Annotated in this window: 55 protein-coding genes and 1 tRNA gene (1 of these 56 running past the window's edge); 34 read left to right on the top strand and 22 right to left on the bottom strand. The window is 57.9% G+C overall.

Features of this window, described 5'->3' with window-relative positions:
* Positions 1–988 carry the 3' portion of an FGGY-family carbohydrate kinase gene (locus RQI55_RS07810; RefSeq protein ID WP_311272454.1) on the top strand. Its footprint begins 404 nt before the window's first position, so 988 of the gene's 1,392 nt are visible here — the last part of the coding sequence; the start codon falls outside the window, past its left edge; the stop codon is at positions 986–988.
* Here the strand turns inward: RQI55_RS07810 and RQI55_RS07805 are convergent.
* The 3 genes from RQI55_RS07805 to RQI55_RS07795 are packed head-to-tail and all read right to left on the bottom strand — an operon-like array spanning position 973 to position 2,648.
* Complete coding sequence (locus tag RQI55_RS07805; RefSeq protein ID WP_042617893.1) at positions 973–1,371, bottom strand: DUF2177 family protein; 399 nt, start codon at positions 1,369–1,371, stop codon at positions 973–975. The genes RQI55_RS07810 and RQI55_RS07805 overlap by 16 nt on opposite strands.
* Before the next feature lie 12 nt (positions 1,372–1,383).
* Positions 1,384–2,043, bottom strand: a complete 660-nt coding sequence (locus RQI55_RS07800; RefSeq protein ID WP_243256713.1) for a ChrR family anti-sigma-E factor — start codon at positions 2,041–2,043, stop codon at positions 1,384–1,386.
* The gene (locus RQI55_RS07795; RefSeq protein WP_311272453.1) at positions 2,040–2,648 is read right to left on the bottom strand and encodes a sigma-70 family RNA polymerase sigma factor; all 609 of its coding nucleotides are present in this window, start codon (positions 2,646–2,648) and stop codon (positions 2,040–2,042) included. The genes RQI55_RS07800 and RQI55_RS07795 overlap by 4 nt, the downstream gene beginning before the upstream one ends.
* A 188-nt stretch (positions 2,649–2,836) precedes the next feature.
* Between RQI55_RS07795 and RQI55_RS07790 the strand changes: the two genes are divergently transcribed.
* The 5 genes from RQI55_RS07790 to RQI55_RS07770 all read left to right on the top strand — a co-directional run bounded on the left by RQI55_RS07790 (position 2,837) and on the right by RQI55_RS07770 (position 6,841).
* Complete coding sequence (locus RQI55_RS07790; RefSeq protein WP_311272452.1) at positions 2,837–4,198, top strand: FAD-dependent oxidoreductase; 1,362 nt, start codon at positions 2,837–2,839, stop codon at positions 4,196–4,198.
* Positions 4,195–5,028, top strand: coding sequence for a DUF1365 domain-containing protein (locus RQI55_RS07785; protein ID WP_243256715.1), 834 nt, complete (start codon positions 4,195–4,197; stop codon positions 5,026–5,028). The genes RQI55_RS07790 and RQI55_RS07785 overlap by 4 nt, the downstream gene beginning before the upstream one ends.
* The gene (locus RQI55_RS07780; protein ID WP_243256716.1) at positions 5,015–6,232 is read left to right on the top strand and encodes a cyclopropane-fatty-acyl-phospholipid synthase family protein; all 1,218 of its coding nucleotides are present in this window, start codon (positions 5,015–5,017) and stop codon (positions 6,230–6,232) included. Before RQI55_RS07785 ends, RQI55_RS07780 begins: the two co-directional genes overlap by 14 nt.
* Positions 6,233–6,307: 75 nt before the next feature.
* A complete protein-coding gene (locus tag RQI55_RS07775) occupies positions 6,308–6,493 on the top strand; it encodes a hypothetical protein (protein ID WP_243256717.1) in 186 nt (61 codons plus the stop codon).
* 102 nt (positions 6,494–6,595) lie between these two features.
* Positions 6,596–6,841 carry a DUF982 domain-containing protein gene (locus RQI55_RS07770; RefSeq protein ID WP_243256718.1) on the top strand — a complete coding sequence of 82 codons (246 nt, stop codon included), beginning with the start codon at positions 6,596–6,598 and terminating at the stop codon, positions 6,839–6,841.
* A gap of 90 nt (positions 6,842–6,931) precedes the next feature.
* Here RQI55_RS07770 and RQI55_RS07765 read toward each other — a convergent pair whose 3' ends face one another.
* From RQI55_RS07765 to RQI55_RS07750, 4 genes are all read right to left on the bottom strand, one after another.
* Positions 6,932–7,324 carry a PRC-barrel domain-containing protein gene (locus RQI55_RS07765; protein ID WP_192063329.1) on the bottom strand — a complete coding sequence of 131 codons (393 nt, stop codon included), beginning with the start codon at positions 7,322–7,324 and terminating at the stop codon, positions 6,932–6,934.
* Positions 7,325–7,402: 78 nt separating this feature from the next.
* Positions 7,403–9,076: an iron ABC transporter permease gene (locus RQI55_RS07760; RefSeq protein ID WP_243256719.1), complete on the bottom strand. Its 1,674-nt coding sequence runs from the start codon at positions 9,074–9,076 to the stop codon at positions 7,403–7,405.
* 123 nt (positions 9,077–9,199) lie between these two features.
* Positions 9,200–10,222, bottom strand: a complete 1,023-nt coding sequence (locus RQI55_RS07755; protein WP_243256720.1) for a Fe(3+) ABC transporter substrate-binding protein — start codon at positions 10,220–10,222, stop codon at positions 9,200–9,202.
* A gap of 160 nt (positions 10,223–10,382) precedes the next feature.
* A complete protein-coding gene (locus RQI55_RS07750; RefSeq protein ID WP_243256721.1) occupies positions 10,383–11,429 on the bottom strand; it encodes an ABC transporter ATP-binding protein in 1,047 nt (348 codons plus the stop codon).
* Positions 11,430–11,713: 284 nt separating this feature from the next.
* Here RQI55_RS07750 and RQI55_RS07745 point away from each other — a divergent pair, with 284 nt between their 5' ends.
* The 4 genes from RQI55_RS07745 (at position 11,714) to RQI55_RS07730 (ending at position 17,153) form a co-directional block, all read left to right on the top strand.
* On the top strand, positions 11,714–13,417 hold the full coding sequence (locus RQI55_RS07745) for a long-chain fatty acid--CoA ligase (protein ID WP_243257002.1): 1,704 nt from the start codon (positions 11,714–11,716) through the stop codon (positions 13,415–13,417).
* 107 nt (positions 13,418–13,524) lie between these two features.
* Entirely contained in the window at positions 13,525–15,156 is a 1,632-nt protein-coding gene (gene pgi / locus RQI55_RS07740) for a glucose-6-phosphate isomerase (RefSeq protein WP_243256722.1), read from the top strand.
* 366 nt (positions 15,157–15,522) lie between these two features.
* Positions 15,523–16,887 (top strand): ATP-binding protein, encoded by a 1,365-nt coding sequence (locus tag RQI55_RS07735; RefSeq protein ID WP_243257003.1) that lies wholly within the window; start codon positions 15,523–15,525, stop codon positions 16,885–16,887.
* Between the two features lie 189 nt (positions 16,888–17,076).
* Positions 17,077–17,153, top strand: a tRNA-Arg gene (locus tag RQI55_RS07730).
* 37 nt (positions 17,154–17,190) lie between these two features.
* On the opposite strand, the gene RQI55_RS07725 is transcribed toward RQI55_RS07730, so the two are convergent.
* Positions 17,191–17,499: a hypothetical protein gene (locus tag RQI55_RS07725; RefSeq protein ID WP_243256723.1), complete on the bottom strand. Its 309-nt coding sequence runs from the start codon at positions 17,497–17,499 to the stop codon at positions 17,191–17,193.
* A 231-nt stretch (positions 17,500–17,730) separates the two neighbouring features.
* Here RQI55_RS07725 and RQI55_RS07720 point away from each other — a divergent pair, with 231 nt between their 5' ends.
* The 12 genes from RQI55_RS07720 (at position 17,731) to RQI55_RS07665 (ending at position 29,217) form a co-directional block, all read left to right on the top strand.
* The gene (locus tag RQI55_RS07720) at positions 17,731–18,741 is read left to right on the top strand and encodes a hypothetical protein (RefSeq protein ID WP_243256724.1); all 1,011 of its coding nucleotides are present in this window, start codon (positions 17,731–17,733) and stop codon (positions 18,739–18,741) included.
* Positions 18,742–18,762: 21 nt separating this feature from the next.
* Entirely contained in the window at positions 18,763–19,545 is a 783-nt protein-coding gene (gene rfbF, locus RQI55_RS07715) for a glucose-1-phosphate cytidylyltransferase (protein ID WP_243256725.1), read from the top strand.
* A gap of 59 nt (positions 19,546–19,604) precedes the next feature.
* Positions 19,605–20,714 carry a CDP-glucose 4,6-dehydratase gene (gene rfbG / locus RQI55_RS07710; RefSeq protein WP_243256726.1) on the top strand — a complete coding sequence of 370 codons (1,110 nt, stop codon included), beginning with the start codon at positions 19,605–19,607 and terminating at the stop codon, positions 20,712–20,714.
* Between the two features lies 1 nt (position 20,715).
* Positions 20,716–21,135 carry a dTDP-4-dehydrorhamnose 3,5-epimerase gene (locus tag RQI55_RS07705; RefSeq protein ID WP_243256727.1) on the top strand — a complete coding sequence of 140 codons (420 nt, stop codon included), beginning with the start codon at positions 20,716–20,718 and terminating at the stop codon, positions 21,133–21,135.
* Positions 21,132–22,007, top strand: a complete 876-nt coding sequence (locus RQI55_RS07700) for a sugar nucleotide-binding protein (protein ID WP_243256728.1) — start codon at positions 21,132–21,134, stop codon at positions 22,005–22,007. The genes RQI55_RS07705 and RQI55_RS07700 overlap by 4 nt, the downstream gene beginning before the upstream one ends.
* Positions 22,004–23,320 carry an NAD(P)/FAD-dependent oxidoreductase gene (locus RQI55_RS07695; protein WP_243256729.1) on the top strand — a complete coding sequence of 439 codons (1,317 nt, stop codon included), beginning with the start codon at positions 22,004–22,006 and terminating at the stop codon, positions 23,318–23,320. Before RQI55_RS07700 ends, RQI55_RS07695 begins: the two co-directional genes overlap by 4 nt.
* A gap of 193 nt (positions 23,321–23,513) precedes the next feature.
* The gene (locus RQI55_RS07690; RefSeq protein ID WP_243256730.1) at positions 23,514–24,845 is read left to right on the top strand and encodes an alpha/beta hydrolase; all 1,332 of its coding nucleotides are present in this window, start codon (positions 23,514–23,516) and stop codon (positions 24,843–24,845) included.
* Positions 24,846–24,914: 69 nt separating this feature from the next.
* On the top strand, positions 24,915–25,952 hold the full coding sequence (locus RQI55_RS07685) for a 4-hydroxyproline epimerase (protein ID WP_243256731.1): 1,038 nt from the start codon (positions 24,915–24,917) through the stop codon (positions 25,950–25,952).
* A 96-nt stretch (positions 25,953–26,048) separates the two neighbouring features.
* Positions 26,049–27,086 (top strand): dihydroorotase, encoded by a 1,038-nt coding sequence (gene pyrC / locus RQI55_RS07680; protein WP_243256732.1) that lies wholly within the window; start codon positions 26,049–26,051, stop codon positions 27,084–27,086.
* Positions 27,087–27,156: 70 nt separating this feature from the next.
* The gene (locus RQI55_RS07675) at positions 27,157–27,855 is read left to right on the top strand and encodes an orotate phosphoribosyltransferase (protein ID WP_243256733.1); all 699 of its coding nucleotides are present in this window, start codon (positions 27,157–27,159) and stop codon (positions 27,853–27,855) included.
* Positions 27,856–27,950: 95 nt separating this feature from the next.
* Entirely contained in the window at positions 27,951–28,877 is a 927-nt protein-coding gene (locus RQI55_RS07670) for a carbohydrate kinase (protein WP_243256734.1), read from the top strand.
* A 79-nt stretch (positions 28,878–28,956) separates the two neighbouring features.
* On the top strand, positions 28,957–29,217 hold the full coding sequence (locus RQI55_RS07665) for a hypothetical protein (RefSeq protein WP_243256735.1): 261 nt from the start codon (positions 28,957–28,959) through the stop codon (positions 29,215–29,217).
* A gap of 49 nt (positions 29,218–29,266) precedes the next feature.
* Here the strand turns inward: RQI55_RS07665 and RQI55_RS07660 are convergent, their stop codons facing one another.
* Complete coding sequence (locus tag RQI55_RS07660) at positions 29,267–29,902, bottom strand: CatB-related O-acetyltransferase (protein WP_243256736.1); 636 nt, start codon at positions 29,900–29,902, stop codon at positions 29,267–29,269.
* A 254-nt stretch (positions 29,903–30,156) separates the two neighbouring features.
* Here RQI55_RS07660 and RQI55_RS07655 point away from each other — a divergent pair, with 254 nt between their 5' ends.
* Positions 30,157–31,503, top strand: coding sequence for a dicarboxylate/amino acid:cation symporter (locus tag RQI55_RS07655; RefSeq protein WP_243256737.1), 1,347 nt, complete (start codon positions 30,157–30,159; stop codon positions 31,501–31,503).
* Positions 31,504–31,573: 70 nt separating this feature from the next.
* Here RQI55_RS07655 and RQI55_RS07650 read toward each other — a convergent pair whose 3' ends face one another.
* On the bottom strand, positions 31,574–33,601 hold the full coding sequence (locus RQI55_RS07650; RefSeq protein WP_311272451.1) for a methyl-accepting chemotaxis protein: 2,028 nt from the start codon (positions 33,599–33,601) through the stop codon (positions 31,574–31,576).
* A gap of 365 nt (positions 33,602–33,966) precedes the next feature.
* Between RQI55_RS07650 and rpmH the strand changes: the two genes are divergently transcribed.
* From rpmH to yihA, 4 genes are read left to right on the top strand one after another with little or no spacing between them, the layout of a single operon-like run.
* Positions 33,967–34,104: a 50S ribosomal protein L34 gene (rpmH, locus tag RQI55_RS07645; protein WP_042616368.1), complete on the top strand. Its 138-nt coding sequence runs from the start codon at positions 33,967–33,969 to the stop codon at positions 34,102–34,104.
* 31 nt (positions 34,105–34,135) lie between these two features.
* Positions 34,136–34,519 (top strand): ribonuclease P protein component, encoded by a 384-nt coding sequence (rnpA, locus tag RQI55_RS07640; protein ID WP_042616367.1) that lies wholly within the window; start codon positions 34,136–34,138, stop codon positions 34,517–34,519.
* The gene (gene yidC / locus RQI55_RS07635) at positions 34,519–36,324 is read left to right on the top strand and encodes a membrane protein insertase YidC (RefSeq protein WP_243256739.1); all 1,806 of its coding nucleotides are present in this window, start codon (positions 34,519–34,521) and stop codon (positions 36,322–36,324) included. The genes rnpA and yidC overlap by 1 nt, the downstream gene beginning before the upstream one ends.
* Positions 36,321–36,989, top strand: a complete 669-nt coding sequence (yihA, locus tag RQI55_RS07630; RefSeq protein WP_243256740.1) for a ribosome biogenesis GTP-binding protein YihA/YsxC — start codon at positions 36,321–36,323, stop codon at positions 36,987–36,989. Before yidC ends, yihA begins: the two co-directional genes overlap by 4 nt.
* Positions 36,990–37,061: 72 nt before the next feature.
* Here yihA and RQI55_RS07625 read toward each other — a convergent pair whose 3' ends face one another.
* Positions 37,062–37,427 carry a hypothetical protein gene (locus RQI55_RS07625; protein ID WP_243256741.1) on the bottom strand — a complete coding sequence of 122 codons (366 nt, stop codon included), beginning with the start codon at positions 37,425–37,427 and terminating at the stop codon, positions 37,062–37,064.
* Between the two features lie 241 nt (positions 37,428–37,668).
* Between RQI55_RS07625 and argB the strand changes: the two genes are divergently transcribed.
* A complete protein-coding gene (gene argB, locus RQI55_RS07620; RefSeq protein ID WP_042616363.1) occupies positions 37,669–38,553 on the top strand; it encodes an acetylglutamate kinase in 885 nt (294 codons plus the stop codon).
* Between the two features lies 1 nt (position 38,554).
* Here argB and RQI55_RS07615 read toward each other — a convergent pair whose 3' ends face one another.
* Complete coding sequence (locus RQI55_RS07615; RefSeq protein ID WP_243257004.1) at positions 38,555–39,457, bottom strand: DMT family transporter; 903 nt, start codon at positions 39,455–39,457, stop codon at positions 38,555–38,557.
* Between the two features lie 103 nt (positions 39,458–39,560).
* Between RQI55_RS07615 and RQI55_RS07610 the strand changes: the two genes are divergently transcribed.
* From RQI55_RS07610 to cysK, 4 genes are all read left to right on the top strand, one after another.
* A complete protein-coding gene (locus tag RQI55_RS07610; RefSeq protein WP_192063304.1) occupies positions 39,561–40,274 on the top strand; it encodes a pyrimidine 5'-nucleotidase in 714 nt (237 codons plus the stop codon).
* Positions 40,275–40,381: 107 nt separating this feature from the next.
* Positions 40,382–40,981, top strand: coding sequence for an EF-hand domain-containing protein (locus RQI55_RS07605; RefSeq protein ID WP_243256742.1), 600 nt, complete (start codon positions 40,382–40,384; stop codon positions 40,979–40,981).
* Positions 40,982–41,101: 120 nt separating this feature from the next.
* On the top strand, positions 41,102–41,719 hold the full coding sequence (locus RQI55_RS07600) for a LysE family translocator (RefSeq protein ID WP_311272450.1): 618 nt from the start codon (positions 41,102–41,104) through the stop codon (positions 41,717–41,719).
* Between the two features lie 143 nt (positions 41,720–41,862).
* The gene (gene cysK, locus RQI55_RS07595; protein ID WP_243256744.1) at positions 41,863–42,831 is read left to right on the top strand and encodes a cysteine synthase A; all 969 of its coding nucleotides are present in this window, start codon (positions 41,863–41,865) and stop codon (positions 42,829–42,831) included.
* A 1,135-nt stretch (positions 42,832–43,966) separates the two neighbouring features.
* On the opposite strand, the gene RQI55_RS07590 is transcribed toward cysK, so the two are convergent.
* Positions 43,967–45,499, bottom strand: a complete 1,533-nt coding sequence (locus RQI55_RS07590; RefSeq protein ID WP_311272449.1) for a YifB family Mg chelatase-like AAA ATPase — start codon at positions 45,497–45,499, stop codon at positions 43,967–43,969.
* 151 nt (positions 45,500–45,650) lie between these two features.
* The gene (dut, locus tag RQI55_RS07585; RefSeq protein ID WP_243256747.1) at positions 45,651–46,121 is read right to left on the bottom strand and encodes a dUTP diphosphatase; all 471 of its coding nucleotides are present in this window, start codon (positions 46,119–46,121) and stop codon (positions 45,651–45,653) included.
* Positions 46,122–46,211: 90 nt separating this feature from the next.
* Here dut and RQI55_RS07580 point away from each other — a divergent pair, with 90 nt between their 5' ends.
* The gene (locus RQI55_RS07580) at positions 46,212–47,795 is read left to right on the top strand and encodes a peptide chain release factor 3 (protein WP_243256748.1); all 1,584 of its coding nucleotides are present in this window, start codon (positions 46,212–46,214) and stop codon (positions 47,793–47,795) included.
* Positions 47,796–47,848: 53 nt separating this feature from the next.
* Here RQI55_RS07580 and gshB read toward each other — a convergent pair whose 3' ends face one another.
* The 8 genes from gshB to rsmI form a co-directional block, all read right to left on the bottom strand.
* Positions 47,849–48,805, bottom strand: a complete 957-nt coding sequence (gshB, locus tag RQI55_RS07575) for a glutathione synthase (protein WP_243256749.1) — start codon at positions 48,803–48,805, stop codon at positions 47,849–47,851.
* Between the two features lie 103 nt (positions 48,806–48,908).
* Positions 48,909–49,415, bottom strand: coding sequence for a cupin domain-containing protein (locus RQI55_RS07570; RefSeq protein WP_243256750.1), 507 nt, complete (start codon positions 49,413–49,415; stop codon positions 48,909–48,911).
* Between the two features lie 101 nt (positions 49,416–49,516).
* Positions 49,517–50,620 (bottom strand): sn-glycerol-3-phosphate import ATP-binding protein UgpC, encoded by a 1,104-nt coding sequence (locus RQI55_RS07565; RefSeq protein ID WP_192063294.1) that lies wholly within the window; start codon positions 50,618–50,620, stop codon positions 49,517–49,519.
* An 11-nt stretch (positions 50,621–50,631) separates the two neighbouring features.
* A complete protein-coding gene (ugpE, locus tag RQI55_RS07560; RefSeq protein ID WP_042616354.1) occupies positions 50,632–51,474 on the bottom strand; it encodes a sn-glycerol-3-phosphate ABC transporter permease UgpE in 843 nt (280 codons plus the stop codon).
* A gap of 12 nt (positions 51,475–51,486) precedes the next feature.
* The gene (locus RQI55_RS07555; protein WP_082249798.1) at positions 51,487–52,461 is read right to left on the bottom strand and encodes an ABC transporter permease subunit; all 975 of its coding nucleotides are present in this window, start codon (positions 52,459–52,461) and stop codon (positions 51,487–51,489) included.
* Between the two features lie 258 nt (positions 52,462–52,719).
* On the bottom strand, positions 52,720–54,018 hold the full coding sequence (locus RQI55_RS07550) for an extracellular solute-binding protein (protein WP_042616353.1): 1,299 nt from the start codon (positions 54,016–54,018) through the stop codon (positions 52,720–52,722).
* A gap of 146 nt (positions 54,019–54,164) precedes the next feature.
* Entirely contained in the window at positions 54,165–54,527 is a 363-nt protein-coding gene (locus tag RQI55_RS07545) for a YraN family protein (RefSeq protein ID WP_243256751.1), read from the bottom strand.
* Entirely contained in the window at positions 54,517–55,374 is an 858-nt protein-coding gene (gene rsmI, locus RQI55_RS07540) for a 16S rRNA (cytidine(1402)-2'-O)-methyltransferase (protein ID WP_243257005.1), read from the bottom strand. The genes RQI55_RS07545 and rsmI overlap by 11 nt, the downstream gene beginning before the upstream one ends.
* A 347-nt stretch (positions 55,375–55,721) precedes the next feature.
* On the opposite strand from rsmI, the gene dnaN reads away from it, so the two are divergent.
* Entirely contained in the window at positions 55,722–56,840 is a 1,119-nt protein-coding gene (gene dnaN, locus RQI55_RS07535) for a DNA polymerase III subunit beta (protein WP_243256752.1), read from the top strand.
* The last annotated feature ends 28 nt before the right edge of the window (positions 56,841–56,868 follow it).

The raw sequence follows: 56,868 nt of genomic DNA, 5'->3' as shown, positions 1-56,868 counted from the left end.
ACTGCATTATCAGAAGACGGCCTTTCCAAGCACCTTCGAGACCGTGACCGATATCCTCACCTACCCGCAATATTGGGCCTATCGCCTCACCGGCATAAAGGCCAATGAGGCGACATCGCTTGGCTGTCACACCGACATCTGGCAACCGGGCAAGGCAACGTTTTCCAGCCTGCCGGATAAGCTCGGCATTGCCGGATTGCTGGCACCCGTGCGCTCCGCTTTTGATGCTCTTGGTCCGTTGCTGCCGCAGATTGCCGGTGAAATCGGCGTCAACGAGGAAATACCGGTCTATTGCGGTCTGCATGACAGCAATGCATCGCTCCTCCCGCATCTCATGGAACGCAAGGGTCCATTTTCGGTGGTGTCGACAGGCACATGGGTGATCTGCTTCGGCGTTGGTGCGCCGCTGGAAACGCTGGACGCGGCACGCGATACGCTTGTGAATGTCGATGCCTTCGGAAAGCCCGTGCCCTCGGCCCGCTTCATGGGCGGGCGCGAATTCGAGATGTTGACGACGGGCATCTCAGCCCCTGAACCGTCAGAGTTTCAGACCGCGCTCGACAGAGTCCTGAAGGACGACGTGTTTTATTGCCCCAATGCCGTCGAGGGTTCCGGCCCCTTTCCCGGAATGCAGGGGCGCTGGCAGAAGGAACCGCGCAGCCATGCCGAACGCTTCGTTGCCGCCTCGCTCTATGCTGCGATGATGACGGCAAGCTGCCTCTCGCTGATCGGGCTATCCGATACGATCATCGTTGAAGGCCCGTTTGCGCGGAATGTGCAGTATACCGCCGCATTGGCGGCGATAACGGGTGCCGAGCTTCTGGTCAGCGATGGCAACAGCCCATCGGGCACCGCTCTTGGAGCTGCGCTGCTGGCGACGCGGCATGCGCCTCACCAGTCCTATCACAGGGTCGAACCACTCCCGGGTTTGGAAAACTATTATCGGAAATGGCGCGAACTGACTGTTGACGCTTATGCGACAGCCTGAACCAGCGCGTAGCCACCGACTGCCGCTGCACCGGTCAAAACCGTGCCCCAGATGATATCGACAACGCACATTTTCCACGACCAGCCTTTCAGCGTCGACAGGTTGGTCATGTCGTAGGTGCCGTAACCGATGAAGCCCAGGATGGCACCTGCAACAAGTGCAGACTGCCAGTCTCCACCTGATACGGCTGGCATCACGGCGAAATAGACGATACCGGCGATATAGAAGAGATAGAAAATTCCGGCGGCGGCGAAGTTGGGTTTTGCCAGCATCAGCGAGCCGATTTCGCGCCTGTAAAAGCCGATTGCGAGCTTCGACAGCCACAGAAAATCAAAGCCGAAGAAGACGATGGCCGTGCCGATATAAGCGATGAGATAGTCCATCATCCGCCCCCCTTAAATACCCAGAACCGGCTGCAACAGCCGAACCACCCAGCTTTTGAATTTTAGCGGCGCATCGGTTACGGCAAGACAGATGCAATCTTCGCCCTCACCCGCCACGGGTTGATGCATCAAATCCTCATCTGCTTCCTCAAAATCACCGCGACGGAACACGTCATCGCCATCCTTGAAGTAACCGGACAAAACGACCGTCAGCTCCCGCCCGCCATGGGTATGTTCCGGCACCGGCTTTCCGGCCGGTATGCGCAAAAGCCGCACATTGGCTTCCCCATCCCGGGTGCGGATCGGGAAATGATAGGCACCGGGGCCCAGCTGTTTCCATTTCAGCTTGTCCACGTCGCCGCCCGCGTAAGACCGCAGGGGTTCGGGCAGGATGGCGTCATCCATCTTGGGTGCCACGGCTTTAGCGGGTGGCGGCGTCACATTTGCGCTCAACAGCCCGCGTATCTTCTCCCAGTCGGCATCGACACTGCGGTCAGCCGGCTCAATCGCAGTCAGCAACGCGCCACCGGTCATTTCCATGGCTTCAAGCCTTTGGCGGCTCTCAGGGCACAGCGCCAGATGGGTGGAAACCGCAAGGCTCCAGCTCTCACCCAGACTTCCGGATGCGTAATCCATCAGCAGTTCGTCGCTCACTTGATGCCGTACACTCATGTGCGTGACTCCAGAGCTGCACGCAGTTTGGCAAAGGCAAGCCGGATGCGCGATTTGACTGTTCCGATCGGCAGGCCGAGTTGCTCTGCGATGGTGCTGTGGGATGCCTCGTCAAAAAAGGAGCGTTTGAGCAGATCCAGCTGCTCTTTCGGCAGTTGCGCCAGCGCGCGGTGCAGGCGCTGCGCATCCTGAACCTCTTCCAGCTGGGTGTCGGCGGCAGGCGCGTCCTCTTTGAGGAAAGCCGGGTCGTTAATGTCGAATTCCGGGCGCTTGTCCTTGCGGTGCGCATCAATTCTCAGGTTTCGGGCTATTCTGAAAATCCAGGCGGAGACATTGCCCCGCGTCGGGTCGAAAAGGGCGGCCTTGTTCCAGACCGTCATCATGGTTTCCTGCATCAGTTCCTCAGCGGCCTGCGCGTCACGCACCTGCCGTAACATGTAAATCCGCACGCGAGGTCCGTAATAACGAAACAGCACTTCGAACGCTTCCACGCTGCGCTCGGTGGCGACAGCTTTGATAAGGCTCGGACACTGGCTTTCAATATTGTTGGTGGCGATATCATTCATGCGGATCGGCTTCACTCCGCTTCCATGCAGTTTACCCACGCCCGATTTGCTTGCGGGACGACTTATAGTTTGGCACGTGGGGCCTATCAAGGAAACGCTTAATGTCATGAAATCGATTACGCCAGGGGCTGACAACCGGATCACAAACGATAAAAAAATACGCAGGCACCAATCCAGCGGCGTTGAACTGTCGTAATCATCTCAGGATTAACGTGGAACCGGACGATATGGATTTTCAGACAGCAAACAGCAACCGGAAAAAAAGACCGCGCATTGCCGTCATCGGTTCGGGTATTTCAGGCCTTTCCGCCGCGTGGCTGTTGGATAAATCCGCCGATGTGACGCTGTTTGAAGCAGCCGACCGCCTGGGAGGCCACTCCAACACGGTCAGCGTCGAGCTGCCCGGCAAGCCCGCTATTGCAGTCGATACCGGTTTCATCGTCTATAACGTGCTCAACTATCCCAACCTCGTCGCACTCTTCGACCACCTCGGCGTCAAGACCGACGTCTCGGACATGTCGTTTGCCGCTTCGCTGTCTGGCGGGGAACTCGAATACTCCGGCTCTGGCATCAATGGCCTGTTCGGTCAGCGATCCAACATCTTCCGCCCGCGCTTCTGGAGCATGGTGCGAGATGTGCTGCGCTTCTACAAGCAGGCCGGAAAGCTTCTGAATGATCCTTCGCTGCGCGGTGTTAGCCTCGGTGATTATCTCGATAGAGACGGCTATTCTCAAGCTTTCATCGATGACCATCTTTTGCCGATGGGTGCTGCGATCTGGTCGACAACGGCGTCCGACATGCGCGCCTATCCGCTGCATGCCTTCATCCGGTTTTTCGTCAACCACGGGCTTGTGCAACTTTCGGGCCGCCCGCAATGGCGCACGGTCAAAGGTGGCAGCCGCGAATATGTGGCGCGCATCAAGGCGGAATTTTCAGGCACCATTGTTCTCAACAGCCAGATCACATCCGTGCTGCGTGACACGGGTAGCGTGAAGCTGGTGGACCGTTCCGGCAATGTGTCGATCTTCGATGATGTTGTTATCGCAACCCATGCCGATCAGGCGCTTGCCCTTCTGGGTGACGCGGACGCGGATGAGCGGTCCGTTCTGGGCGCCTTCGATTATACCAGCAATCTCGCAGTCCTGCATCAGGATGAAACCTTGATGCCGAAGCGCCGCAGGGTCTGGTCCAGCTGGAACTATATGAGCGAGCCGAACGCAAACGGCACCGAAGAACTTTGCCTCACCTACTGGATGAACAAGCTGCAGGGCATTGATGACGCAACTCCCCTGTTCGTGACCCTCAACCCGTCCCGCGCCATTGACCCGGCAAAGGTGATCCGCAGCATCGATTACGCCCACCCCCTGTTCGATGCCAAAGCCATCGAAGCGCAAAAACTTCTGTGGGGTCTTCAGGGACGCCGCAATACGTGGTTCTGCGGTGCGCATTTCGGCAGCGGCTTCCATGAAGACGGGCTGCAATCCGGCCTTGCCGTTGCCGAGGCACTGGGTGGCATCAAACGTCCATGGAAAGTTGAAAACGAGTCCGGCCGCATCTTCCTGTCGCCCGCAAAGGCGCATGCGCAATGACGCTTCGTTCCGCCATCTATGCCGGACACGTCGTGCACACGCGCCATCGCCCGCATGCCCATTCTATGCGCTACCGCGTTTTCTCGCTGCTGCTCGATCTGGATGAACTTCCGCTGCTCGACAAGGCCTTTCGCTTTTTTGGCTACAATCGCCGCGCCGTGTTCAGCTTCCACGATGGCGACCATGGCGTGGGTGAAACGGGTGGCCTGAAAGACTGGGTTGCCCAGCATCTTGCCGATGCAGAGATCGCATTGCCGATGGATGAATTGCGTGTCGATATGCTATGCTACCCGCGCATATTTGGTTATGTTTTCAATCCGTTGACGGTTTATTTCTGCCACGACCGGAAGGATGAACGCCTCGTTGCCATTCTCTACGAGGTGCGCAACACCTTCCATGAACGTCACACCTATGTCATTCCCACCGAAGGCCACGAGCCGGGCGCCATCCGCCATTCCTGCGCCAAGGAAATGTACGTATCGCCCTTCGTTCCGATGGAATGCACCTATGATTTTCGCATTCAGCCGCCGGATGAAAAGGTGCTGGTCGCCATCAACGAGAAAGATGCGCAAGGCGAGTTGCTGTTTGCCTCCTTTGCCGGAAAACGCAGCCCTTTGACCGACAGGGCGCTCCTGCGGGCGCTTTTGTCCTATCCGCTCATGACCCTGAAAATCATGGGTGCGATCCACTGGGAAGCACTCTTACTCTGGGTTAAAGGCAATCCAATTTATCGACACAAGGCTGCGCGCAGTCGCATCGCCAGCTCCGTCATTCTGGATGGCGGCATTGCGGGCGCAAAAATGGGAGGAATAAAAGATGAGCCACGCTGAACAGGAGACAACTCCCTTTCTCATGCAACACGCACCCCTCTGGCAGCGCATGATCTGCCGCCGTCTAAACACTATCACCCATGGACGCCTGACCGTCATTTTTCCGGGCGGATCCGAATTTGTCTGCAATGGGCGCGAGCCCGGCCCGCATGCGGTCGTTTCCCTCAACAGGGGCCGCGTCGTTCGACGCCTTTTGATGGGCGGCAGCCTCGGCTTCGCCCAGGCTTATATGGACGGTGATTGGGACACGCCAGATATTGCGACCCTGATCGAGGTGGCCATTGCCAACGAGGCAAACTGGATGTCGGTGTCTGAGCCTGCCCGTCTGGTCTCGGCCTTTGCCTATCTGCGCCACCGCCTGCGCCGCAATTCCAAGTCCGGCAGCCGTCGCAACATCTCGTTCCACTATGATCTCGGCAACAGCTTTTATTCTGCCTGGCTGGATGAGACGATGACCTATTCATCGGCTCTTTTCGAAACGCCGGGCCAGAGCCTGGCAGATGCGCAGAACGCCAAATATGACCGTATCGTCGAGCAGTTGAAGATCGGCCCTGATGACCACGTGCTGGAAGTCGGCTGTGGCTGGGGCGGCTTTGCCGAATATGCGATTGCCAAGACCGGCTGCCGGGTCACGGGCCTCACGCTTTCCACCGAACAGGCTGATTTCGCCAGAAAGCGCCTTGCCAAGGCAGGGCTCGCTGACCGCGCCGACATCCGGCTTGAGGACTACCGCGACTGCCAGGGCACGTTCTCGAAAATCGTATCCATCGAAATGTTCGAGGCGGTGGGCGAAGAAAACTGGCCGACCTATTTCCAGCGCCTGCAAGATTTGCTGGCAAAGGGCGGAGAAGCCATGGTGCAGGTTATCACCATCGCCGAGGACCGCTTCGATGAATATCGCAGCAACGCCGATTTCATCCAGACCTACATTTTCCCCGGTGGCATGTTGCCGACGGTGACGGCCTTCCGCAAGGCAGCCGAAAACAAGGGCTTTACCGTTCCTGACATGCTGCGCTTCGGCAAGGACTATGAACACACGCTGATGCTGTGGGACCGCAGCTTCTCTGCCAACTGGCACCGTGTCCAGCCGCTTGGCTTTGACGAACGCTTCCGCCGTATGTGGAGATATTACCTGCATTACTGCGCAGCGGGCTTTAGAACCGACCGCATCGACGTCGTCCAGTTCAAACTGGCGAAGCCCTGAGCAAGCAGACAGGCGCTTTCGACACGCAATTGCCGAGAGCGCAATCACTTCGCGCACAATGAAATTCGCGCCAGCATGGAACCTCACGCAGGCACTCACGTTACGGTGAGTGTCATATGTTTTAGCATCGCAGCCTGTGGAAGCGGTTTTGCCGTCCCGGCTCGATATTACACTGCGGAGAAAGCCATGAACCAGATCATTTACATCGTCGGCCTCGTTGTCATCGTCCTCGCTATCCTGTCGTTTTTCGGCTTCCGTTGATAGCAACTTAACAGTTGTAAAGCGCTAATTTTGCAATTACTCTTTTTGACGGGAACCATGTCGGCGTAGAGGTCGTTGACATGGGCGTTAGGGAGGCGTCCAATGAACAAGATTGTATGGACTAAACCAGTAGAAATCAGCGTAGATAAATCGAGCAAAGACGTCGTTGCGGGTCCCCGTGATGCGCTGGCTCTTTTGACAGAAAACTGGCCACACACGCGCGGGTTGATGTTCGTGCGTGCACGCAGCGCCTGCCGGGCGGCGCTGGACGGTCGCAAAACCCTCGAAGAAGCCCGTCGCTGCTTTGAAGAAGCTGTATCCGAAGCGAGCCTGCGCCCGTCGCACTGACTGCTCGCTTTGACGAGATCTCACACGGAACATCCATAGAAATCTCATCGCAAGAAAATGGCCCCAACCGGGGCCATTTCTTTGTCGTCATCACATCCAGTAAGGCGGGACGCCGTAATAATCATAGACCTTGCGGTCATCGCGTCCTAGGAAGCTTTCATCATCGCGGTTGGCGAATTTAGGACCGTTTTCGATCTGCTCTTTGGTCAAGTCGATGCGGTAGCCATCGAGTTCTTCATCGTAATGCAGCTTTTCCCAAGGGAGCGGATAATAGTCATCACCAATCCCTAGAAAACCGCCGAAGCTGAGGACGGCATAGGCGACGCGACCGCCGCGTTTTTCAAGGATGATGCGCTGGATCGAGCCAATCTTCTTGCTGTCGGCACCGTAGACGCTGGTGCCTTCGACCTTGTCGCTGGCGATGAAGCTCGGCGTGTCCTTGACGTAAGGGTCCTGACCGGCGCGTGGTTCGTGATGTACCATAATGTTTCCTCCTTTGGATTTGCATTCGTTACGAATGGTAAATCCAGCGGCGGAAAAATCGTTCCCGGTTTTCGTATATCAGGCTCTTTGCCGCCCGATGCGGGCCAATAAAATCACGGGAAGAATCCCGATCAGCACGATGGCGAGGGCTGCAATGGATGCCTCCTCATAGGTTCCGCGGGCGGCTTCCCCATAGAGATGCGTGGCGAAGGTCTCGAAATTCAGCGGGCGAAGCAGAAGCGTTGCGGGCAATTCCTTGATGCAATCCACAAACACCAGCAGTGCAGCAGCCGCCATGGCTGCCTTGGATAGAGGCAGATGGACGGCGCAAAATGTTTGCGTCGATGTGCGCCCGAGCGTGCGAGAGGCGTGATCGAAGGATGCCGGAATGCGGCTCAGCCCCGCATCGATACCCCCGCCGGAAATGGTGAGGAAGCGCGCGGTATAAGCAAAGATCAGCGCCCATCCGCTGCCGATCAGCAAAAGCCCGGTGGATATGCCGAACCACTGCTGCATGGTTTGATCAACAAATCGGTCAAAACCACCCAGCGCGATCAGCACACCGATGGCGATAACGGTTCCGGGCGCTGCATAGCCCACGGTTGCCAGGCGGAATGACCAGCGAGAGGTCTTTCCCGGCGCAAGCCGCATCGCATAAGCCACCACCAGCCCTACACCGACCGTCACAAGCGTGGCGGACCCGGCGAAGATAATGGTGTTTGCCGCCTCGGATGCAAAACGTGACGACAGGCCGCTGAACTGAAACCGCTTCCATGCTTCCACGACAAGATAGATGGCCGGGGCAACGAAACCGATCAGGATCGGCAGGGCTCCGAGGCAAAAGGCGAGCCAACCGCGCAGGCCACGAAGACGGGTGGGCGCCAGCACCGTGCTTTTCTGGGCCGAAGCGGAATATCGTTGGCGCCTGCGTGCCCAGCGTTCCATGGCGATCAGCCCGACGACCAGAAGCAGCATGCAGAGCGCAATCTGCGCCGCACCGGGCAGGTCAGACCTCGTCACCCATGTGGTGTAGATGGAAACGGTCAGCGTCCTCACACCCAGAAACTCGGATGCGCCGATGTCGTTCAGTGCCTCCATCAAGGCAAGGCTGACCCCGACTGCGATGGCCGGACGCGCCAGCGGCACCGCAACCCGAAAGAACAGCGCACGTTGCGAGGTGCCCAGCATCCGGGCCGCATCCAGCAGATTTCCGGCCTGCGTCAGGAACATCGCCCGGACGGGAATATAGACGTAGGGGTAAAGCACAAAGCCGAGAAGCACGATGCAGCCGGTCATCGAGCGAATATCGGGAAGGCGAAATTCACGCGGGCTGGAATATCCCAAGAGCCAGCGCACCACACCCTGCACCGGCCCCAACGGGTGAAGAAGATCGAGATAGGCATAGGCCACGATATAGGTTGGCATGGCCAGGGGCAGCAGCAGCGCCCATTCCAGCAGCCGCCGTCCGGGAAAATCATGGGCCGTGACCAGCCATGCGCTGGCCGTGCCCAGCACACCTGCCGTTATGCCAACGCCTAAAAGCAGGATCAGCGTTTCCGGCAGGGCCGTTGCCAAGACGGTATCGCGCAGATGCGGCCACAAACCGTCCGAACCCTGCATCGCTTCGGAAAGCAGCGCCAGAACCGGCACAAGGGCAAGGGCAGCAATGACACAGGAAGCCACCAGCCACCAGAATGCGGAACTGCGCAGTCCAGATCTTGATGCCGTGGCTGTGCTGCTGCTGAAAACCATGCTGACTTTAAGGGTTTAACCGCGAAAATACGGAGCTTCGTAAACAGGCAAGGCGCCCGCTTGCAACGGGCGCCTCAAGTTTCAGAGACCAAAGCCTCTGCTTGTCGTTATTCTCGTCAGCCCTTAGTTGTCGAAGCCGACCTTGTCCACCAGCTGGCTGGCTTCCTTGCGGTGGGAAACGATTTCGGTCAGCGGCTTGTTGTCGATTTTTAGATCACCAAAGGATGCAACGATCTTGTCGAGGGCAGCGCCTTGCTTGACTGGGTATTCGTAATTGGCTTCGGCATAGATCTTCTGGGCTTCATCGGAAACCAGATATTCGAGAAGCTTCACGGCTTCGGCCTTGTTCGGCGCGTTCTTGGCAATGGCTGCGCCTGAGACGTTGACCTGCGTGCCGCCATTCTTGAAGGTCGGCAGAACGACCTTGATGGCCTCGCCCCACTTGACCTGCTCTTCGCCGCCCTTGCCGGAGCGCATCAGCCCGACATAATAGGAGTTGGCGATACCGATATCGCAAATGCCGCCGAGAATATCCTTGGCAACATCGCGGTCGCCGCCGCCAGCCTTGCGGGCCAGATTGTCCTTCACACCGGCAAGCCATTTTTCGGTAGCATCAGCGCCGTAGTGCGCGATGTAATCTGCAAACAGAGCCGTGTTGTAGGGGTGCTGGCCAGCGCGAATGCAGACCTTACCCTTCCACTTGGCGTCGGCAAGATCTTCATAGTTGAAGGAAGCCAGATCAACATCCTTGGAGGCGTAGAGCACGCGGGCGCGCATGGAGAGCGCAAACCAGTTGCCCTTGGCATCGCGAAGCTCGGTGGGAATGGCCTTGGTCAGCACGTCGGATTGCACCGGCTGCGTCACACCTTTTTCAGCCAGATCAACCAGATTGCCCGCATCAACCGTCATCAAAACGTCCGCAGGAGAACTTGCGCCTTCGCTCAAAACCCGTTCAGCCAGACCATCCTTCAGAAAGACCGTGTTGACCGCAACGCCGCTTTCCTTGGTGAAGGCGTCCAGAAGCGGCTGGATCAGCGCCGGTTCGCGCGTTGTATAGATGTTGAGTTCTGCTGCCTGTGCTGCGGCAGTGCCAAATGCCATGGTGCTTGCCAAAAGCGCGATCTTGGTAACGTTGAACGATGTCATCGTCTGTCCTCCCCTTTATCATATTCGAATAGTATCGGGAGTGCATGCACCATACCTGATATTATAAATCAAGTTATCTCAGCCGCATTTTTTCGGTGATTTGCTCACTTTGAGTTGAAGCAGGACCGGATTCTGGTGACAATCCCTGCCATCTTCAACTTCAGGTAAATGTCAGCACAGTCTCGTCAGCAACGGAGAGTTTGACCGTCTCAACATCGAGAGGTGTTCTTTGCATGCTGCGAACGCGCAACTCATGACCAAGTCCCTCCACGCTCACCGACACCTGCTCGATTTCGCCGAGGAAAACACGGGATGTGATGCGCCCTGTAATATCAGCCTCGGAAACCGCCGGGGACAGCGTAATGGCGCTGGGGCGGATATAGGCGAAAGCCTTGCCACCCTCACCAAGGTCTCCCTTGTGGGCAAACTTGCCGACCGGCGTCTCGACATGCCCTTTCCTCACCGTGCCTTCGACCTTGTTGAAGGCGCAGAAAAAGTCTGCCGCATAGCGGCTGACGGGATTGTCGTGCAGGGCATAGCCCGTGCCGACCTGCACGATCCGGCCCTTCTGCATCAGCACCACGCGATCACCGGCCGAAAGCGCCTCTTCCGGATCGTGGGTCACCAGAATGGCAGTCGTTTTCAGCTCTTTCAGCAGGCTGAGCGTTTCGTCGCGCACGCTGTCGCGAAGGCCGCGATCCAGATTGGAGAAGGGCTCGTCCATCAGCAGAATTTCGGGCCTCGGTGCCAGCGCACGCGCCAGTGCCACGCGCTGCTGCTCTCCGCCGGAAAGCGTGTGCGGGTAGCGTTTGGCAAGGTCGGTCAGGCGCACATGCTCGATCATATCCGCAGCCCGCGCCCTTGCCTGCGCTTTCGGTTGCCCCTTCAAACCGAACAGCACATTCTGCTCGACGGTTAGATGCGGAAACAGCGCGTAATCCTGAAAGACGAAACCGATGCGCCGCTTTTCCGGCTCCATGAAAGTGGCGGGGCCTGCAATCTCGGTGCCGTTCATCACAATCAAACCGCTATCGGGTGTTTCCACGCCAGCGATGATGCGCAACAGGGTGGACTTGCCGCAGCCGGAGCGGCCGACCAGACAGATGATCTCGCCCCGCGTCACAGTCAGGCTGATATCATCGAGCACGTCCACATCACTGAAACGCTTTCCGATGGTGCTCAGTTGGAGCGCGGCAATCTCTGGCATGTCATCTCGCATATCCGGTTACACAGGTCTTCATTGGGTTTTGTTGATTGCGCAAATCAGCATTAAAGTCAAAAGCCAATCACAAAGCGCGGGGCGGTGGAGATCGCAAGCGCCGATAGTTGACGTTTACGTTAGAGTTAATTACGCTGATGTGAGTGGATGGTTTTGGAGGCTTCATCTACGATTGCAATCGCTGGTACCCGGTCAGGCTGAGGAGCAGACAGGAGTGACCGCTTAGTATAGGTTGCAAGTGCCAGCATGGGGAGGACGGATATATGAGCGACATGAATTTGAGCCGCCTGGAAACGGGCAATTTGCCACGGCCCTGGCTTGCGTCCTATCCTCAGGGTGTGCCCGCTGAGCTTCCAGATCTCGGTTATGCCTCTCTGGCTGAACTGCTGGAAAAAAGCTGCGAGCGCTTTGCCGATCGCAAGGCATTTTCCAGCATGGGCAAGTCCCTCACCTATCGTCAGCTCGAGGACCAGACCCGCCGCATTGGCGCGTGGCTTCAGCAACTGGGCCTGCAAAAGGGCGACCGCGTTGCCGTGATGATGCCCAACATTCTCCAGAACCCGGTTGCGACCTACGCCATTTTGCGCGCCGGTCTGATTGTCGTGAACGTCAATCCGCTCTACACGCCGCGTGAGCTTGAGCACCAGTTGAAGGATTCGGGCGCCAAGGCGCTGTTCGTGCTGGAAAACTTTGCCCATGTGGTGCAGCAGGCGCTGCCCAAGACCGATGTGAAGCACGTCATTGTCGCCACGATGGGCGATCTGCTCGGGCTGAAAGGCCACATCGTCAATCTGGTGGTGCGCAAGGTCAAGAAAATGGTGCCGGCCTATGCTTTGCCGCAGGCTGTCAGCTACAAGCAGGTTCTGTCGCAATCGCGGCAGATGGACTTGAAGCCCGTCAATCTCGGCCTCGATGACATCGCCTTTCTGCAATACACTGGCGGCACGACGGGCGTATCCAAGGGCGCGGTCCTCACCAATCGCAATCTTCTGGCAAACAAGAGCCAGATTGCGCTGTGGATGGAGCCAGCCTTTGTCAACAGGGCCCGGCCTGAGGTGCTGAACTTCGTCTGCGCCCTGCCGCTCTATCATATCTTCGCCCTGACCGTGAATTCCCTGATGGGCATTGCGCTGGGCGGCCACAATCTGCTGATTGCCAATCCGCGTGATATTCCGGGCTTCGTCAAGGAGCTTTCAGGCTACACGCCACATGTCTTCCCCGGCATCAACACGCTGTTCAACGCGCTTTTGAACAATGAGGATTTCCGCAAGCTCGACCTGACCTCACTGGTTCTGGTCATGGGCGGCGGTATGGCGGTGCAGCGCCCGGTGGCAGAACGCTGGGCGTCCATTACCGGGACCCACATTTGCGAAGGTTACGGCCTGTCGGAAACCTCGCCCGTTGCCACGGTCAATCCGCTCGGCACATCGGATTTCAGCGGCACCATCGGCCTTCCCATGCCCTCCACCGATATTGATATTCGCGATGATGACGGTAAAAGCCTGCCGCTTGGTGAAGTGGGCGAGATCTGCATTCGTGGGCCACAGGTCATGGCCGGTTACTGGCAGCGTGCGGATGAAACCGCGAAGGTCATGACAGCAGACGGCTTCTTCCGCTCCGGCGATATGGGCTTTCTCGATAATCGCGGCTACACCAAGATCGTGGACCGCAAGAAGGACATGATCCTCGTTTCCGGCTTCAACGTCTATCCCAACGAGATCGAAGAGGTTGCAGCAGCCCATCCCGGCGTGCAGGAATGCGCGGCTGTTGGCGTGACGGACGAACATTCCGGCGAGGCGGTGAAGCTTTACGTGGTCAAGAAAGACCCCGCGCTGACTGTTGAGGAGCTGAAGGCATTTTGCGCCATCAGCCTCACCAACTACAAACGGCCCAAGCATATCGAGTTCATTGCAGAGCTGCCAAAGACCAATGTGGGCAAGATCCTTCGCCGTGAACTTCGAAAGCTGGCTAACTGATTGGTGCACTTCATAATATTTCAATCGATTTAGTCTATCGCGCCTTGATTTAGCCTCGTGAAAAAGAATAGTTTCCTCATCCTTCCCCGGAGCATGAGGAGCATTCCATGCAGGACATCGTCAAAAGCCTGAAATCCACAGTCGAAAAGACCGGCGCGACCGATCTTCGCGCCGCCTTCGCCGCAGATGCACAACGCTTCGAGCGGTTCAGCGTGCGTTTCGACGACCTGTTGATGGACTATTCCAAATGCGCCGTGAACGACGAAGTGGTCGCCCTTCTTGAGAAGCTGGCCGTTGAAGGCGGCGTCGAGACAAAGCGCGACGAAATGTTCTCCGGCAAGGAGATCAACTTCACAGAAGGCCGCGCCGTGCTGCACACCGCGCTGCGCAACCGTTCCAACACGCCTGTTCTGGTTGACGGCAAGGATGTGATGCCTGACGTGAACGGCGTTCTGGCCGCCATGGGCAAGTTCGCCCATTCCATCCGCACCGGCGTGCTCAAGGGCGCAACCGGCAAGAAGATCACCGACATCGTCAATATCGGCATTGGCGGTTCCGATCTCGGCCCTGTCATGGCAACGCTGGCGCTGGCGCCCTTCCATGATGGCCCGCGTGCGCATTTCGTTTCCAACATTGATGGCGCCCATATTGCCGATACGCTGAAGCTTGTTGACCCTGAGACGACGCTGTTCATCATCGCCTCCAAGACCTTCACCACCATCGAAACCATGACGAATGCGGCAACCGCCCGCGCCTTCATTGCCGACAAGCTGGGTGAAGACGCCGTCGCATTCCATTTCTGCGCCGTCTCCACAGCGCTCGACAAGGTGGCAAAGTTCGGCATCGACAGCGAGCGCGTCTTTGGCTTCTGGGATTGGGTGGGTGGACGCTACTCCATCTGGTCTGCCATTGGCCTGCCGCTGATGATCGCCATCGGACCGGAAAATTTCGGCAAGTTCCTGGATGGCGCGCATGCCATGGACACCCATTTCCGCACCGCGCCCGTGCGGCAGAACCTGCCCATGCTGCTCGGCCTCATCGGTTTTTACCATCGCAACGTGCTGGATTATTCCACCCGCGCCATTCTTCCTTACGACCAGCGCCTGTCGCGCTTCCCGGCCTATTTGCAGCAGCTGGACATGGAATCAAACGGCAAGGGCGTCACCATTGACGGCACGCCGGTGGAAGGCCAGTCCGGCCCGGTTGTTTGGGGCGAACCCGGCACCAACGGCCAGCATGCGTTCTACCAGCTCATCCACCAGGGAACGAGCGTCATTCCGGCGGAATTCATGATTGCTGCCAATGGCTTCGAACCGAAGCTGCGCCATCAGCACCAGTTGCTCATCGCCAATTGCCTTGCCCAGTCGGAAGCCCTGATGAAGGGTCGTACGCTGGCTGAAGCAAAGGAGCAGCTAACATCGAAGGGCATGGATGACAGCCACGCCGATTTCATCGCCCCTCACCGCGTCTTCACCGGCAACCGCCCATCCATCACCTTCGTCTACGATACGCTGACGCCGTTTGCGCTCGGCCGCCTCATCGCGCTTTATGAGCACCGCGTCTTCGTGGAAGGCGTGCTGTTCCGCATCAACTCGTTTGACCAGTGGGGCGTGGAGCTTGGCAAGGAACTGGCAACCGGCCTCCTGCCCGTGGTCGAGGGCAAGGAAAGTGCAGCCGATCATGACAGCTCGACACAGGGACTGGTGAAGGCCCTGTCGGGTCTGGCAAAAACCGCCTGAGTTTCCACTTGCGAGATGCGCCGCGCCCGTGCCGGGCGTGGTTGACACTTGAAACAGCCTGCCGAGATGATCGGCGGGCTGTTTTTCCAGAAGGGCTGTTTTAGCACCATTGCAACAGCCGCTCCTCTCAACCGTCTTCCAAACGCGCCATCTGTTTGTAAATCGTGCGGAAAACCCTAATATCGCTTGGAATTGCGGCCGTGCGCCGATAAGAAACCATAGGCCCACGCAACAACAGGAAAAGGCCTGGTGTCTTCGAACCTCATAAACAGGACCGACCATCTGGACGCGCAGGCGCAAAGCGAAGTGCCCGCCTTGACGCAAGGCCTGTCCGGTCGCCTGCTGTTGCTGACCGTCATCTTCGTGATGATTGCCGAAGTTCTGATTTTCGTTCCCTCCGTTGCCAATATGCGCCTTTCCTGGCTGCGTGACCGCCTGAACACTGCCGCCGCCGCCGGTGTGGTGATCGATGGCTTGCAGACCGAGCTGCCCAGAAGCGTCCAGAACGACACACTGCTGGCCACAGGCGCCAAGCTGATCGCTCTGCGCAAGGATGGCACCAACACGCTGCTGGCGGCGACCGAGGTGCCACCCAGCGTGGATGACCAGTATGACCTTTCCGATGTGTCGCAACTGACGGCGGTGCGGGATGCCTTTTCCGTGCTGCTGTCCAGCGGCAACCGCGTCATCCGGGTGTTCGACGTGATAGGTGATAGCAACATGATCATCGAGATCGTGATTGGCGAGCACAAGCTTCGCGCTGCGATGATTGCCTATGCTGGCAACGTGCTGATGCTGTCGGTGGCGCTTTCGCTGATTACAGCCAGCCTGATCTTCGTCTCCATCAACCGCATCCTCATCCGGCCCATTCGCCGCCTGACGCTGGGCATGCAAGGTTTTTCCGAACAGCCTGACGACCCCTCCCGTGTGTTCAAGCCGGATGAGGGAACAGACGAGCTGGCCGTGGCGGGGCGGCATCTGGCGGATATGCAGGCGCAGCTGCAAAAAACCCTGAAGCAGCAGAAGAACCTAGCCGATCTCGGCCTTGCGGTTTCCAAGATCAACCATGATATGCGCAACATCCTGTCATCGGCGCAGCTGATGTCGGACAGGCTTGTCGATGTCGATGACCCGATGGTGCGCAGCTTCGCGCCAAAGCTTTTGCGCACCATAGACCGCGCCGTGGGCTATACCAGCGAGGTTCTGGCCTATGGGCAGGCCACCGAAGGCGCACCAAAGCGGCGCCTAATCGAGCTTGAGGAGCTGGTGCAGGACGTCAGGGACATTCTGGCGGTCGACCCAGCGAGCGGCATCGAATTGGTGGACAGCGTTCCGCCCGGTCTGCGCATCGATGCCGACAGTGAACAGCTGTTCCGTGTTCTCTACAATCTCTGTCGCAACGCCGTGCAGGCGCTCCAGCAAGCACGGGGCGAGGAATACCCCGACAAACGCCTGACGATTGCCGCACAGCGCAATGGAGACGTCGTCAGCATCGTCATCGACGACAATGGCCCCGGCATGCCCCAGAAGGCACGGGAGAACCTGTTCTCGGCCTTCCGTGGCTCCGCCCGCTCCGGCGGCACAGGCCTTGGACTCGTCATTGCGCGGGAGCTGGTGCTCTCCCACAAGGGAACCATCGCACTGGTGGAAAAATCGCACCACGGCACCCAATTTCGCATCGAAATCCCCGATCGCGCCGCATCCGAGCTGCGCGCCAGCAACGGCGCCTGATCAGGAAATGCCGCAGCACCTTTTGCGGCTGTTTTTGCCCTTCGATTTATGCATATCATAAATCAAATGATTTCAATACCTTAGAAAATTCATTACATAAAAATGACAATTTCTCAGCAAAACCGCTTGCATTCAAACTGAGGACGTTTTAGAGGATCGCCACGCCAACGGAACATGTTTCTGCGGCACGCACCCGTAGCTCAGCTGGATAGAGCACCAGACTACGAATCTGGGGGTCAGGAGTTCGAATCTCTTCGGGTGCGCCATTTCTCTTCCTTAAATCATAAGCAGTTACATCGTTTTTCACGCTGCTTTTGTGGCTTTGCTGGAACGTTCTGGATTGCTGCTTTTCAGCTTTGAGGCCGATGAGCCAGCTGCCTGAATATGAGCGACTTCGGCGGCATCTCGGTCCCGTTTCGCCTCCTCACCTCCGTCCGCATTCTCAAGGCGCGCCATTGCTTCATGCTGCAAGCAGTCAGCCACGAGCAAGCTATTCATGGCATACGCTGAAGCCGAGATTGATGGACGGCCTGAAGCTTTTTGTTTGTTATAAATCTCTTCAGCTACGCGCGATGTACTGAAGCTTTTGATGAACCGTATCGTGTTGGCCATGGGTGCTCACCCGGTGGCATCGACAACGACCGTGCAACGGGTTTGACGCGCAACCTCAAAGAGCTTGAGAGGAGGCCGTTGTGTAATGTCGCGCGCGTTCTTCTCATCCGGCTCCAATATATTCTGCAAATACTTTACTGCGTCGCCGCACCGAAGAAAGCTGTCGAGATGAATATTGAAGAAAGCGACCTCGTTTCAAATACATGGAGGTTCTCGAGAGAGAGCGGCAATTTGGTTGCTCCAGTCCTGCGCTTTTTGCCGAACGGATTGGTGGGCGGATATATTCACACGTTCGAGCGGTGCTGGAGCCTTGAAGAAAACAGGCTGAGTTTCCGAACTATCTATGGTCAGACGACAACCGTCTTCGAAGACTATATTCGTGACGAAGACGGCCTCCACATGATGAAAGGTCGTTCGCGGGTCGACCCCAACATTGTCCACGTTCTCGAGCGGGCAAAAATGCCATCTGCTGTGGATTTCGGTCAGGCGGCTTCACCGGACGTACCCGTTTTCAAGATTTCGGACTCTGTGGCGACCAAGCGCCGCCGCAATCTGGTCGTGTTGCGCGCCAATGAACAATCCCTGCACAATCAATGGCCTGTGAATATCAACCCGGATGATCGTAACTGGGACCTCTGCATCAGCTGGTATGGACGTGAGATTCCCGAGGATATCGGCTTCCACGAATATTTCACGCATCAGGCCGATGACCGGAAATTCTCCGCGATCTACAAGCTGTTTCTCAGCGGCAGCCCGCTTCTCGACTATGACAATGTCTACCTGCCGGATGACGACCTGATGATGGCGTGGAGCGACATCAACAAGCTGTTCAATATTTTCCGCATCAACAAGCTCGATCTCGCCCAGCCTTCGCTTGTGCCGACGTCATACGTCACGCACCCCGTTACGGCGCAGAACTCGGATTATTTCCTGCGCTATACGAGTTTCGTGGAATTGATGTGCCCGATCTTCACCCAGGAATTCCTGCAGCTCTGCCTGCCCACATTCGAGGCGTCCTTCAGCGGCTTTGGTCTCGACCACATCTGGTCGATGATGGCAGGTCGGGCGGCTGGCAGTATCGCGGTTATCGATGATGTTGCAGTGGCCCACACCCGGCCCGCCAACAAAAACTACAATGTCATCAATGCGATCCTGGAAGAGCATGCCATTTCGGGTCTGTATAACTCGACAAAGTCTTACGACACATTTGGCGGCATACAGCGTCCATACACGCTCGGATAACGGAACCGGAGTAACCCAACCATGCATTTCAAGCCGAAAGCCGTTATTCTTGCCGGTGGCCTTGGTACCAGACTGGCCGAGGAAACCGCGACAAAACCAAAGCCGATGGTCGAGATCGGTGGTCGCCCGATCCTGTGGCACATTATGAAAATCTACAGCGCCCACGGCATCAATGATTTCATCGTGTGCCTTGGCTACAAGGGATATGTGATCAAGGAGTATTTCTCGAATTACTTCCTTCACATGTCGGATGTCACCATCGATCTTGCCCGCAACAGCATCGAGACGCATTCAGCGAAGGCTGAGCCTTGGCGCATCACGCTGGTCGATACTGGTGAGTTGACGATGACCGGCGGGCGCATGAAGCGCATTCTGCCCTATGTCGAAAACGATCCCTATTTCTGCATGACCTATGGTGATGGCGTTGGTGACGTTGACGTTACAAAGCTCATCGCGTTCCACGAAGGCCACGGCTTGCAGGCAACTGTCACCGGCACACAGCCTCCAGGCCGCTTCGGTGCCATCAAGATCGAGGACGACAAGGTTGTTTCCTTCATGGAAAAGCCTGACGGTGATGGCAACTGGATCAATGGCGGTTACTTCGTTCTGGCTCCCGATGCTCTGTCGAGGATCAACGGCGACGAGACCACATGGGAGCAGGAGCCTCTCGAAACTCTTGCGCAGGATGGGCAGCTGGGGATTTACCGGCATGCAGGCTTCTGGCAGCCGATGGACAGTTTGCGCGACAAGACCCAGCTTGAAAAACACTGGGAAAGCGGCAAGGCACCCTGGAAGATCTGGTAGGGCGGACGCCGCTCAACCGGAAAACGATAGCAACGCAACAGCAGCAGGCAGAGATCACCTTGAGCTTCAATAATGTCTATTCCGGCGCACGTGTTCTCATTACCGGCCATACCGGCTTCAAGGGTTCATGGCTCAGCGCCTGGCTAATCAATCTCGGCGCCACCGTCTGCGGATATTCAAAGGATGTTCCAACGACGCCGTCCATGTTCGGTCTTGCAGGCCTTGCCAGTGAGGTAGAACACCATACTGGCGATATCCGCGATCTGACCCAGTTACGGGATGCCGTTCGCAGCTTTCGTCCCGATTTCATCTTTCATCTTGCCGCTCAGGCAATCGTCTCGACATCCTACAAGGATCCGCTCGATACGATTACCAGCAATGTCACCGGCACAGCCAATGTGCTGGAAGTGGCACGAGAGATCGACTGGCCCTGCACGGCAATCATCATCACCTCGGACAAGTGCTACGATAATGTCGAGTGGGTCTGGGGATATCGTGAAACGGATGCGGTTGGCGGCAAGGACATCTATTCCGGCTCCAAGGGTGCCGCGGAACTCATCTTCCGGTCCTATTATCATTCCTTCTTTCACGGCAAGAACCATCCGGTACGCCTGGCCACTGCAAGAGCTGGCAACGTCATCGGCGGTGGCGACTGGGCAGCAGACCGCATCGTTGCCGATTGCATCAGGGCATGGGGCGAAAAGCGCACCGTCGAAATCCGCTCGCCCTCGGCAACACGCCCCTGGCAACATGTTATGGAACCCTTGAGCGGTTATCTGACACTGGCGGCAAAGCTTGCCAGTTCCGACGCACATAACGGTCAATCCTACAATTTCGGCCCACGCGCAGAGCAGAACCGCACAGTGGTCGATCTGATCGGTGACCTCGGCGATATCTGGGGGCTTCAGTCGCAGAGCGAAGCCTATACCGTGACAGGCAACATACCATTTCACGAAGCCAGCCTGCTCAAGCTCAACTGCGACAAGGCATTGTTGCATCTGAACTGGGAAGCAAACCTGCGATATGACGAGTGCGTCGATATGACAGGTTCATGGTACAGGCGGGTTCTCAAAGACGGCAGCAATGCGCTGGCGGTCACGCTGGAGCAGATTGCCGATTTCGAGGCAATCGCCAGGGATCGCGGCAGGGGTTGGTCCGTTGCAGGCTGAGATGAGCGACATTATCATCACGCCCCTGAAGCGCATTTCGACGCCCAAGGGCGATGTCATGCACGCTATAAAGGCCAGCGACCCCGGCTATGCCGGTTTCGGCGAAGCCTATTTCTCGATGGTGAACCATGGCGAGATCAAGGGTTGGAAGCGCCATTTTCGCATGACGCTCAATCTCGTCTGCGCGTCGGGTTTGATACGCGTGGTCGTCCGCACCGAAACCGGAGAGCTTGTGGTCGACACGCAGATTTCTCCGGATCAACCAGAACTTTACAATCGCCTGACCGTGCCTCCGGGATATTTCGTGGCGTTTCAGGGGCTTGCTGCTGGTGCATCAACCCTCCTGAATATCGCCTCGATACCGCATGATCCCGATGAGGCCGAAACCCGGCCGGTCGATTTTTTCGAATGGGGCGCATGATGGCTGGACCAGTGCTGTTGATCGGTCATTCCGGCATGCTAGGCAGCCGCTTCGCGGGCGATATCAATGCCGATCAGGTCGTGAATCTGCCGCGTGAAGCGCTGGATGTCACCCGCCCTCGGCATCTCATCGATAGCGTTGTCGGCGCATCGGCATCGGTCATCATCAACTGTGCAGCACACACGAATGTGGAAGAAGCGGAAAGCGATCGGGCCGCCGCCTTTTCCACCAATGCCATCCTGCCGGGACTGCTGGGGCAGGCAGCGCGGGAAAGCAATGCGCTTCTGGTCCATTTCTCGTCCACCGGCTGTTACGGGCAAAATGGCGCTGATGGTCTTGCGCCGCATTCTGATTTTGAGAGCCTGAACCCCACAACCATTCACCACAAAAGCAAGGTGGCTGGGGAAGTCGCAGTGCGGGAGGCTGGATGCAGGCATCTGATCCTTCGCCTGGGCTGGCTTTACGGCGGCAGCGCCGCACACCGGAAGAACTTTGTCTGGGCACGCATTACCGAGGCACGAAACAAGACAGAAATGGCGTCTGACCCTTATCAGTACGGGTCACCCACAAACGTTGATGATGTGGTGAAACAGACGATGACGCTGATCGAGGCCGGCATGACCGGGACCTTCAATTGCGTCGCGTCCGGTGCGGTTTCGCGTTTCGATTACGTCCATCATATCCTGAAATCCGCTCAGCTTTTCCCACGCCTCTTGCCTCAGCGCTTCCAGAGAAAGGCTCCGGTCTCGCCCAATGAAGCGGCGATCAACGAGAAGCTTGACTTGCTCGGCCTCAATAGGATGCCGTCCTGGGACGTGGCCCTTTCGGCCTATGTGGCGTCGCTGCTGGCCGAAGAGGGGCAAGGTCGATGACCCATGAAACTGTTCTGATTCTTGGCGGCGGCATTGCTGGCCTTTCCGCCGCATACCGTCTTCGAGACCACAACATCCATGTTCCGGTCTATGAGGCGAGCGAGCGGCCCGGTGGGCTTCTGGACAGTTTTACACTGGAGACAACCGAGGGCACCTGGACATTCGACAATGCCGTGCATTTGTCTTTTGCGACGGAGCCGGAAGTGCGCGCGGTTTTTGATCGCACGCCCTATCTCAACCATGAGGCCAGGTCTCTGAACCGAGATGGTGAGTATTGGTTACCTCACCCCGTACAGAACAACATGTATCCGCTGCCAGCCGAGGAAAAGACCGATCTCATCATCGATCTCGCCAATCACCTGACCGAGGCATCCTCGGACCTGCGCCCGGCAAATTACCGCGACTGGCTCCTGCATCAATATGGCGAAAAGATCGCCGAGCGTTGGCCGCTGCGCTACACGCTGAAATACTGGACCATCGACGCTGCCGAATTGGGCACGCAGTGGATCGGAAATCGCATGCGTCGCGCCGATTTGCGCGAGGTCGTTTTAGGCGCAGTCAGCGATAATCCGCCCAATACCTACTATATCTCGACGATGCGATATCCCGAACGGGGTGGATATCGCGCCTTTCTGCAACCTCTTCTCGATACGGCAGACGTTAAATGCGGTTTTCGGGCCAGCGCCATCGATAACCGCCGAAAACAGGTCTCCTTTGCCAATGGCGAGGTCAGGTCATACGAGCAAATGATCTCCAGCATTCCCCTGCCCGTCCTGATCGAGCTGATGACAGACGTGCCCGATGATATCAGGGACCTCGCAGCCAGCCTTTTCGCCACCTCCATCGATATTGTTTCTCTGGGCTTCAGCAAAGAAAAGGTATCGCCGAGCCTTTGGTTCTATATCTACGATGAAGATATTCTGGCTGCGCGGGTCTACTCCCCCAGCATCAAGTCTCCCAACAATGCGCCAGAGGGACATTCTTCCCTTCAATTCGAGATCTATTCATCCCGCGCCAAGCCCCAGACACTCCAGCCCTCCGAACTGATCGAAAACTGTATCGGCTCTCTGGAGAAAATGGGTCTGGCCTCCCGCGATGATATCGTTCTGACCCACCACAAGCATCTGCCTTTCGGAAACGTCGTGTTTGACCTCGACATGGAATGCAGACGTAACCGCGTCCGTGATTGGGTCAGCGACCAAGGAATTGCCCTCGCCGGACGTTTCGGAGAGTGGGATTACCTCTGGTCCAATCAGGCCTTCATGTCAGGAAGAAACGCGGCTGATCGTGTTCAGGCAAATAGAGAACACTAAAAACAATAATCGGGTCTTGGCCCGAGGTGCGATTTGAGGCGTTCACGACACACCGTCCGCGAATAGCAATCGTCAAGTCCGGCTTGCGGCTGGCCTATGGCGGGCTGTTCTGCAATAAGGGAAACGATAAAGGCCAAGGCTCCAGATCGTCATTGTGGCGAGAGAGCCTTTGCCCTGTTCCTGGAGTATCGGAATGGTCGCAAGGCTTGTCACTTTTGTCACCCTGCTCGCCTTTCTTGCCGGTTGCGGCGGTCGGCCCATTGGCGTCATGACGCCCACGGGCGAGCGCGTGCAGGGCACCTCTGCGGTCAATCTGCTGGTGGCAACAACCCGGGCGCCGTCTGAGGACAAAGCCATTCTCTTTGGAGGCGAGCGCGGAACGGGGCTGAAGGTCGATGCCATCTCCGTTTCCATTCCGCCCGAAGCCAACCGCGCGGTCGGTCAGGTGCAGTGGCCGAAGAAGCTTCCCGCTGATCCGTTGAAGAACTTCACCACTGTTTCGGTTGAACCGGTGAAGAATGATCGGGACACCCAGAGCTGGATCAAGCGCAACAGCCTGAAGAACAAGCGTGTTCTGGTCTTCGTCCATGGCTTCAACAATCGCTATGAGGAATCGGTCTACCGCTTTGCGCAGATCGTGCATGATTCCGGCTCCGATGTGATGCCTGTTGTTTTCACCTGGCCGTCTCGCGCCAGCGTGTTCGATTATAATTACGACAAGGAAAGCACCAATTATTCCCGCGATGCGCTGGAAGAAATGCTGACACGGCTGGCGAAAGACAATGCCGTCAGCGACGTGACCATCATGGCCCATTCCATGGGAACGTGGCTTGCGGTGGAGGCCCTGCGCCAGATGGCGATCCGCCATGGCCGGGTCTATCCCAAGATCAACAATGTCATTCTGGCCGCACCAGATCTCGATGTGGACGTGTTTGCCCGCCAATATGCAAGCCTTGGCGCGGACAAGCCGAAGTTCACCCTGTTCGTCTCTCAGGATGACAGGGCGCTCAGCCTTTCCCGCCGCATCTCCGGTAATGTCGACCGCCTCGGCCAGATCGACCCTGCCGCTGAACCCTATCGCAGCCAGCTGGAAAGTGCCGGTATTACCGTTCTCGATCTCACCAAGCTGAAATCCGGCGATCGCCTCAACCATGGCAAATTTGCCGAAAGCCCAGAAGTTGTGCGCCTTATCGGCGGGCGGTTGATCGACGGCCAGACGGTGACGGATTCCGATGTTGGCCTGGGTGAGGCCATTGGCGCAGTCGGCATCGGCGCAGCCCAGACGGTCGGCACCGCGGCCAGCGTCGTCGTCAGCGCGCCCATTGCCGTCTTCGATCCGCGAACCCGCGAGAATTATGGCCGTCAGGTCGAGCGCCTCGGTCGCTCAGTCGGCAACACCGTAGGCTCCGTCGGAGACACCGCAACCAGCGTCATCGATCCGCAAGGGCAAAACAGCGGCACGCGCCGGTCTGATGATTGCAGCCTTCCAGCCAATCGCGGGAAATCCGCATGCCGGGATCGCTGAGCGCATAATATACAAACAGTATTTTGTACGCTATGAGCGTGCATCTCAATTCCTGCCGGAGTGATCGCCATGCGCTTCAAACGTACCCTTCAGCTCCTCGATGTTCATTGCGAAGGTGAAATCGGGCGCGTTGCGACCGGCGGTGTTCCCAAAATTCCGGGCAACACGGTGGCCGAACAGTTGCATTGGCTCAACACCGATCCGAAGGGCGAAGAACTCCGGCGCTTTCTGACACTGGAACCGCGCGGCGCGCCCATCGGCTCCGTCAACCTTCTGCTGCCGCCAAAGCACCCGGATGCGGATGCCGCCTTCGTCATTCTCCAGCCGGATCAGGCGCATGCAAGCTCCGGCTCCAATTCCATCTGCGCCACCACCGCCCTGCTGGAAAGCGGCATGGTGGAGATGAAGGAGCCGGAAACCATCGTGATGCTGGAAACGGCCGCCGGTCTGGTGAAGGCCACCGCTACCTGCCGCGACGGGCGCTGCGAAAAGGTGACGCTCACCATGGTGCCGTCCTTCGTGCATGAACTTGATGTGGAGATCGACACGCCGGACTGGGGCCGCATCCGCATGGATATCGCCTATGGCGGCATCTTCTATGCGCTCGTCGACGTGGGCCAGAACGGCCTCACCATAGACAAGGCCAATGCTGCAAAGCTCGTCGCCGCAGGCATGGTGCTGAAAGACATCGTCAACCGCGACTTGCCCGTGGTGCACCCGGAAATTCCCGCCATTTCAGGCGTCGCCTATGTGATGTTCCGCGATACCGAGGCCGATGGCACCATCCGCACCTGCACCACCATGTGGCCGGGCCGGGCGGATCGCTCGCCCTGCGGCACCGGCAACTCGGCCAATCTCGCCACGCTGCATGCGCGCGGCAAGGTCAAGGTCGGCGATACCTACACCTCCCGCTCCATCATCGGCACGCAGTTCGAAGTTGGGTTGTCAGCCGTTACCGAGGTCGCTGGCAAGCCAGCTGTCATTCCCACCATTGCCGGGCGCGGCTTTACCTTCGGCATGCACCAGGTCTGGCTGGATCCCAATGATCCGCTGGCGGATGGCTTTGCAATGACCGATGTCTGGGGTCCGCAGGCGGGCGCGATTTGACCCGCTGAGGGTTGGAAAAAGTCTCTCTGGACGTTGTTTTCTTCCATGGAATGGTGCTAAACGGGCGTAATTCCAGCATGATCCAGAGGTTTTACGATGAAGTCGATCACCCTTCGCCGCCCTGATGACTGGCACCTGCATTTGCGCGATGGTGCAATGCTGGAAGGCGTGATTGCCGATACCAGCCGCCATTTCGCCCGCGCCATCATCATGCCGAACCTCGTTCCGCCTGTCGTTACGACAGCAGATGCCATCGCCTATAAGGAGCGCATCACCAGGGCCATTCCCGCAGGTGACCGCTTCCAGCCGCTGATGACGCTGTACCTGACGGAACACACCAGCCCTGATGATGTGGAAGAAGGCAAGACGAGCGGCCTCATCCATGCCGTCAAGCTTTACCCCGCCGGTGCCACCACCAACTCCCATGGCGGCGTCAGGGATATGGACAAGGCCATGCCGGTGCTGGAGCGCATGGCGAAGATCGGTCTGCCGCTTTGCGTCCACGGCGAAGTCACGACGCCCGAAGTGGATATTTTCGACCGCGAGAAGGTCTTCATCGAAACGGTTCTGGAGCCGCTGCGAAAGCGCCTGCCCGAGCTGAAGGTGACGATGGAGCATGTGACGACACAGGACGGCGTCGACTATATCAAGTCATCCAAGGCCAATCTCGCAGGCACCATCACCACCCACCACCTCATCATCAACCGCAACGCCATTCTGGTCGGCGGTATCAAGCCGCATTATTATTGCCTGCCGGTTGCCAAGCGCGAAGAGCACCGCTTGGCGCTGCGCGCTGCCGCCACATCCGGCGACAGCAGATTTTTCCTCGGCACGGATTCCGCCCCGCATGTGGACCCGTTGAAGGAATGCGCCTGTGGCTGTGCGGGCATCTACACCTCCATCAACACCATGAGCTGCCTTGCGCACGTGTTCGAGCAGGACAATGCGCTGGACAAGCTGGAAGCCTTCACCTCGCTCAGCGGCCCCGCATGGTACGGCCTTGCCCCGAACGAGGAAACCATCACGCTCATCAAGCGCGATGAGCCGGTCAGCTTCCCAGAAAAGATCGAGACGGGCGCTGGCCCCGTCACCGTATTTGACCCCATGTTCCCATTGCACTGGGATGTCGCCTAAGTTTTTCAATTCACTGCCGGTTCGTCCGGCAGTTTTTCTATGTAGAACCTGATCAAAGAGGAAACGCCCGATGTCCACATTCACATTCACGGATCGCGCCCTGGTGGCAGAACTTGTCGCGAAGATGCTGTGGGAGATCAAGGCGGTTCATTTCAATTCGGAAAGCCCCTACACTTTCGCATCGGGCATGAAGAGCCCCGTCTATATCGACATGCGCAAGCTGATTTCCTATCCGCGCATTCGCTCCACCGTCATGGATTTCGCAGCCGCAAAAATCGTCGCTGATGCCGGTTTTGAAAAATTCGATTGCGTGGCCGGTGGCGAGACAGCAGGCATCCCGTTCGCCGCCTTTCTGGCGGAACGCCTTGGCCTGCCCATGATCTATTGCCGCAAGAAGCCCAAGGGCCATGGCCGCAATGCGCAGATCGAAGGCCATATGCCCGAAGGCGCACGCGTGCTGGTCATCGAGGATCTGACGACCGCTGGCGGCTCCATGTTCACCTTCATCGAAGCCATCCGCGCCGCCGGTGGCATTGTCGATCACGGCATCGCCCTGTTCTATTATGGCATCTTCCAGGAAGCCGAAGCCCGCTTTGCCAACGGAAATGTGAAGCTGCATTACCTCAGCACATGGCGCGATGTTCTGGCTGTCGCACGCTCCGAAAAGCTGTTCGATGACAAGACCCTGTCGGAAGTCGAAGCCTTCCTCGACAATCCGCTGCCATGGTCTGCCGCCCGCGGCGGGGTCAGCGAATTGCCGCAATCCTGATCTTTTCTGGCGAAACATTTTCAGCTTCAAGGCGACTGGAAAAGTCGTGCGAAGTTGTTTAAATCGATTTAGTTTTTGGTACGGAGGAAAACCGGATGATCCTGTGTTGTGGTGAAGCCCTGATCGACATGCTGCCGCGTGAAACCACGAAGGGCGAAGCCGGTTTTGCGCCCTATGCGGGCGGGGCGGTCTTCAACACGGCCATCGCGCTGGGTCGTCTCGGTGTTCCCTCTGCCTTCTTCTGCGGTATCGCCGATGACATGATGGGCGAGATCCTGAAAGACACGCTGAAGGCCAGCAATGTGGATTACAGCCTCTGCGCCTTCTCCAACCGCCCCTCCACCATTGCCTTCGTCAAGCTGGTGGACGGCCACGCGACATACGCCTTTTACGATGAAGGCACGGCGTTGCGGATGCTGTCTGAAAGCGATCTGCCCAATATCGGTCCCGATTGCGAAGCCATGCATTTCGGCGCCATTAGCCTCATTCCAGAACCTTGCGGCGGCACTTATGAGGCGCTTCTGATGCGCGAACACGAAAAGCGCGTCATCTCGCTCGACCCCAACATCCGCCCCGGCTTCATCAAGGACAAGCAGAAACACCTCGACCGCATCAACCGCATGGCCGCCAAGTCTGACATCGTCAAGTTCTCGGATGAGGATCTGGCATGGTTCGGTCTCGAAGGCGATGAAGACACGCTCGCCCGCCACTGGCTCCACCACGGCGCCAAGCTCGTCGTCGTCACGCGCGGTGCAGAAGGCGCGGTCGGCTACACCGCAAACCTTCGCGTAGAAGTGCCAAGCGAGCGCGTCGATGTCGTCGACACCGTCGGCGCAGGCGACACTTTCGACGCCGGCATCCTCGCCTCGCTGAAACTCCAGGGCCTCCTCACCAAGCCACAAGTGGCCTCATTGACGGAAGACCAGATCACCAAGGCACTCGCACTCGGCGCAAAGGCTGCTGCTGTGACGGTATCACGCGCAGGCGCCAACCCACCTTGGGCTGAGGAGATCGGGCTTTAAGGAGATGTTTCGCCGGTTTTGGACCAGCGTTTTTCCGCTCTGCCTTTCTTCGGCCAAAACACTCCCTCTATAAGCGACGATGGAAATCCTCGAGGCCTATATCCCTGAAGACGTCGGCTCCATGCTGGTCATGGCCGTTATCGCGGTCATCGCCATCTGGCTGGTGATGTTCGTCGTGCGCAAACTCATCGGGATCGCGCTGCTCGCCGCCGTCGTCATCGGCGGCATGATGGTCTGGCAAAACCCGGCAGTGCTGGGCACCGCGCAAGATACAGCCATGCGCTATTATGACCAGTGGCATGATGGCGGAAGGTCGGATGACGGCCAGCGCCGCTGGTAGCGTCTGCGGGCCACCCCTCGGCCCTTCGCGGGTGAATGACAGAAGCAATCTAAGAACTGCTCTTCAGTTTGGCTATGTCCCCGCTGGTCAACGCCTCGAGATTGGCTTCGATCTTGTCGAGATGCCAGTCCCACCAGGCAAGGCGTAGAAGCTCTTCGATCACGTCCTGCGAATATCTCATGCGAATAATGCGTGCGGGATTACCACCGACAACCGCATAGGGCGGCACGTTACGCGTGACCACTGATGCCGCGGCAATGATCGCGCCGCTGCCGATGTGGACCCCCGGCATGATGGCGGCGTTCTGGCCAATCCACACATCGTGGTCGACAATCGTGTCCTTGACGGGCAAATCCTTGTAGCCGAATGTCTCTGGCTTGAAGATGCGGAATGGGTAGGTCGTGAACCCCGTCATGGGATGGTTGGCAGAGCTGGTGATGAAATAGCTGCCTCTGGCAATCTGGGCGAATTTACCGATGACAAGCTTTTTGCGAACCCCGTGACCAAGAAAAGGCGCGAGGATAGCTGCGGTGTCTTCAAGCTTGCCAGAATGCGTGTAATAGCTGAAATCACCGATTTCCATGCGCGGATGGTCGATGACGTTGTTGAGATGGACCGTCTCTTTAAACACAGTTCCGTCTGGCAGTGTTATTGGATAAACGGCCTTCGCGTCGAGAAGAACCACGTGAACCTCCCGCTGATTTGACTCCACCTCAGCCTATTGGCTCGGACATTCACAATCCATCCAGAGCTGATTATGTCTCCGATGAATAATTTTGATATCCTAATATTCAGCCAAGGGCATGGAAAACTAAAGAAGTAGCTTCCCACGCAATCTCATTTGTTGATATCGCGCCAAATACGCAGAAAATGGGATCATCCTTTCCCTTCGTGCGTTAAGCCGCTGCTGCGGTCGTCGCGCTATTACGGAATTTCAATATGTCTTCTTCTTCCTCAACGTATCAAAGGCCGTTTTATACGTCTTTCGGCTTTCAGGTTTTTGCCGCCATGGTCGTCGGTCTGGTGCTGGGTTATATTGCCCGCCAGATGGGCGCGACCGAGGCAGGGCCGAACTGGCTGGTGCAGACGCTGGCTACTATCGGAACGATTTTCGTGCAGCTTTTGCGGGCCTTGGTGCCGCTATTGATCTTCACTGCGATTGTCGCCTCCATTGCCAATTTGCGTGAGCTGAACAATGCAGCCCGCCTCGTCTGGCAGACGCTGTTGTGGTTTGCGATCACAGCGCTGATTGCGGTTCTGATCGGCATCACGCTGGGTCTCGTCATCCAGCCCGGCATCAATTCGGGCGTAGCGGTCACCGCCGCTGCGGTTCCGTCCAGCACGGGTTCGTGGCTTGATTTCCTCAAAGGGCTTATCCCTGCCAACCTGCTTGGCCTTCAGGCATCCACCAAGATTACACAGGGCGGCGCCACCACCGCACTCAACTTCAACGTCCTGCAAATTCTGGTGATTTCGATCGCGGTCGGTATCGCTGCCTTGCAGGTGGGTGAAAAGGCAGAGCCGTTTCTCGCCTTCAACCGCTCGCTGCTGGCCATCACCCGAAAGATCCTGTGGTGGGTCATCCGCCTCACACCCATCGGCACCATCGGCCTGCTGGGCAACGCGGTTGCGGTCTATGGTTGGGAGGCTCTCGCCTCGCTCGGCTGGTACTCGGCGGCCATCTATATCGGCCTCGCCCTCGTGCTGTTTGTGGTCTACCCGGTGATCCTCACCCTGAATGGCCTCAACCCGGTACGGTTCTTTGCAGGCGCATGGCCAGCCATTCAGCTTGCCTTCGTGTCCCGCTCCTCCATCGGCACGCTGCCAGTGACTGAGCAGGTCACCGAGCGCAATCTCGGCGTGCCGCGTGAATATGCAGCCTTTGCCGTGCCGTTGGGTGCAACCACCAAGATGGATGGATGTGCTGCGATCTATCCGGCGATCTCGGCGATCTTCGTCGCCCAGTTCTACGGCGTCCCACTTGGCATTCAGGAATATGTGCTGATCGCCTTTGTCTCCGTGCTTGGTTCGGCAGCAACAGCGGGCCTGACGGGCGCAACCGTCATGCTGACGCTGACGCTCTCCACGCTCGGTCTGCCTTTGCAGGGCGTTGGCCTTCTACTGGCGGTCGATCCTATCCTTGATATGGGACGCACCGCCGTTAATGTTGCGGGTCAGGCGTTGATCCCCACCATTGTGGCAAAGCGTCAGGGCATTCTGGATCAGGCAGCCTATGACCGTCAGGACGGCATTGACGGTCTGGACCCTGCGCAAGCCGCAGCGTAAACCACCTTCAAACACAAAACCCGCCGGTTGCCCGGCGGGTTTTTGAATTTTACGGAGTGGGCAGAATCTCTTAGAATTCCTGCCATTCGTCGCGGGATTGCGCCACCGCCGTATTGCCGCTGAAGGCGCGGGCAACATTGCCCATCATCTTGCGAACGGGCGATGCAACCGGTGCAGAGCGTGGCGTGGCCGCCGCTGGGCGGGATGGTTGAGCCGAGTAGGACGCCATCTGGCCACCCTCGTCACCCAGGCGGAACCGTCCGACCAGCGACACAAGGCTTTCCGCCTCGCTGCTGAGCTTATGGGTGGCAGCAGAGGTTTCTTCCACCATTGCAGCATTGCGCTGCGTAACCTGATCCATCTGGTTGATGGCAAGGTTAACTTCGTTGAGGCCAGTCGACTGCTCTTTCGCAGAAGCCGCGATGGAGTGGATGTGGTCGTTGATGCTGAGAACGCGGGTCTCGATTTCGCTGAGCACTTCGCCCGTGCGCTGAACAAGCGTCACGCCCTTGCCCACTTCCTCGCCAGACTTCGTAATCAGAGCCTTGATGTCTTTCGCTGCGTTGGCAGAACGCTGAGCAAGCTCACGCACTTCCTGCGCCACAACCGCAAAGCCCTTGCCGGCTTCGCCTGCACGCGCGGCTTCAACACCGGCATTCAGCGCCAGAAGGTTGGTCTGGAAAGCAATCTCATCAATGACATTGATGATCTGGCTGATTTCTTTCGACGCCTGCTCGATGCGGCCCATGGCAGACACCGCTTCACCCACGACCTTGGCAGACTGCGCTGTCTTTTCCTTGGTCTCGGTCACCATGGAGCTGGCTTCCTGAGCGCGGTCGGTGGAGTTGCGAACCACGGCGGTAATCTGGTCCAACGCAGCGGAGGTTTCCTCCAGAGCTGCAGCCTGCTGCTCGGTGCGCTTGGATAGATCATTGGCGGCAGAGCGCAATTCATTGGCATTGCCGTTGATGCTGCCCGTGCTGCCCCGAACTTCAGACATCGTGTCCTTCAGCTTGTCAAATGTCTCGTTGACATTGGCCTGGAGCTTCGCAAACACGCCATGGAAGTTGCCGTTCATGGTCTGGGTCAGGTCGCCATTGGCCAGGCTTTCGATAACGCGGCCGGTTTCCGTCACGCCGCGATCGACGCTCTCCATCAGCGCATTGATGTTCTGCGCAAAGCGGTTGAGGGCTTCGTCGCCATAGTCCTTGTTGATACGCGACGTGAAGTCTCCAGCCGCTGCGGCGCTGACGATATCAGCCATGCTGGCCTGCAACTCGTCGCTGTTAGCGCGCATGGACATTTCCTGCGAAGACTTGCGGCGCGCTTCTTGCCCATTGCGCTTGAACACTTCAACGGCAGCCGCCATTTCGCCAATCTCATCCTTGCGGTCGAGATAAGGCACTGCCGTGTTCAGATCGCCTTCGGCAACGGCGTTCATCACATTGGATACTTTGAGAATAGGGCCGCTGAGTTCCTTGGATGCAATATAGACACCGAATGCAGCGCCAGCCGCTACTCCGGCCACCGTCACAAAGGCAACGACGAGGAAGATGAACTGGCTGAAGGCCTCGATCTCAGCCTTGACGGCATCCAGAGACTTGAGGTCATCCTTGACCACGGCGTCGATCTCGGCCTGGTAGGCCTTGCGGTTTTCGCGGTTCGCTTCATTGTTGCCCTGGGTATTGGCATCCTGAGGGCTGACTTCGCGGCCAAGTCGCGCCGTTTCCGTGCGGAAGGTGCGGAATTCGGCAAAGCGTTTTTCGAGGTTGGCGAATTGTGCGGCCTGCTCTGCGGGCACCTGTGGCTTCCAGGCGTCGAGCAATTTGCTCATATCATCAAGATTTTTCACGATGCCATCGGCAAATTTTGAAGCGGCGGCAATGTCCTTGGCGCCATAGACGCCGCGAGATTCCATAACAACCGCTGTGACCAGACGGTTCAATTTCTCACCAAGAAGTGCGCGGTCAGCAACAGCATCCAATGCGATTGTCTGCGTGTGATATTCTCTAACTGCATAAATCGCCAGGCCGCCGATGGTGCAAGCAACAAGGCTTAACAGCCCGACCAGAAGATTGATCTTACCGCGTATTTTCACTTTCTACTCCCTTTTCAGACCCCACCCCCCAAAAAGCCAAGAAACGCCCCCGCGAAGATAGTTCAGCATGACAACGTTTAATCAGTTTCCATTAAAAAAGGATTTCCAATACTATACGCGAAATCACCCATAGGTTGCCGTTGGTAACGACCGCACCCAAACAAGCAACGCTGGCCCCTCTCCTGACGCCCTACACGCTCCGGGAAGGATGCCGTTCAGCAATTGACTTTATGGCGCTTAAGCCCTTATAAGCCCGCACGTCTGGGCGTTTGCCGCTTGTGCAATCATTCCCGGGCGAAAAACGAAACGCTCTTGTCCCATAAGGGGCAAAGTCAAGAAGGGCCGCACCCCGCGGTATTAAATAAATGTCTAAGCGTACTTTCCAGCCATCCAAGCTTGTTCGCAAGCGTCGTCATGGTTTCCGTTCCCGCATGGCAACTGCCGGCGGTCGCAAGGTTCTGGCCGCTCGCCGCACACGCGGCCGCGCCCGTCTCTCGGCCTAAACCGGCCACAGCCCGATGAAAGTCGTGGCACATGACGCATGAGAAAAAAATACCCGGTCGGTTGAAAAACCGACCGGAGTTTCTTGCTGTTCAGGCAGGGGAAAAGAGGCGAGGCAGCACATTTCTTCTGGAAGTGCTGGATCGCAAACAGCCGGAAACCGAGCCCAGGGTCGGTTTTACGGTCACAAAACGCCAAGGCAATGCGGTTGAACGCAACCGTATGCGCCGCCGCTTGAGAGAAGCCGTCAGGCACTCCGCAGGGTTTGCAATGAAACCCGGACATGACTATGTGATTGTCGCCCGAAGGGACGTACTGAAAACCGAATTCGCCGTACTGGAACACTTGCTCACAGAGCGGATCGAAGGACGAGCGAAATCCGGACGCCCCCGGGAGACCCGCTCCAGGAAAGAATGATGGAAAAAAACCGCAACTACTTTATCGCGATAGGCCTTTCGGTTGTCATCGTGCTTGCCTGGCAGTTCCTCTACATGAACCCGCGCATAGAGCAGCAGCGCCGCGCCGAAGAGGCTCGACAGGCGCAGCAGGCAACGCAGCAGACAACAACGACCAATGCCGCACCCGGCACGGCCGCCGCTCCAGCAGGCACATTGCCCGGCGCCACCGGCCAGCAGGCAGCCACGGTTTCTCGCGAGGAATCGCTGACGAAATCGCAGCGCATCGAAATCGACACTAACGCCGTTCAGGGCTCCATCAGCCTCACCGGCGCGCGTCTGGATGACATCCGCCTCAAGGAATACCATGAGACCGTGGATGACTCGAGCCCGCTGATCACGCTGTTTTCTCCGTCCGACACCCGTGACGGCTATTTCACAGAGCTTGGCTATATCGCCGGTGAAGCCACCGCAGGTTCCGCTCCCGGCCCTTCCACGGTCTGGACTGCACCTCAGGGCGCAAAGCTGACCGAGACGACGCCTGTTACGCTGACCTTTACCAATGATGTCGGCGTTGTATTCACGCGCACGCTCGCCATTGACGATCACTACATGATCACCGTCACGGACAAGATCGAGAACCCCGGCCAGGCGCCAGTGTCCTTCTCGACCTATGGCCGCATCACCCGTAACAACAAGCCGACAACGCCTGCCGTCTTCGTTATTCACGAAGGCTTCCTGGGCGTGGCTGGTACAGAAGCGGGCCTGACGGAAGACACCTACAAGAACATCGAGGAAAAGCCAGTTACGCTGCCTAAGGCTATGGGCGGCTGGCTTGGCATCACCGATAAGTACTGGGCGGCAGCCATCGTTCCTCCGCAGAATGTTGCGGTTGAAACGCGCTACTCGCACTTCACAGACGGTCAGCCGCGCTACCAGGCAGACTATCGCAGCGATGCCATGACTGTGGCACCGGGTCAGTCCATCGAGCTGAAGAACCTCGTCTTTGCAGGCGCCAAGGAAGTTCCGCTGGTTGACCGCTATGAGACGCAGTACAGCATTCCGAAGTTCGACCGCCTGATCGACTGGGGCTGGTTCTACTTCATCACCAAGCCGATGTTCAAACTGATGGATTTCTTCTTCCGTTATTTTGGCAACTTCGGCGTCGCCATTCTCATGACCACCATCGTCGTGAAGCTTCTATTCTTCCCGCTGGCCAGCAAGCAATACGCGTCCATGGCCAACATGAAGCGCATGCAGCCGAAAATGGAAGAGCTCAAAGCCAAGCATGGCGATGACCGCATGGCCATGCAGCAGGCCATGATGGCGCTCTACAAGGAAGAGAAGATCAACCCGGTGGCCGGTTGCTGGCCGATGCTGTTGCAGATCCCGGTCTTCTTCGCGCTCTACAAGGTCATTTACGTCACCATCGAAATGCGCCATGCGCCGTTCTTCGGCTGGATTCATGACCTTTCTGCGCCGGATCCGACCTCGCTGTTCAACCTGTTCGGCCTCCTGCCTTACGATGTGCCGCACTTCCTCATGATCGGCGTCTGGCCAATCATTATGGGCATCACCATGTTCATGCAGATGCGCATGAACCCGACGCCTCCAGATCCGACACAGGCGATGATCTTCACCTGGATGCCGCTGATCTTCACCTTCATGCTGGCGTCGTTCCCTGCCGGTCTCGTCATCTACTGGGCATGGAACAACACGCTCTCAATCTCCCAGCAGGCCCTCATCATGAAGCGCCACGGCGCCAAGATTGAGTTGTTTGACAACCTCAAGAGCCTGTTCAAACGAAAGCCGGTGGAAACCAAATGACCAGCGATAACAAAGGCGGCCAACCGGCAACGGAAAAGCCGCTCTTCGGACGGCCCTGGATTTTCATTCGTGGCGTTCCCGCCATGAAATTCCTGCCGCCCGAAGGTCCGCCTGAAATCGCCTTTGCCGGACGCTCCAACGTTGGCAAGTCTTCGCTCATCAACGCGCTCGTCGGCCATAAGGGGCTGGCGCGCACGTCCAACACGCCGGGCCGTACGCAGGAACTGAACTACTTCGTTCCTGAAGGTTATTCCGGTGAGCCTGGCGATCTTCCGCCCATGGCGCTGGTGGATATGCCGGGTTACGGCTATGCACAGGCACCCAAGGACCATGTGGATGCCTGGACGAAACTGGTGTTCGATTATCTGCGTGGCCGCGCCACGTTGAAGCGCGTCTACCTGCTGATCGACTCGCGCCATGGCATCAAGGCCAATGACGAGGATGTTCTGAAGATCCTCGACAAGGCCGCGATCTCCTACCAGATCGTGTTGACCAAGACCGACAAGATCAAGGATGTGGGCGTTCCTCGCCTCATCAATGAAACGTTGGAAAAGATCCGCAAGCGTCCAGCGGCTTACCCGGAAGTTCTGGCCACATCGTCGGAGAAAACCTCCGGTCTAGATGACGTCCGTGCAGAAATCTGCAAGACCGTCGGCATCAAGTAAGGTCACGAGCCATTAAGATCCAAAAGAGGTGCGCCAGTCGCACCTCTTTTTTTATGTTTGTTTAGGCTGCGTTCAAGCCAGTAAAAATGACACCCATACGAGTGACGCCACCGCCAGCAGCCGCCAGAAGCTGACTGAGCCCCAAAGGCCTGATAATAGCCTTAGGATGCCCGACAGGCCGTTATGCCGCCGCTGTGTTCGCCTTACCCCATCGCGCCCGGCAATGGCGCCATAGGCCGAATAAGCGCGCTGGTCATTATGCTGGGTCTGGGAAAGATTGTCCTGCCAGCGGCGCACGGTCGCGGCAAACTGGCGGTCTGTCTTTATGCGTTTGGCAAGTTGGGCATTCGCCGCCTCACTCAATGCGCCGAGCACATATTCGCCCGCCAGCACCTCGTCGTTCAAACCGCTCCGTTTCTCCCGATCTGGCAAGGTCATTCGCCAAACAACTCCCCGCTGTCATGCAAAATCGATATCATGGCACTGCTTCGGCTCTCTCCACCCGACGCACCCATGGCCTCCACCTGTTAAGCTGTGCTGATTGGTGGATGTTGTCAATCGGATTGGCCTGCCTTGATGGGACAGGGTTTGAATTTTCTGCAAGCGATGCGCTCTGCGTTGTTTCATCTGTCAAAAACTTGGGCTAAAAGCGCGGCAATCAACGACGAGGATCTTTCCCATGGCGTCTTCCGAAAGCGAAATGCAGGCCCGGCTTCTGGCGCAGGCCCTGCCCTTCATGCAAAAATACGAAAACAAGACCATCGTGGTGAAATATGGCGGGCATGCCATGGGCGATTCGAGCCTGGGCAAGGCCTTTGCCGAGGATATCGCCCTCCTCAAGCAGTCCGGCATCAACCCCATCGTCGTCCATGGCGGCGGCCCACAGATCGGCGCGATGCTGAGCAAGATGGGCATCGAATCAAAGTTCGAAGGTGGCCTGCGCGTCACCGATGCCAAGACCGTCGAAATCGTTGAAATGGTTCTGGCCGGTTCGATCAACAAGGAGATCGTCGCCCTCATCAACCAGACCGGCGAATGGGCCATCGGCCTGTGCGGCAAGGATGGCAACATGGTCTTCGCCGAAAAGGCAAAGAAGACCGTCATCGATCCCGACAGCAATATCGAGCGCGTCCTCGATCTTGGCTTCGTGGGTGAAGTGGTTGAAGTCGACCGCACGTTGCTCGACCTTCTGGCCAAGTCCGAAATGATCCCCGTGATTGCGCCGGTTGCTCCGGGACGCGACGGCGCGACCTACAATATCAACGCCGATACGTTTGCGGGCGCCATCGCCGGTGCGCTGCATGCCACTCGTCTGCTGTTCCTGACGGATGTTGAAGGCGTTCTCGACAAGAACAAGGAGCTCATCAAGGAGCTGACGGTTTCCCAGGCGCGGGCGCTCATCAAGGATGGCACGATTTCCGGTGGCATGATCCCCAAGGTCGAGACGTGCATCGAAGCCATCAAGGCAGGCGTTCAGGGCGTTGTCATTCTCAATGGCAAGACCGCCCATTCGGTTCTGTTGGAGATTTTCACCGAAGGTGCGGGCACGCTCATCGTTCCCTGATTTAAGAAAACAGCAAACCCAGGATGCCGCTGACAATCAGCAGGCATCCTGCAAGCTCCATGGCGTTGACCCGTTCCCGAAACAGGAACCACGACGCCATGAAGGTAAAGATCAGTTCGATCTGGCCAAGCGCGCGGACATAGGCCACCTGCTGCAGCGTCATCGCGGTGAACCAGCAGGCAGAGCCGATCACCCCGGCAATGCCGACCAGCGCCGATGAGCGCCATGTCACCAGCACCTGCACGATCTCGGATCTGTCTTTCCATGCCATCCAGACCAGCATGAAAACGGTTTGAAACGTGGTGACGCATGCGAGCGTCACGGCCGCAGACATGATCGGCCCGGCCCCTTCGAGAGACAGCGATGCGCTGCGGTAGGCCACGGCTGAAACGCCGAACATGCCGCCTGACGCAATTCCGATCAACGCCGTGCGGCTGGTCATCGCCGTCAAAGTGTTTCGCCAGGATAATGGCATCCGCGCCACGGAAATCGTCATCACACCAAGGACGCCGACCAAAATGGCGCCGATGGCACCGGCATTGAGCTTTTCGCCCAAGATGACAAAGCCGAACAAGGCTGCCTGCACCGGCTCCGTTTTGGAATAGGCCGTGCCGACTGCGAAATTACGCAGCGAAAACAGATGCACCAGCATCATCGTCGCATAGATTTGTGCCAAGCCACCGACGACAGCCCACAGGAAAAAGCCTGTGGTGAAGCTCGGCAAGATCTCGCCCATTCCCATATGCAGAAAGAACACATAGGCAACCGCAATCGGAAAGCCGTATCCGAAGCGAACGAAGCTTGCGCCGCGCGTTCCGAGCGACCCCTGCAATTGCTTTTGCAATGCGGAGCGCAGGTTCTGCATGAAGGCGGCGGCGATGGTGATGGGTATCCAGAGTTCCATGCCTTTGGTTATCACGCCCGCACTGACGCCCCAAAGCCCGGAAAATGGCGTAAGTGTCGCCTTTTCGATTTTCTTTGGGCTGGCGACAGGGCATAACAGGCCCATGAGCACGAAACCGAAGAACGCACCGAACCCCGCCGAATTTTCCCATGTGACCGAGTGGGTCTTCGATCTCGACAACACGCTTTATCCGCATGAGATAAACCTGTTTTCGCAGATCGACAAAAACATGACGGCCTATGTGGCCGAGCTTTTGCAGCTGGAGCCCGACGAAGCGCGCAAGCTGCAAAAACAGTATTATCATGAGCATGGCACCACGCTTCAGGGGCTGATGATCCATTATGGTATTGATCCCGATGCCTTTCTGGAACGCGCCCACGCCATCGATTACTCAGCCCTGCTGCCAAACCCGGAACTGGGCGAAGCGATCAAGGCCTTGCCGGGGCGCAAATTCATTCTGACCAATGGCAGCGTGCCGCATGCGCAGGCGGCTGCCGGGGCGCTGGGCATTCTCGACCATTTCGAGGATATTTTCGACATTGTCGCCGCCGATTACCTGCCAAAGCCTGCCAGCGCGACCTATGAGAAGTTCGCCGCCCTTGCCAAGCTGGACACGACAAAGGCCGCCATGTTCGAGGACCTGCCGCGCAATCTGACGGCACCGAAGGCTCTTGGCATGAAGACCGTGCTTCTGGTGCCGCGCAATCTCGAAGGCATCGTCATGGAGCGCTGGGAAATTCCTGCAACCAGCGACGACCACATCGATTTCGTGACCGATGATCTGACCGGCTTTCTGAAAGCGCTGCCCGGGACCTGACATCAGGAGGTTACCGATTTGTCATGCACATTACTGATGTTTAAGTAGCGAAAGTGGCATGAGATGACTACCTTTCAACCAGGGACAGCATTTGAAAGGTATAGACCATGACAATCAGAAAATTCGCTCTTACGGCGCTTGGCGCGGCTCTGGTCCTGAGCACAACAGCCCCGATGTCCATGGCAGCACCGCGTGGCCCTGGCAAGGATGGTCCGCCCATGCGCCCTGAACTGGCCTATGTCTATTTGCTGAAGACAGCCGATACGAACAAGGACGGCAAGATTTCCAAGGAGGAGTTTGCCGCACGCCAGGACGCTTTGTTCACACAGATCGACGCCAACAAGGATGGGACGGTTACGCCGAAGGAAATGCGGGACTTCCGCAAAGCCCGGATGGATGAGTTCCGTGCCGCCAATCCGCGTCCAGAGCGTGAAAAGATGGAAGGTCGCGAAGGCAAGAAGGCTGGAGCTGAGCATGCAGAGCGCGACGGCAAGGGCCATGAAGGCCGCAAGCACGAGGGCCGCGAAGGTGGCAAGCGTCCCGGTGGCCGGATGAACGCGATGTTCGCCATGGTCGATACCGATGGCAACGGCCAGATCAGCAAGGCTGAATATACAGCGGCCGGCGAAAAGATGTTTGCCCGCCTCGACAAGAACACAGATGGCGTCATCAGCATCGACGACATGCCGGACCGTCCGTTCATGTAATTTTCTAAACATCTGAGAAGCAAAGCCCGCCTCGCGCGGGCTTTGTGCATTCCGGCATTTGCGCTTTTCACTAGCGGGCTTCGTGCTATATCAGGTCATTGCTATCTGAAGGATATGTTCGTGAGCGCCGCCACCCTCCTTGCCTATGCAACCGCCCTCTTCATCGCCGCCGCCATACCGGGGCCAGGCATGACGGCGATTGTGGCGCGGGCGCTGGGCTCCGGCTTTCGCGAAACCTTCTTCATGGGACTTGGACTGGTGCTGGGTGACATGGTCTATCTGACCGCCGTGATTCTTGGCCTCGCCTTCGTTGCGCAGACCTTTCAGGAAGCCTTCATGGTTCTGAAAATCGCGGGCGCCGCCTACCTTCTTTACATTGCTTGGAAGCTGTGGACGGCGGGGCTTTTGCCGCAGGATTTGCAGGCAAAGAAAAGCACCAGCATCGGCATGTCTTTCCTGTCGGGTCTGTTGATCACGCTTGGCAACCCAAAGACCATGCTGTTTTACGTGGCCCTGGTGCCGACGCTGATCGACATCCGCATGATCGGCAGCACAGAGTATGTCACTCTGCTGGCGGTGACATTTGTTGTGCTGATGGCCGTGCTCATTCCCTATATTCTGCTGGCGTCCAAAGCCCGGACGCTGTTGAAGCGTCCCAGCGCGCTTCAAATCCTGAACCGCACGGCAGCCGGAATTCTGGCTGCGACAGCCGCCATGATCGCAACCCGGGCGACTTGAGGCAATCATTCTACAAGTACCAGAAATTGTAGAATGCCATGCTGGACACAAGCCAATATAAGCACTCCCATTCTCTAGCGTCGCCAGATCAATTTCCCTATTCTGTGCTAAATTCTTGACCATTTGCACTTTGGGAGCATGCCATGTCTGAAGCCAGAAAACCCGGACGCGGACGGATCTATTCCTCGATTACCGAAACCGTCGGCGATACGCCGCTGGTGCGGCTCGACAAGCTGGCGCGGGACAAGGGCGTCAAGGCGACCATTCTGGCCAAGCTTGAATTCTTCAACCCGATTGCCTCCGTCAAGGACCGTATCGGCGTTGCCATGATTGATGCGCTGGAAGGCGAGGGCAAGATCACGCCCGGCAAGACAACGCTGGTGGAACCCACATCCGGCAATACAGGCATTGCACTGGCCTTTGCCGCAGCCGCCAAGGGTTACAAGCTGATCCTGACCATGCCCGAAACCATGTCCATCGAGCGCCGCAAGATGCTGGCGCTCTTGGGTGCCGAACTGGTGCTGACCGAGGGACCCAAGGGCATGAAGGGTGCGATTGCCAGAGCGCATGAGCTGGCCGCGACCATTCCCGACGCGGTCATTCCGCAACAGTTCGAAAACCCCGCCAACCCCGATATTCACCGCAAGACGACGGCCGAAGAAATCTGGAACGACACCGATGGTGGCGTGGACATCTTCATTTCCGGCATCGGCACGGGCGGCACGATTACCGGCGTGGGGCAGGTCTTGAAGCAGCGCAAGCCTGAGGTGAAGGTGGTCGCGGTCGAGCCTGCCGACAGCCCGGTTCTGTCGGGCGGCACGCCCGGTCCGCACAAGATTCAAGGCATCGGTGCCGGTTTTGCGCCAGCGGTTCTCGACACAAAGATCTATGATGAAATCGTGACGATCAGCAATGAAGAGGCCTTCGAGACGGCCCGCCTCGTCGCCCGCCTGGAAGGCGTGCCGGTCGGCATTTCCTCCGGTGCTTCTCTTGCCGCTGCCATCAAAGTTGGTGCACGCGAAGAGAATGCGGGCAAAACCATCGTTGTCATCATTCCGTCCTTTGCCGAGCGGTATCTCTCGACTGCATTGTTCGAGGGCCTTGGCCTATAAGATCGCTTAGGCTTTACGCCCCGCTGGCATTGCTTGTGGGGCGTGAAGCAGGACACACAGTGACGCCTCTCCGCAACCCCGTGATGTCAAAAATCGCGGCGAGCTTTTAGCCAAGCTTCGCCGTTCACGCGGCATGTTCTGCCCGTGGTTTGGTCTTTTCTTTCTGACCATCGCCGTTTTGCGGCCATGGGTATTTCGGACGGGGCGCTGGAAGTTGCCTCGTTGGGTAGTTTAAGTGTTGGCACCTTTCAGCGCCCCGTTCAGCGGTTTATGTCCGCCCACGATCTCTTGCCACGGCTGGCTGATCCCGGATGGCGAGGGCAGACCTTGCCGGAAAACCGGTCGGACATGACCAAGGTACAACCCTTCCCCATTCCGGGCGGCGGCACCCATAGAGGATGCCACCTGCCAGTTCGGCCACACCTGCCTTCGCCTGACATCCGCGCCGATTGATCAAGGCGCGGACACGAGGCGATCCGTTCTCCGCAAGATGGGCGTAGGCTGTTGGCCGATGCTGTCCCTCACGATCCGTCCGCACCATCTCTGGCACAGGGCAGATGCAGCGTGTTCCTGTGTACCGCCTGACTTTCGCCGTTCCGCCATTCGGTCGCGTTCGACCATAGGCGGAGGGCTGTCGGTACGCCCGGTGGCTGACGAGCCAGACTGATGCAGGCGCTTTACGAACCCGTCAGGCATTCGCAAAGCGCAAGCGTCAGGCCGGATCGAACATGGAGGAGATTGCGCCAGCCGGTCCGAAACCGGCGCCATCCCCTCACCCGTTGCCACCGGGGAGATCGCTGCCAGACCCCGGCGATGAAAGGTTGCGTAGCCTCATCACCACCAGCGCCGGTTCCGCCTCGCCGCAACGCCTTGCGGTGTATCCGAGGGCGGAACGGGACCATTGTGCGGGTGATTCGCCCGTCATTGAGAAAGTGCAGATCGATTTTTTGAGGATTTTCCCAAGATTTTTATTAAGCGACTGTTTCAGATGGAAAATATCTTGCGATAGAGGGATGCTGATGGTTGGGGCATGACCCTCACCTGAAAATGACGCCTGAGCTGCGCCAAGGTCATGATTTTCTGTCCTCTCCCTTGAAGGGAGAGGGAACCCGCAGGCAGCGCGGCGCGCCCTCGATCAGGCAGCAGCCGTCAACCGCTCTCCGGCGATACGGTAGGAGATGGCTTCGGCCAGATGAATGCGGGTGACGGTTGGCTTGTCATCCAGATCGGCAAGCGTGCGGGCGACTTTGAGGATGCGGTGATAGCCGCGTGCGGAGAATTTCAGCTTCTCAGCCGCGTCGCGCAGCAATTGCAGGCCGGGCGCGTCCGGTTCTGCGAATTTTTCGATCAGCGCTGTGGAGCAGCGGGCATTGGTGCGAATGCCGTTAAAGCCTGCCGCAGCGAAGCGATCCTGTTGCAGATCACGCGCGCGGGCAACGCGGATGGCGACATCGGCGCTGGCTTCTGCGGCCATGGGGCGAATGAGGTCGGCAGCGGAAACGGCGGGAACCTCGATGCGGATATCGATGCGGTCCATCAAGGGGCCAGAAATGCGCTGCTGATAATCCGTAACGCAGCGCGGACCACGGGCGCAGGTGAAGCCGGGCTCGCCCGCCATGCCGCATTTGCACGGGTTCATGGCGGCAACCAGCTGGATTTCTGCGGGATAGCTGACGCGATGATTGGCGCGGGCAATGATGCACTCGCCCGTTTCCAGCGGCTGACGCAGGGCATCCAGCGCCTGCGGTGAAAACTCCGGGAACTCATCGAGAAACAGCACGCCGTGATGGGCAAGCGATGCCTCCCCCGGCTTTGCCCGCATGCCACCGCCCACAAGTGCTGCCATGGTGGCGGAATGGTGCGGGGTGCGGAAGGGACGCCGATCCGACAGCTTGCCGCCGGAGAGTTGCCCGGCAATGGAATGGACCATGGAAACTTCCAGAAGTTCCGACGCCAAGAGCGGTGGCAGGATGGAGGGAAGGCGCGAGGCCAGCATAGATTTGCCCGAGCCGGGTGGACCGACCATCAGCAAATTGTGGCCTCCGGCAGCAGCGACCTCCAGAGCGCGCTTGGCGCTTTCCTGGCCCTTGATATCGGCCAAGTCCGGCAGGTTGGCGGGGTTGGCGCGGATGGCAGCGACCGGGCGTGCCAGCTGTTGCGTCCCGCGAAAATGATTGACGAGGGCAATGAGGCTGCGCGGTGCGAGAATTTCAAACTGAGCCCCTGCCCATGCGGCTTCTCCACCGCTATCTGCCGGGCAGATAAGGCCCTTGCCCTGCGCATTGGCGCCGATGGCAGCAGGCAGCGCACCGGATACGGCCCCAATGGTGCCATCCAGATTAAGCTCACCCAGAACGACATAAGCATTGAGCGCTTCCGCCGGGATGGCGCCCAGCGCGGCCATGAGGCCAAGCGCAATGGGCAAATCGAAATGCGAGCCTTCCTTGGGCAGATCAGCGGGTGCCAGATTGACGGTGACCTTCTTGGCGGGAAGTGCCAAGCCGGACGCATGGAGGGCGGCCTGCACCCGCTCCCGGCTCTCTGCGACGGCCTTATCCGGCAGGCCGACGATCTGCATGCCGACCTTGCCCGGCGCGACCATGACCTGAACCTCGACAGGCACACCCTCTATGCCCTGAAATGCCACCGTATTGACGCGCGCAACCATGAAAGCCCCCATATGCGGACTTTCGAAAACTCGCATAAAGCGAGTAGTTGTCCGTCTCTGCAACCTTGCACAGACGCCAACGCAAAACAAGAACAGGAAGTGAACAATTTCACTTATACCGGGCAGAAAAAATGTGGCCGGTTGCAGGCTATCAAACGCCGGTGGAGCCGAAGCCGCCCGCGCCGCGTGTTGTCTGCGAGGTTTCGCTGACCTCGACAACATCAACCTGCGTGACCGGCGCGATGACCATCTGGGCGATGCGCATGCCGCGCTCAACCACGAAATCCTCCTGCCCCAGATTGGCGAGGATGACCTTGACCTCACCGCGATAATCGCTGTCCACGGTGCCGGGCGTGTTGAGGCAGGTGATACCGCTCTTGATGGCAAGGCCGGAGCGCGGGCGGATCTGTGCCTCATAGCCTTCAGGCACTTCGAAGATGAAGCCAGTGGGCACCAGAGCGCGGGTGCCGGGCGCTAGCACCAGCGGTGCGCCTTCCTCCACCGCTGCGCGTAGATCCATGCCTGCGGCCCCTGATGTCTCATAGGAGGGCAGTTCAATGCCTCCCGCGTGGGGCAAGCGGACAAGATTAAGGGCGGGGCGTTTCTGCTTTTCTTGGGTCATGGCGCATTAGTTTTCCTTGTGCGGGCCAAGGTCAATTGCAAAAGCGGCCCCGAAACGCTAGATACCCCGCAATTCCACAGGATTTGTCAGATGACCGAAACACTCGCAGAGGCGGTTTCCCGCCGCCGCACCTTCGCTATTATCGCGCACCCGGACGCCGGTAAGACGACGCTGACCGAAAAGCTGCTGCTGTTCGGCGGTGCCATTCAGCTGGCCGGTGAAGTGAAGGCGAAGAAGGACCGCATCCAGACGCGGTCTGACTGGATGAAGATCGAGCGCGAACGCGGCATCTCCGTCGTGACCTCGGTCATGACCTTTGAATATGACGACAAGGTCTTCAATATTCTTGATACGCCGGGCCACGAAGACTTTGCCGATGACACCTATCGCACGCTGACGGCGGTGGATGCTGCGATCATGGTGATCGATGCCGCCAAGGGTATCGAGCCGCGCACGCTGAAGCTTTTCGAAGTGTGCCGCATGCGCGATATTCCCATCATCACCTTCGTCAACAAGATGGACCGTGAAAGTCGGGATATCTTCGAAATCCTTGATGAAATCGAAGAGAAGCTGGCGCTGGACACGGCGCCGATCACCTGGCCGATCGGTCGCTCCAAGAGCTTCTGCGGCTCTTATTATCTGGCCAGCAACAAGGTTCGCGGCTCTGATAAGGAGGTTGAGGCAACGCAGGTGAATGGCCCGCAGGATGTGGCCAGCCGCTTGCCGGAAAACGAGCGTAAAGCCTTTGTCGAGGAAACGGAACTGGCGCTGGAAGCCTGCCGCCCGTTTGATCGCGAGGCGTTTCTGGAAGGGCATCTGACGCCGGTGTTCTTTGGCTCGGCGCTGCGCAATTTCGGCGTGCGCGACCTGATCAATGCACTGGGCGAGATTGCGCCACCACCGCGCAACCAGGTGGCCGATACGCGCACCGTGCATGCCGATGAAAACAAGATGACGGCCTTCGTCTTCAAGATTCAGGCGAATATGGACCCCAACCACCGCGACCGTATTGCGTTCGCGCGCATCTGCTCCGGCAAGCTGGAGCGTGGCATGAAGGCACGGCTGGCGCGCACCGGCAAGCAGATGGGCCTGACGGCTCCGCAATTCTTCTTCGCCTCGCAGCGCCACATTGCCGACACGGCCTTTGCGGGCGATGTGGTGGGCATTCCCAACCACGGCACCCTGCGCATTGGTGACACGCTGACCGAGGGTGAAAACCTCGTTTTCCAGGGCGTACCCAACTTCTCGCCGGAAATTCTGCGCCGCGTGCGGCTGGAAGATGCGATGAAGGCGAAGAAGCTGAAGGAAGCCCTGCACCAGATGGCCGAAGAAGGCGTCGTGCAGCTGTTTTCACCCGAAGACGGTTCTCCTGCCATCGTGGGCGTTGTCGGCGCGTTGCAGCTGGACGTGCTGAAGGAACGGCTGATGGGCGAATATGGCCTGCCGGTCTCGTTTGAAATGTCGCGCTTTTCGATCTGCCGCTGGATTTCAGCCGAGCAGCCTGCCGATATGGAGAAGTTCCTGACGGTGAAGCGCGGCGATATTGCCCGCGACCTGGATGGCGACCCGGTGTTTCTGGCGCAGGATGCCTTTTCGCTGCGCTACGAGGCGGAGCGTTATCCCGGCATCAAGATGGTGGCGATCAAGGAATACCACGTCGCAAAAGCGGCGTGATAACGGTCAAATGAAAACCCCGGCTGCAAGGCCGGGGTACGATCTCGGAAATATCAACCCTGCGCTTCGCGCTTGCGCTCGATGGCATCCCACAGCAGGCTTGCGACATCGGCACCGCCGAATTTCTTGACTTCGCGGATGCCGGTCGGTGACGTGACGTTGATTTCCGTCATGTAGTCGCCAATCACATCAATGCCGACGAAGAGGAAGCCGCGCTCGCGCAAGGCAGGGCCGATGCGTTCGCAGATTTCCTTTTCACGGGCCGTCAGTTCCGTCGGCTCTGGGCGGCCGCCGGCGTGCATGTTGGAGCGGGCATCGTTTTCCGCAGGCACACGGTTGATGGCGCCAACAGGCTCTCCATCCACCAGCAGGATGCGCTTGTCACCCTTGCGGACATCAGGCAGATATTGCTGGGCGATATAGGGCTCGCGGAACATCTGGCCGAACATTTCCAGAAGCGAGGAGAAATTGCGGTCATCGCGGGTGGAGTGGAACACGCCAGCGCCGCCATTGCCGTAAAGCGGCTTGAGGATGATATCGCCCATCTCTTCGCGGAAGCGGGCAATCTCTCCCGGATCCTTGGTGATGAGCGTTGTCGGCATCAGGTCAGCGAATTCGGTGACGAAAATCTTTTCCGGCGAATTGCGCACCCAGGCCGGATCGTTCACGACGAGCGTCTTGGGGTGGATGCGCTCCAGAAGATGCGTTGAGGTGATGTAGGCCATGTCGAATGGCGGGTCCTGGCGCAGATGGATGACATCCATGGTCGCGAGGTCGACGCGCTCGGGTTCGGACAGGGAGAAATGATCGCCCTTGATATCGCGCAGCTGCATCTGCTCCACGGTGGCGTAGATCTTGCCATCGCGCATCGACAGGCGATCCGGCGTGTAATGGAACAGGCGATAGCCACGGGCCTGCGCCTCAAGACTGATCGCGAAGGTGCTATCGCCCGCAATGTTGATGCCGGAGACATGATCCATCTGGATCGCGACGTTCTTGATTTTGGCCATGCGCAGTTTCCTTTTGAAAGCCCGAAAGGTTTAGGGCAGGCAAGCTTCAAAGGCAACTGTTACGCAGTGGCGCATCTATGAGTTTTATTGACTGGTCCGAGGCTTACAACGACGGCGCTTTCGCGGGCATCAGCTTGTTCTTGACGCGGTAGGCAAAGGCAATCGGCGCGGGGAACGGGCGGCGCAGAAAGGCGACCTTGCGCACGTACGCATCCACCCGCCATGTGGCCCAGGTGCCCGCCTTGAAATAGGCGACATCGCCGGCGCGCAGCATATGGATAGTGCCATCTTCCGCCGTGACATGCACATCGCCTTCCAGAATATGGACGGTTTCATCCCAGCCGAAATACCAGCGGAAAGTGCCAGCTGTGCAATCCCAAAGGGCGGTGTGGGCGGCGCGGTCGTCACTTCTGGAGTGGTCGGCCATGCGGGCGACGGGCTGGCCCTCGATGATCCAGTCCGGATTGATCGGGGCGGGCTTCATCTCCATGGCGTGCGACGACTGCGAGACGACGGGCTCCGCCCGGCGGCTTCGGCTTGTCAAAGGTATGGATGGCACGGAACGCGCCGCGATTGCCGCAACACTTGCGATCAGTACATGCAAAGCCATATTGCGCCCCCATTTTGCAATGGGAACGCCATAACACAAACCGCGTAAGCATGAACTTCCATAAATAGATTCAAATTTAACGGAAGATCACTTTTGGGCGATCAATGGGCGCTAGCAAACTCCGGTGCCTGATGGTGTGCGCTATGTGCGGCACCTTCGATACGCTTGCCAGTTTCCCTATCGAAGAAATGCAGCTTTTCCAATGCAACGGAAAGCGACAATTCCTGAGGGATTTCGGTTTCCGATGCGCAGGCAACGGTCAGCGCCTGATCGCCCAGCATTCCGTGGATGAGGCGCTGCGAGCCGAGCTCTTCGATATATTCGACACGGAACGGCATGCCCTGCTCCGGGCCATGCACGAAACGCAGGTCTTCGGCGCGGATGCCGACCGTGACAGGGCCTGAGGCCGGGGCATAGCCGTTGAGCGACAGAACCGTTGGGCCGATGGCCAGCCGATCTCCATGCAGTTCGGCGGATAGAAGGTTCATGGCGGGAGAGCCGATGAAGCTGGCGACAAAGGTCGAGGCTGGCTTGTGGTAGACCTCCAGCGGCGCGCCGATCTGCTCGATCCGACCGGCATTCAGCACCACGAGGCGGTCTGCCAGCGTCATGGCTTCCAGCTGGTCATGGGTGACATAGATGGAAGTGGTGCCGAGGCGGCGTTGGAGGCGCTTGATCTCGCCGCGCATGGACACGCGCAGCTTCGCATCGAGGTTGGACAGCGGCTCATCGAACAGGAAGGCGGCGGGCTTGCGCACAATGGCGCGGCCCATGGCCACGCGCTGGCGCTGACCACCCGACAGTGCCCGTGGCTTGCGATCCAGATAGGGCTGAAGCTCCAGCATGCGGGCGGCTTCTGCCACGCGCGCATCGATTTCTGCCTTCGGCGTCTTGCGGTTCTTCAGGCCATATTCCAGGTTCTGGCGCACCGACATATGCGGATAAAGCGCATAGTTCTGGAACACCATGGCGATGTCGCGATCGGCGGGCTCCACATCATTGACGACGCGGTTTCCGATGCTGACGGTGCCATCGGAAATTTCTTCCAGACCCGCGACCATGCGCAACAGGGTGGACTTGCCACAGCCCGACGGGCCAACGAGCACGATGAACTCGCCATCCCTGATGGAGATATCCACATCATGCACGGCGCGCATGCCGTTGGCGTAATCCTTGCAGACCTGAGTGATTTCGATCTCGGCCATATCAGTATCCTTTATTTGTCGCTTTCGGTGAGGCCCTTGATGAACCAGCTCTGGAAGATGACGACGATCAGCACGGGCGGCAGCAGGGCCAGAATGGCAAGCGCGAAAGCTTCGTTGTAATCGGGGATTTGCGAACCGACCCAGACCTGGAGGATCGATTTGATGCCGCGCATGATGGTGAAGAAGCTTTCATCATTGGTCATGAGCATGGGCCAGAGGTACTGGTTCCATCCATAGACGAACATGATGATGAAGATGGCGGCCATCATGGTGCGCGACAGGGGCAGGAGAATATCGATGAAGAACTTGACGGGGCCCGCGCCATCAATGCGCGCCGCCTCCAGAATTTCATCCGGCACCGCCTTGAAGAACTGGCGGAAGTAGAACGTGCCTGTGGCCGATGCCAGAAGGGGCACGATGAGGCCGGTATAGGAGTTCAAAAGGCCCAGTTTGCTCATGACCTCATAGGACGGCATGATGCGCACTTCGAGCGGCAGGAGCAGCGTGGTGAAGATGATCCAGAAGGCGAAGGTCGCGAAACGCAGCCGGAAATAGACGATGGCATAGGCGGCGAACATCGACAGCGCGATCTTGCCGACGGCAAAGCCGACGCCGAGGATCAGCGAGTTGATGACCATGTTGAGGCCGGTAACCTGACCGGTGAAGCCGCCCTTCTGGGTCAGAACCTTCTCATAGGTGCCGACGAAATTATCGCCCGGCAGAAGGGTCAGACCATTCATGTGGATCTCTGCCGCCGTGTGGGTCGACGTCATGAAGGCGACGACGACCGGCAACATCAAGAGCAGCGAACCGATGATGAGGATCAGATGGTCGAGGGGTTTGGTCTTGTACATAGTGTGTAATCCTCAACCGTAATGGATGCGTTTTTCGAGGAAGCGGAATTGCAGCACCGTCAGCACAAAAACCACGATCATGAGAATGACCGATTGCGCCGATGAGCCGCCAATATCGTTGCCGCGGAAGCCATCCAGAAACACCTTGTAGACAAGGGTAATGGGGTTGTTTGCCGCCTTGTCCTTCACCATCACGTCGATGACGGCGAAGGTATCAAACAGCGCGTAGGTGATGTTGATGATGAGCAGGAAGAAGGCCGTGGGGGCCAGCAACGGCATGATGACGGTCCAGAACCGGCGAAAACCGGAGCGGCAATCGATGAAGGCGGCTTCGCGCACCGAAACGGGAACGCTTTGCAGGCCAGACAGGAAGAAGATGAAATTATAGGGGATCTGCTTCCAGACCGACACGAAGACCATGGCAAAAGCGGTATCGAAATAATTGACGCCCACCTGCATGTGCCAGCCAAGCGTGGCGGCAATCTTGACGAAGGGGCCGATATGCTGATCGAAAAACATCATGCCGATGAGGCCCGCAACCGGCGGGGCGATGGCATAGACCGAAATCAGCATGGTCTTGTAGGCCGAAGCACCCCGGATGACCGCATCTGCCTTGACCGCCAGCAACAGGCCGAGCGCGAGAGAAAAGACCGTGACAAGCACTGTGAACACGACGGTGAACTTGGCGATGTTGAAGTATTCGGTGCTCAGCAAAGCATCGGAATAATTTGAAAAGCCGACAAAGGTCGAGCCGAAGCCGAAAGGGTCTTCAATATAAAACGAGGACTGAACGGCTTGCACCGATGGCCAGTAGAAGAACACGAAAATGACGATCAGCTGCGGCGCGATCAACAGATAGGGCAAATAGGATGACGAGAACTGCACCCGCTTTTCTGTCGATTGAGCGGCTTTCGCAGGTTTTTTTGCCTTGGCAAGGATGCCCGGCAGGGTCCGCACGGGACGCGGTTGTGAAGTCGTATAGGCCACGCGCGTAAACCTTTATGTGTGTTTTGGATCGACGCTTCTGGAATGAAGGAAGAACCAGGGATTAAGGACAGGCTTTGCGCTCTCCTCCACGTCATCCTCGGGCTTGTCCCGAGGATCTGACCACGTTCGATGTTGTGGTTCGTTAGATCCTCGGGACAAGCCCGAGGATGACGTGGAGGGTTGAGCGAAGTTTGCAGACAGCCAACAGACCTCCCCTTTTGAAAAAGGGAGGTCCATTTGGTTTAAGGCTAAAGCTGATCAGCCAGCGGTCTTGGCGAAACGGGCCAGAAGCTCGTTGCCTTCCTTTTCGATGATCTGCATGGCTTCCTTTGGCTGAACTTCGCCAGAGAAGATGCGGCCATATTCGCGCTCCATGATCGAGCGGATCTGTGGGTAGAAGCCGAGGCGGTAGCCCTTGGACCATTCGCCGCCTGGGAGAGAAAGCTGCTTGATGCCAACTTCGGCAACAGGCTGCTTCTCGTAGTAGCCTTCCTTCTTGGTCAGCTCGTAAGCTGCCTTCGTGATGGCGACATAACCGGTTGCCTGGTGGTAGAACTTCTGAAGTTCTGGCGAGGTCAGGAACTGGAAGAAGTCAGCAACGCACTTGTTTTCTGCTTCCGACTTGCCGGACATGGCAAACAGGGCAGCGCCGCCGATGAAGGAGTTGGTGCCTGCACCCTTGATGGAGCCCCAGTATGGCAGGAAGGTTGCAGAGAACGGCATCTGTGCTGTCTTCTGCAGGCCCCCGAAGGAGCCGGAAGAACCGATCCACAGCGCAACCTTGTTTTCTTCGAATGGCTTCTGGTTATCGTTCCAGCCAGCGCCGTAATAGGCGAAGTAACCCTGATCCTTCCAGGACTTCAGCTTGTCGAACATCATGACGAGGTTCGGGTCTGTGACCTTCAGCTTGGTATCGACAACGCTGTCATAACCATTGTTGTTGGTGGCGAACTGCAGGTTGTTGCGCGAGAAGAAGTTCTCGGTGAATTCCCATGTGAGCTGGGTCTGAACGAGCGGAATGAAGCCGGCTTCTTTCAGCTTTGGTGCTGCTGCTTCAAATTCTTCCCAGGTCTTTGGTGCTTCAACGCCAGCCTTTTTCAGGGCTTCGGTGTTGAAATACATGATAGGAGCGGACGAGTTGAAGGGCATGCCGACGAACTTGCCATCAGCGGCGGCAAAGAAGCTGCGAACGCCGGGAATGAAGGCTTCGCGGTCAAACTTGTAACCGGCCTTGGTGATGATGTCTTCGGCAGGAATAACAGCGCCCTTGGCATTGATGATGGTGGCGGCACCGGCATCAAAAACCTGAAGGATGTTTGGCTGTTCGCCGGAACGGAAGGCAGCGATGCCGCTGGCCAGGGCTTCTTCATAGGTGCCCTTGGACACTGGCGTCAGCGCGCAGGCGCTCTGGGCAGCGTTGAACTTCTGGGAAACTTCGTTGATGACTTCGCCATTGCGGCCACCCATGCCATGCCACCAGGTGATGTTGGTTGCCGCCATGGAAGACGTTGCCGAAAACGTGATGGCCATTGCGGCCATGGAAAATTTCTTGATCATAGTTTCGTCCTCTACCGCCCTTGTTGGGTTGAGGATGCGAATAGGCCCGTTCCGTGACGGGGTTTTTACAGTTTCATGGCAGATTTATTACAGCGCAACCTAATCAAGCGGACGACTTTTCGCGCTTCACCCGCTGCGTGTGCCTATTAAAACGCATGGATGAAATGTTTTGGTATGCGGCGCGGCATGACGGCCACGATATCAAACCGCATGGACAGGTGTGCGGCATCCTTCCGGCGCGAGAGCCAGATATCGGCAGCGGCGCGGATGCGCTGTTGTGCAGTGTAGCTCACGGCATCGACAGCGCCGGATTCGGTCGCGCGGGCCTTGACCTCGATAAAGGCAACGACATCCTTTTTACGGGCGATGAGATCGATTTCGCCTGACGCCGTGCGGTAGCGCAGCGCCAGAATGCGATAGCCTTTCAGCATGAGATAGAGTGCCGCCCAATATTCGGCGATATGGCCGCGCCTGTAGGCGCGGCGCTTGGCAGTTGCCTCACGCGCCATCGCTGTCCTTCAGGTCCAGAATGCGCTGATAAAGCTCCTTGCGTGGCAGGCCGGTAAGTTTGGAGGCTTCGGCGGCGGCCTTTGCGGCGGGCATGGTGGAGACGAGGTCTTTCAGCAGCTTTTCCACATCTTCCATATCGGGAATTTCATTGTAGGACGGTGGCTCGATGAGCAGCACGATCTCGCCCTTGACGATGCGGTCATCATTATAGAACTCGGCAAGTTCACCCAGCGTGCCGCGGCGGAATTCCTCGAAGGTCTTGGTCAGTTCCCGGCACACGACAGCGCGGCGGTTGGGGCCCAGCACTTCGGATGCAACCTTGATGGTGGCGCAGATGCGGTGCGGGGATTCAAAGAACATCATGGTCGCTGGTATCTTCGACAGTTCCGAGAAGCGGTCGCGCTTGCCCTTGTCCTTGACCGGCAGGAAGCCCGCAAACATGAAGGCATCGCTCGGCAGGCCGGAGCCGACGAGCGCGGCGAGAGGCGCGGACGCACCGGGAATGGGCACGACGCGGTGGCCCGCCTCGATGGCCATCTGGCCCAGCCGATAGCCAGGGTCCGACACCAGCGGCGTTCCGGCATCCGAGACAAGGGCGACCGATTTTCCGGCATCCAGCGCTGCAATGAGTTTGGGGCCAGCCTCTTCGGCATTGTGCTCATGATAGGAATAGGGACGGTTGCGAATGCCGTAACGATCCAGGAGGACGCGGGTGACGCGGGTATCTTCGCAGGCCAGCACATCGGCAGAGGCCAATGTTTCCAGCGCCCGCACGGTGATATCGCCCAGATTGCCAATGGGGGTTGCGACGAGGTAGAGAGCTGCCTCGATGGGGCGCGCTGGCACGGTGAAGCCGCCGAGTTTGAAACCGCGTCCATTACCGTCTGGGCCGTCTGCGTCATCGGTGGTCTGGTCGCTCAAGGGTTCATCTGTCACTGCGTCATTCCCGTCATGTCTCAATTCCCTGCCTTTATGGGCAAGACGAGGCCCATGAACAAGGCCGTTCTGGAGGCTCAAGCCATCCAAGGGAATGTATAGCGTGGAAAAGGCAGCAATGACTGAGCTTGGCCCCTTGCATTTTCCTCGATAACTCTGCCATTTTGCCCGTCCACATTATCCGGCCACAATGCCGGAGACACTATCTTGGCGATCCCTCCCCTTCAGGATCGCATCGGTTGAAAGCGGAAGTCTTCATGCGTATTACCCTCGAGCGGTCGAACCTTCTGAAATCGCTGAACCACGTGCACCGCGTGGTGGAACGGCGTAACACGATCCCGATCCTGTCCAACGTGCTGCTGCGCGCCTCCGACGCCAAGCTGGACATGAAGGCGACCGACCTTGATCTCGAAATTACCGAGGCGACACCTGCGATGGTGGAACAGGCCGGCTCGACCACGGTGCCTGCGCATCTTCTCTATGAAATCGTGCGCAAGCTGCCTGACGGTTCCGAGGTGCTTCTGGCGACCAACCCTGATGGCTCGACCATGACGGTGGCGTCTGGGCGCTCCAAATTCTCTCTGCAGTGCCTGCCGGAGACCGATTTCCCGGATCTGACCGCCGGAACCTTCAGCCATGTCTTCAAGCTGAAGGCATCGGACCTGAGAATGCTGATCGACCGCACGCAATTTGCGATTTCGACCGAAGAGACACGTTATTATCTAAACGGCATTTTCTTCCACACGATTGAAAGCGGCAATGACCTGAAGCTGCGCGCCGTGGCAACCGATGGCCACCGTCTGGCCCGCGCCGATGTGAACGCGCCTTCCGGTTCCGAAGGCATGCCGGGCATCATCATTCCGCGCAAGACGGTTGGCGAGTTGCAGAAGCTGGTGGACAATCCCGAGCTGGAAGTGACCGTCGAGGTTTCCGACGCCAAGATCCGCATTGCGATTGGCGATATCGTTCTGACATCCAAACTGATCGACGGCACCTTCCCGGATTATCAGCGCGTGATCCCGACCGGCAACGACAAGGAAATGCGCGTTGATTGCCAGTCCTTTGCCAAGGCCGTGGACCGCGTATCGACCATTTCATCCGAGCGCGGCCGCGCTGTGAAGCTTGCGATTACCGAGGGACAGCTAACGCTGACCGTCAACAACCCGGATTCTGGCAGTGCGACGGAAGAAGTTGCCGTTGGCTACGAGCATGAAGGCATGGAAATCGGCTTCAACGCCAAATATCTGCTGGATATTACCGCCCAGCTTTCCGGCGAAGACGCGATCTTCCTTCTGGCCGATGCCGGATCGCCGACGCTTGTGCGCGATACCGCAGGCGATGACGCGCTTTACGTGCTGATGCCGATGCGCGTCTAGCATCTTCACCGATCAACAGGACTTCGGA

Source organism: Rhizobium sp. WCS2018Hpa-16 (assembly GCF_031843705.1).
In the GTDB taxonomy this organism is placed as follows: Bacteria; Pseudomonadota; Alphaproteobacteria; order Rhizobiales; family Rhizobiaceae; genus Agrobacterium; species Agrobacterium tumefaciens_C.
Note: the sequence above shows the minus strand (reverse complement) of the source record. Positions and strands in the feature narration are given on the sequence as shown.

Coding starts and splice junctions, on each gene's coding strand:
- rpmH (WP_042616368.1), top strand. CDS start 33,967: ATGTCTAAGCGTACTTTCCAGCCATCCAAGCTTGTTCGCAAGCGTCGT.
- RQI55_RS07580 (WP_243256748.1), top strand. CDS start 46,212: ATGACCGAAACACTCGCAGAGGCGGTTTCCCGCCGCCGCACCTTCGCT.
- RQI55_RS07770 (WP_243256718.1), top strand. CDS start 6,596: ATGAACAAGATTGTATGGACTAAACCAGTAGAAATCAGCGTAGATAAA.
- RQI55_RS07695 (WP_243256729.1), top strand. CDS start 22,004: ATGACCCATGAAACTGTTCTGATTCTTGGCGGCGGCATTGCTGGCCTT.
- RQI55_RS07705 (WP_243256727.1), top strand. CDS start 20,716: ATGAGCGACATTATCATCACGCCCCTGAAGCGCATTTCGACGCCCAAG.
- RQI55_RS07670 (WP_243256734.1), top strand. CDS start 27,951: ATGATCCTGTGTTGTGGTGAAGCCCTGATCGACATGCTGCCGCGTGAA.
- rnpA (WP_042616367.1), top strand. CDS start 34,136: ATGACGCATGAGAAAAAAATACCCGGTCGGTTGAAAAACCGACCGGAG.
- RQI55_RS07725 (WP_243256723.1), bottom strand. CDS start 17,499: ATGGCCAACACGATACGGTTCATCAAAAGCTTCAGTACATCGCGCGTA.
- RQI55_RS07685 (WP_243256731.1), top strand. CDS start 24,915: ATGCGCTTCAAACGTACCCTTCAGCTCCTCGATGTTCATTGCGAAGGT.
- RQI55_RS07690 (WP_243256730.1), top strand. CDS start 23,514: ATGGTCGCAAGGCTTGTCACTTTTGTCACCCTGCTCGCCTTTCTTGCC.
- RQI55_RS07655 (WP_243256737.1), top strand. CDS start 30,157: ATGTCTTCTTCTTCCTCAACGTATCAAAGGCCGTTTTATACGTCTTTC.
- RQI55_RS07550 (WP_042616353.1), bottom strand. CDS start 54,018: ATGATCAAGAAATTTTCCATGGCCGCAATGGCCATCACGTTTTCGGCA.
- RQI55_RS07675 (WP_243256733.1), top strand. CDS start 27,157: ATGTCCACATTCACATTCACGGATCGCGCCCTGGTGGCAGAACTTGTC.
- RQI55_RS07615 (WP_243257004.1), bottom strand. CDS start 39,457: ATGGAACTCTGGATACCCATCACCATCGCCGCCGCCTTCATGCAGAAC.
- RQI55_RS07765 (WP_192063329.1), bottom strand. CDS start 7,324: ATGGTACATCACGAACCACGCGCCGGTCAGGACCCTTACGTCAAGGAC.
- dnaN (WP_243256752.1), top strand. CDS start 55,722: ATGCGTATTACCCTCGAGCGGTCGAACCTTCTGAAATCGCTGAACCAC.
- RQI55_RS07665 (WP_243256735.1), top strand. CDS start 28,957: ATGGAAATCCTCGAGGCCTATATCCCTGAAGACGTCGGCTCCATGCTG.
- RQI55_RS07790 (WP_311272452.1), top strand. CDS start 2,837: ATGGATTTTCAGACAGCAAACAGCAACCGGAAAAAAAGACCGCGCATT.
- gshB (WP_243256749.1), bottom strand. CDS start 48,805: ATGGCCAAAATCAAGAACGTCGCGATCCAGATGGATCATGTCTCCGGC.
- RQI55_RS07625 (WP_243256741.1), bottom strand. CDS start 37,427: ATGACCTTGCCAGATCGGGAGAAACGGAGCGGTTTGAACGACGAGGTG.
- RQI55_RS07750 (WP_243256721.1), bottom strand. CDS start 11,429: ATGCCAGAGATTGCCGCGCTCCAACTGAGCACCATCGGAAAGCGTTTC.
- RQI55_RS07610 (WP_192063304.1), top strand. CDS start 39,561: ATGAGCACGAAACCGAAGAACGCACCGAACCCCGCCGAATTTTCCCAT.
- RQI55_RS07605 (WP_243256742.1), top strand. CDS start 40,382: ATGACAATCAGAAAATTCGCTCTTACGGCGCTTGGCGCGGCTCTGGTC.
- dut (WP_243256747.1), bottom strand. CDS start 46,121: ATGACCCAAGAAAAGCAGAAACGCCCCGCCCTTAATCTTGTCCGCTTG.
- RQI55_RS07545 (WP_243256751.1), bottom strand. CDS start 54,527: ATGGCGCGTGAGGCAACTGCCAAGCGCCGCGCCTACAGGCGCGGCCAT.
- RQI55_RS07805 (WP_042617893.1), bottom strand. CDS start 1,371: ATGGACTATCTCATCGCTTATATCGGCACGGCCATCGTCTTCTTCGGC.
- ugpE (WP_042616354.1), bottom strand. CDS start 51,474: ATGTACAAGACCAAACCCCTCGACCATCTGATCCTCATCATCGGTTCG.
- argB (WP_042616363.1), top strand. CDS start 37,669: ATGGCGTCTTCCGAAAGCGAAATGCAGGCCCGGCTTCTGGCGCAGGCC.
- RQI55_RS07800 (WP_243256713.1), bottom strand. CDS start 2,043: ATGAGTGTACGGCATCAAGTGAGCGACGAACTGCTGATGGATTACGCA.
- RQI55_RS07775 (WP_243256717.1), top strand. CDS start 6,308: ATGGAACCTCACGCAGGCACTCACGTTACGGTGAGTGTCATATGTTTT.
- pyrC (WP_243256732.1), top strand. CDS start 26,049: ATGAAGTCGATCACCCTTCGCCGCCCTGATGACTGGCACCTGCATTTG.
- pgi (WP_243256722.1), top strand. CDS start 13,525: ATGCAGGACATCGTCAAAAGCCTGAAATCCACAGTCGAAAAGACCGGC.
- RQI55_RS07570 (WP_243256750.1), bottom strand. CDS start 49,415: ATGGCTTTGCATGTACTGATCGCAAGTGTTGCGGCAATCGCGGCGCGT.
- yihA (WP_243256740.1), top strand. CDS start 36,321: ATGACCAGCGATAACAAAGGCGGCCAACCGGCAACGGAAAAGCCGCTC.
- RQI55_RS07700 (WP_243256728.1), top strand. CDS start 21,132: ATGATGGCTGGACCAGTGCTGTTGATCGGTCATTCCGGCATGCTAGGC.
- RQI55_RS07785 (WP_243256715.1), top strand. CDS start 4,195: ATGACGCTTCGTTCCGCCATCTATGCCGGACACGTCGTGCACACGCGC.
- cysK (WP_243256744.1), top strand. CDS start 41,863: ATGTCTGAAGCCAGAAAACCCGGACGCGGACGGATCTATTCCTCGATT.
- RQI55_RS07780 (WP_243256716.1), top strand. CDS start 5,015: ATGAGCCACGCTGAACAGGAGACAACTCCCTTTCTCATGCAACACGCA.
- RQI55_RS07735 (WP_243257003.1), top strand. CDS start 15,523: ATGATTGCCGAAGTTCTGATTTTCGTTCCCTCCGTTGCCAATATGCGC.
- RQI55_RS07590 (WP_311272449.1), bottom strand. CDS start 45,499: ATGGTTGCGCGCGTCAATACGGTGGCATTTCAGGGCATAGAGGGTGTG.
- RQI55_RS07745 (WP_243257002.1), top strand. CDS start 11,714: ATGAATTTGAGCCGCCTGGAAACGGGCAATTTGCCACGGCCCTGGCTT.
- RQI55_RS07760 (WP_243256719.1), bottom strand. CDS start 9,076: ATGGTTTTCAGCAGCAGCACAGCCACGGCATCAAGATCTGGACTGCGC.
- RQI55_RS07565 (WP_192063294.1), bottom strand. CDS start 50,620: ATGGCCGAGATCGAAATCACTCAGGTCTGCAAGGATTACGCCAACGGC.
- yidC (WP_243256739.1), top strand. CDS start 34,519: ATGGAAAAAAACCGCAACTACTTTATCGCGATAGGCCTTTCGGTTGTC.
- RQI55_RS07755 (WP_243256720.1), bottom strand. CDS start 10,222: ATGACATCGTTCAACGTTACCAAGATCGCGCTTTTGGCAAGCACCATG.
- rfbF (WP_243256725.1), top strand. CDS start 18,763: ATGCATTTCAAGCCGAAAGCCGTTATTCTTGCCGGTGGCCTTGGTACC.